Origin of the sequence: Dolichospermum planctonicum (assembly GCF_005402965.1) — a bacterium.
Classification (GTDB): Bacteria; Cyanobacteriota; Cyanobacteriia; order Cyanobacteriales; family Nostocaceae; genus Dolichospermum; species Dolichospermum planctonicum.
Window position 1 is genome coordinate 1 of record NZ_BJCF01000023.1, and the last position, 57,671, is coordinate 57,671.

The following is a 57,671-nucleotide window of genomic DNA, read 5'->3' on the forward strand; positions in this document are numbered from 1 at the left end:
GTGGCGCTGGTAATGACTCCTATTATGTGGACAATACAGCAGATATCATCACAGAATTAGTAAGTCAAGGAACTGATATTGTTTTCACAACTGTAACCTATACCCTAACCCCCAATACCGAAAACCTGACTTTACAGGGAACAACCGCTATTAATGGTACAGGTAATAACCTGAATAATATCATTACAGGTAACGCAGCCGATAACGTTCTCACTGGTGGTACGGGTGCTGATACCCTCATTGGTGGCGCTGGTAATGACTCCTATTATGTGGACAATACAGCAGATAGGATTACAGAAAACCTGAATGAAGGAACTGATATTGTTTTCAGCACCGCAGCAACTTACACCCTAAGAACCAATGTAGAAAACTTAACGTTAGAGGGAACAACCGCTATTAACGGTACAGGTAATGAACTAAATAATATCATTACAGGTAATACAGCCGATAACGTTCTCACCGGTGGTTTAGGTGCTGATACCCTCATTGGTGGCGCTGGTAATGACTCCTATTATGTGGAAAATACAGCAGATAGCATTACAGAAAATGCTAATGAAGGAACTGATATTGTTTTCACAACTGTAACCTATACCCTAACCCCCAATACCGAAAACCTAACGTTACAGGGAACAACCGCTATTAACGGTACAGGTAATGAACTGAATAATATCATTACAGGTAACACATCCGCTAACGTTCTCACCGGTGGTTTAGGTGCTGATACCCTCATTGGTGGCGCTGGTAATGACTCCTATTATGTGGACAATACAGCAGATATCATCACAGAATTAGTAAGTCAAGGAACTGATATTGTTTTCACAACTGTAACCTATACCCTAACCCCCAATACCGAAAACCTAACGTTACAGGGAACAACCGCTATTAACGGTACAGGTAATGACCTGAATAATATCATTACAGGTAACGCAGCCGATAACGTTCTCACTGGTGGTACGGGTGCTGATACCCTCATTGGTGGTGCGGGTAATGACTCCTATTATGTGGACAATACAGCAGATAGGATTACAGAAAACCTGAATGAAGGAACTGATATTGTTTTCAGCACTGTAACCTATACCCTAACCCCCAATACCGAAAACCTAACGTTACAGGGAACAATCGCTATTAACGGTACAGGTAATGAACTGAATAATATCATTACAGGTAATACAGCCGATAACGTTCTCACCGGTGGTTTAGGAAATGATACCCTCATTGGTGGTGCGGGTAATGACTCCTATTATGTGGACAATACAGCAGATAGCATTACAGAAAATGCTAATGAAGGAACTGATATTATTTTCAGCACTGTAACCTATACCTTAACCACCAATACCGAAAACCTAACTTTACAGGGAACAACCGCTATTGATGGTACAGGTAATGACCTGAATAATATCATTGCAGGTAACGCAGCAGCTAACGTTCTCACCGGTGGTTTAGGTGCTGATACCCTCATTGGTGGCGCTGGTAATGACTCCTATTATGTGGATAATACAGCAGATATTATCATAGAATTAGTAAGTCAAGGAACTGATATTGTTCTCAGCACTGTAACCTATACCCTAAACCCTAACATCGAAAACCTAACGTTACAGGGAACAACCGCTATTAACGGTACAGGTAATAACCTGAATAATAATATTACAGGTAACGCAGCAGCTAACATTCTCACAGGTGGTTTAGGAAATGATACCCTCACAGGTAATGCAGGTTCAGATACTTTAATTGGTGGCTTCGGTAACGATACCCTGTATTTAGGTTTAAACGATAATGCTGTAGATAACGTTAATTACGCTCTTGGTGATGGTATAGATATAGTTTACCAATTTGTGAGCGGTGTCGGTGGCGATCAACTGAATTTCTCAGGTATTGCCAATTTTGATGTCATTACATCAGGTACTTCTACATTAGTGCGAGTTGGGGATGGTATTGGTGGTAATGCTGGTTTTGGTAATGGTCAATTATTAGTTACCTTATCCGGTACATCTGGATTTAATAGCACCAATTTTGGGGATAACCTATTTGGTGGTACTTTCCTGTTTAGTTAATTGCTAGTAGGTTGGGTTATGGACTACGGTCTTAACCCACCATAAATTTAGCGGATAATAGTGGGTTATGCTGCATCAAGATTCAGTATTTGAGTAAAGTAGAGATAGGCGGGCAGGATGCCCACCCCACAAGAGTTTTATTAATAGGGGTAAGAGTTTGTAAAGATGGTATTTTCGGTGATTTTATGGCGAGATAGTTCTTCCTTATCAGGATCTACTATAGCAAATTCCCAGCCGCAAGTCAATACCCTTAACTCATAAAATGCAAAAAAAATTGAAAATTATTTTTTGTCTTGTGGAATTTGGTTGCCTATTACCTAGTAGGATGATAGGAAAGTTCTGTACTATCTGTGCGGTACTGTTGAATTCCCACATAGGAAAATAAAATAAAGTGTCAATTCAAGAACATAAAATTACAGTAGATTCTTTAGAATGGTTTTATCGGGAAGCTGAACCGATGGGTAGAACGGACTTAATTCCCGTGTTATTGTTACATGGGTTAGTTTCTCAAAGTTATAGTTGGAGGAATATTATTCCCAGTTTAGCAGCACAAGGAACTAGAGCGATCGCTCCTGACTGGATTGGTTGCGGATTTTCAGGTAAACCAGAGAAGGAAGATTTTGCTTATACTCCAGATGAATTTATCAAAGCACTAGCAGGATTTGTTGAAGCTTTAAAATTAGAAAGATTTTCCTTAGTTGTCCAAGGATTTTTAGGTTCAGTTGGGTTACAATACGCCTTACGTCATGCTGAGAAAATTGCTAATATAGTCATTTTAAATACACCGATTTCTACGTCCGTGAAAATCCCTTGGAAAATCAAACAAATGGGTTTACCTCTAGCTGGGGATATAATCACCCAAGACCCCTTATTAGTGGATAGAACCTTAGAAAGTGGTAGTTGTTACCGCATTGAAGATCAAGATTTAGATGTTTATAGAAAACCATTTTTGAAAAGTTCTGCGTCTGGGAGAAGTCTCCTAGCGACAATTCGCAATTTACAATTAGAAAAAGCGATGATAGAAATAGAAGATGGGTTGAAAGGATGGCAAAAACCGATTTTAGTACAATGGGGAATGATAGATCCTTGGTTATCTGTAGATATAGCGGAAAACTTGGTTAAATCTGTAGCAAATGGTGAAATTATCAAACTTAATAATGTGGGACATTACCCCCAAGAACATTATCATGAGGTGATTTTACAGGATTTATTGCCATTTGTCCGGTGTGGGGCGGGGAATTAGAGACTGTTTAAAAAGTCACCCATGATTTATAAATATTCTCTATTTCCCGTGGAGACTAAAGAATTTCTCAAAACTAGCGGAAAGTCTGCCATCATAGCAGTAAAAGTTGGTCATGGGTGTTACCTTAATGTTAGAGTTGCAAAGAGATTAATTGGCAACTTTTGGAGACACTAGGCAAACAGCGAGTATCAATGTTAAAGAAACTACAAAAAAGACAAATTTATCTGCTTGCTGGTGCTGGACTATGTGCCTTTTTAGCTGGGGCAATGGTGTCAGCCCCCCAAGCTGGCAAAACCCTAAGTCAATGGTTGAACTTGAGTCAGAGTAAGCCAGAAGGGTTATCTGAGGCTAATAAAGTCAAGTCGGTTGTATTTTCTCTGTTGTCTGAATCTGTACCAGAGAGATTAACAAAACTCCAGGAAATTGCTGAAACAGGTAGTTCACCAGATCGGGAACGGGCCCGTTATCTATTGGCCTGTGATTACGTGGAAACCTCCCAAGGAAAAAAAGCCCTGAGTTTATTGGCAGGATTGGAAAAAGACTATCCTGTTTTAGCTCCTTATATTTTACTTAAACAAGCCCAAGCTCATGATATTTTAGGTGAAGATAGGAAAGCCTCAGATTTGCGCCAAAAGGTAGTAAAGGAATATAGCAAGGAAGCGGCCGTAGTCAAAGCCATATATGCGATCGCCCAACCAAAATTATATAATCAAGCGATCGCACAATTTCCCTCCCATCCTCTCACCTGGGAAATTATCCGCAAAAGCTTAAAAGATAACTCAAATCAGCCGAACTTACAATTAATCCTAGCTAAATACGCCGCTGACGAGCCGGGAATTGTGGGTGTATTAGATCAATTAGTCAAACAAACCCAACTCAAATCCACAGACTGGGAACTAATTGGTTCAGTTTACTGGGATAATAATCAATTCACGAAAGCTAAAGATGCTTATATTCAAGCACCGAAAACAGCCACCAGCCTCTACCGCATCGCTAGGGGATTACAATTAAATAAACAGCAAGATCAAGCCATTACGGTTTATAAACAACTGCTGCAAAAATTCCCCACCGCGACAGAAACAGGTATAGCTCTATTAAGATTATCAGACATTGCCAAAGGTAAAGCATCTATTACCTATCTTGACGAAATTATTACTAAATTTCCCGAAATAGCACCGCAGGCATTAGTCAAAAAAGCCACATTATTGACAACCCTAAAAAATAATCAATCGGCTGATGGCATATATAAATTATTAATAGGTAAATATAGTACCAGTGATGAAGCAGCAGAATTTCGGTGGAAAACAGCCCAAACCAAGGCAAAAAACAATGACTATTTAGGGGCATGGGAATGGGCGCAACCAATTACCATTAATAACAAGAGTAGTATTTTAGCACCCAGAGCCGGATTTTGGGTAGGTAAATGGGCAACGATATTAGGTAAGCAAGAGGAAGCTGTCACAGCTTATAAGTCTGTGATTAGTGAATTTCCTTACTCTTATTATGCCTGGCGTTCGGCGAGTATTTTGGGTTTAAATGTGGGTAATTTTGACAGCCTGCGCTTGATGAACCCGACAATTATACCATTTCAACGTCCTGTGCCACCAGCGGGTTCTGAAACCTTTAAGGAATTGTATTTATTAGGACAAGACCGTGATGCTTGGTTGCAATGGGAAACGGAATTTCAGAGTAAAAATCAGCCTAGTGTCGCTGAAGAATTTACAGAAGGGTTGATGAAATTAACAAAGGGTGAGTACCTGATTGGGATTGAGAAAATTGCCAAATTAGAAGATCGGGAAAAACCCGCCGAAAAAGCCGAATATCAAGCTTTAAGTCAAAAAAGCATCTACTGGCAAGCCCGTTATCCCTTTCCCTATTTTCAGGAAATTGAAAAATGGTCAATTTCCCGTCAACTTAATCCACTGTTAGTAACAGCTTTGATGCGCCAAGAGTCTCGGTTTCAGGCAAAAATTAAATCTCCCGTGGGTGCAACAGGTTTAATGCAAGTTATGCCCAGTACAGCAGCGTGGATAGCCCCACAAATGAATGCAGATATCAAAAAAATCAATTTGGAAAATGCCAATGATAATATTATGTTGGGGACTTGGTACTTAGATTATACTCATCGACAGTATAGCAATAATTCCATGTTAGCGATCGCTAGTTATAATGCAGGTCCGGGTAATGTAGCTAAATGGTTGCAAACCATACCCAAAAAAGATCCTGATGAATTTGTAGAAGAAATTCCCTTTGATGAAACCAAAAATTATGTCCGTCAAGTATTCGGTAATTACTGGAATTACCTGCGACTGTATAACCCGGAAGTATCCAACCTAGTCAGTAAATACTCCCAAGAACATCCAAAATTACCCACGAAATAAATTATGTAATTTGGGTGGAGGAACAAAATCCAATATCTTAGGGAGTAGGTGAAATTGCAATTAGGTGACAGAGAACAGGTGACAGGGAACAGGTGACAGGTTACAGTTTAATAATGTTTCGATCCCTAATAGGGATTAAGTTAAATTGCAATCATTGGATAGACTTTCCAGTAATATTTCCAATGTTTCGATCCCTAATAAGGAGTAAGTTAAATTGCAACATTGAATGATTTTTTGGCGTTGCAATAGTTCCAATGTTTCAATCCCTAATAAGGATTAAGTTAAATTGCAATCTTACGATTATAGATTCACTATATCACAAGTGAAATTGCAATTGTGTAGGGGTTAACGGCCGTTAACCCCTACGTTCGTTGTTTCAATCCCTAATAAGGATTAAGTTAAATTGCAATGTTTGTATAAGCAAGTCTTATACCCCAAATGTTGTTTCAATCCCTAATAGGGATTAAGTTAAATTGCAATTAATGCAGACATGATTAAAAACAAAATAAAAGATTGATAGTTTCAATCCCTAATAGGGATTAAGTTAAATTGCAATAATATCTATGGTCCTCCTGTTTTCAAAGACAAGCTAGATGGGTTTCAATCCCTAATAGGGATTAAGTTAAATTGCAATGTTGCATAATTCCAAATCTTATCAATCCTGGAATAAGTTTCAATCCCTAATAGGGATTAAGTTAAATTGCAATGCTGGGATTACTCAGCAGTCCATCCTCCTCAGTGTTTCAATCCCTAATAGGGATTAAGTTAAATTGCAATTTCTACTGTGGTACAACCAGCGCCCAGACAGTGGGTTTCAATCCCTAATAGGGATTAAGTTAAATTGCAATTCTCACGGTTGACATAAGCTAAAGTTTTATCAGTTTGTTTCAATCCCTAATAGGGATTAAGTTAAATTGCAATCACTATAGAATATTAGGAGTGCGATCGCCCAAGGGGTTTCAATCCCTAATAGGGATTAAGTTAAATTGCAATTTTGATAAGAAGCAAAAAGCTGTCATATCGCAAATATGGTTTCAATCCCTAATAGGGATTAAGTTAAATTGCAATGTGCCGGCGGATACCTTTATAACGGCTTTTAACAGTTTCAATCCCTAATAGGGATTAAGTTAAATTGCAATGCAGCCATTGCGGAAAAATCAATCTTTGGAAGCAGGACTGTTTCAATCCCTAATAGGGATTAAGTTAAATTGCAATTTGACCACCTGCCATAAGTCACAACTTGTCACTAATTCTGTTTCAATCCCTAATAGGGATTAAGTTAAATTGCAATAACAGCACTTTCAGCGATTTATACACTGATTATGCGCTGTTTCAATCCCTAATAGGGATTAAGTTAAATTGCAATACTTTACAAATTGGTCGTTAACACCTTGTATGGTGTTTCAATCCCTAATAGGGATTAAGTTAAATTGCAATTATATAGCGGAAAATAAAGATGTTGAAAATGAAAAGTTTCAATCCCTAATAGGGATTAAGTTAAATTGCAATGTCAAGGTTAGTGTGTGTTTTTTAAGCGCTAGTTGTTTCAATCCCTAATAGGGATTAAGTTAAATTGCAATTTATAGTGTCCGAAAACATCGGCACGGCGCTAATAAAGCGTTTCAATCCCTAATAGGGATTAAGTTAAATTGCAATTTATTTTTGGAATAAATATCTTATTATGTAAAGTTTCAATCCCTAATAGGGATTAAGTTAAATTGCAATTGAACTCGCGGCTGATCCGGCTTGAAGCATCCCCACGTTTCAATCCCTAATAGGGATTAAGTTAAATTGCAATTACTTTATTCTTAGTTGTGCGCCTATTCTTGTACCCTGTTTCAATCCCTAATAGGGATTAAGTTAAATTGCAATATCAAGGTGAAGCTATTGCTAATAGCCAGAATGGTTTCAATCCCTAATAGGGATTAAGTTAAATTGCAATATTATAAAATGGCATTTATTATAATGATGTAAAGTTTCAATCCCTAATAGGGATTAAGTTAAATTGCAATCACCCGTCACTTTCCTTATCCAGTAAGTATCCTGTTTCAATCCCTAATAGGGATTAAGTTAAATTGCAATTTTTACCGCTTAAAATGATGCAAGAAAATCGAGGTTTCAATCCCTAATAGGGATTAAGTTAAATTGCAATTCCCCGGCGAGTAGGGTATCGCTTACCCATTCGCTTGTTTCAATCCCTAATAGGGATTAAGTTAAATTGCAATAAATTGGCTTGCTGCTAAAGGATGGATAATTGAGTTTCAATCCCTAATAGGGATTAAGTTAAATTGCAATAAGTCGTTATTATCCTTTATCCACAAGTTAGGCTTGTTTCAATCCCTAATAGGGATTAAGTTAAATTGCAATTCGCTACCCTAATTCCACAATTACCGCAGTAGGCGGTTTCAATCCCTAATAGGGATTAAGTTAAATTGCAATGTGTATAGTGATGTGTGTTTTTGATGTTGAATGGGTTTCAATCCCTAATAGGGATTAAGTTAAATTGCAATTCGCGCTAGGAAGGAATATAATATTCCCGCAAAGTTTCAATCCCTAATAGGGATTAAGTTAAATTGCAATCAAATAATAGAAGGTACAACTACCTATAATTTAGGTTTCAATCCCTAATAGGGATTAAGTTAAATTGCAATCCCTTGACTTTGGACCAATGAGAGTCACTGCATCGGGTTTCAATCCCTAATAGGGATTAAGTTAAATTGCAATGTCCTCAAGGGTATATTTGGTAGGTAATCATGGAGTTTCAATCCCTAATAGGGATTAAGTTAAATTGCAATTGTAGTAAGTTGTCTGATTCCATCGCAAACTCCCCGTTTCAATCCCTAATAGGGATTAAGTTAAATTGCAATCCTAAGAAAGCTTTGTCTTTCCGTGCAAGTAGATAGTTTCAATCCCTAATAGGGATTAAGTTAAATTGCAATAAACCGCTGAAGATGTTTTAGGCATGGCATTGGGTTTCAATCCCTAATAGGGATTAAGTTAAATTGCAATAAGCAGATAAAAAAGGGTAGTCAGCACACAAAAATGTTTCAATCCCTAATAGGGATTAAGTTAAATTGCAATAAAATCGAACCAACTTGATAGATAATCCTGTGGAGTTTCAATCCCTAATAGGGATTAAGTTAAATTGCAATATTCAAATGGTAGCGTCAATCGCTTCTGGATTGGTGTTTCAATCCCTAATAGGGATTAAGTTAAATTGCAATTCGGTAAGCTCCATCTCTCATAGCTTCTAAGCTTGTTTCAATCCCTAATAGGGATTAAGTTAAATTGCAATTTTTATCTTTTTTCATTATTTTAATTCCTTATGTGGAGTTTCAATCCCTAATAGGGATTAAGTTAAATTGCAATTTACTACACTTAATTACAGATACTACTACGTAAATGAGTTTCAATCCCTAATAGGGATTAAGTTAAATTGCAATCGTGGTAGTTTGACCGATTGCTATCAAATTCTCGATGTTTCAATCCCTAATAGGGATTAAGTTAAATTGCAATATTATGTGAATTTATTGATTTATCAATAAGATTGTTTCAATCCCTAATAGGGATTAAGTTAAATTGCAATATAATTTTTAGAAGATTAAAGCTGAATCAAAGTGTTTCAATCCCTAATAGGGATTAAGTTAAATTGCAATTCGCGTCTTTGATCACCGGCTTCATAATCGCTTAAGTAGTTTCAATCCCTAATAGGGATTAAGTTAAATTGCAATGAGAAGATTAAGAATCAATATGCTCTCATGAGTATGTCACGTTTCAATCCCTAATAGGGATTAAGTTAAATTGCAATCTTCTTTTTGATTCATGCTCATTGATTAAATCGAGTAGAAGTTTCAATCCCTAATAGGGATTAAGTTAAATTGCAATTTGAATCAAGTGATTGCGTCGATAATGGGTCACAATGATGTTTCAATCCCTAATAGGGATTAAGTTAAATTGCAATCTTTATTTGTTGCCCGGAAAAATCAAATATAAAAGTTTCAATCCCTAATAGGGATTAAGTTAAATTGCAATAATTTGCGATATGATAGCTTTTTGTTTCTTGTCGAAGTTTCAATCCCTAATAGGGATTAAGTTAAATTGCAATGCGAAATTTTCAAAAGATACTTTGCTTCTAGAACTGTTTCAATCCCTAATAGGGATTAAGTTAAATTGCAATAGCGGAATGCTGAAAGCCTATATATATGTAGTTTTCAAGGTTCAGTTGCGCGGATGTTCTTATGATAATCTATTTCAAAAAAAGTGTCAAGGGGTAAAATAGCTGAAACTCTTGCTGTGCAAGGTGCGCGGATGGGTGAACTCCATGAACTCGATGAAAAGCTTGTGTAGAAATGATTGCAGGCATTTTTTTCTGATCTGAATTTTTTACACCCACCCATCCGCGCATTATTAAGCAAAGAAAATTGTCTGATCACGGGGTTCTTCACCACCAATTCTCTCTATTTTACCAAAACAGCAAGCACAAAGGAAGTAAAAGCGAATGCTGTCGGTTTCAGGTTTAATGAGTTTATTAAGACGCGATCGCAATTTAGCATATTGAGTATCAGTTAACTCACATTCAAAAATACTATACTGCACCCATTGTCCATAGGACTTGAGAATACTATGGATTTTAGTACGTCGTTTATCCTCAGAAATATCGTAAGAAATAACAACATTCATAAATTCTGTGTTAAGTTATACCTTGTTGATGTAGAGAAGTTTCATTTGAGTACCAAAGGGGTATATTTATCAGTTGTGTCCATTAAATACTTAGCCAGTAATCTTGCTTGCAATTCAAAAGCTTCTCGATAAGTACATTTACGTCCCATTACCGGGTGTTTAAACTCTGATATTTTTTTCTTTTCGTACAAAGTCAAAAAAGTTTTGCGTCCTTCTGGAGTGAGAGAAACAGCGCCACTTAATGGTTCAGTTACAAAATCTGCTGGGGTTAATAATTGCTTATTCAAAACAGATAAAACCACCGCATCTACCACCAAAGGACGAAATTCTTCCATTAAATCTAAAGCTAAAGAAGGGCGATTATAGCGATCAAAATGTAGGTATCCTAAATATGGATCAAAACCGACAATATTCACAGCACTTTGCACATCATGACGCAATAAAGAATAACCAAAACTTAACAATGAATTTACTGGATCTGTAGGTGGACGACGGACACGCTTAGTAAAAGAAAATTGAGAATTACGAATCAGACGATCAAAACAACCAAAATAAGCAGCACTACCAGAACCTTCTAAACCACGCAAAGAACTGATATTTTCAGTTGAACTAATTGCAGTAATGACCTGTTCAATGCGAGGAATACTTTTAGATAGATCAATATCACTAAATTCACGCTGATACCGCATTAAAGTTTGGCGATAATTTTTTAATTTCCCCCTCACAAAACCTTGAACAGCATGAATAGATTTAGGTGTTTTTCCTGCTGCTTGCCATTGTGCTTGGCGAATGAAAATATTGCCAGTCATTTCTGGCTGTAACCGTCCCAAATAATGACCAATATTACTGATAAAAGATAGAGGAATATGGCGTTCCATTAACTCAAAAATAACCGCTGGTGAAATAGTTGCTCGTCCTAAAATAACTACACCTTCCAGATGAATAAAAGGAATATCTTGAAGAATTTTCTTTTCAAATTTCACATGAATCCGTTCATCAACCTTACCAATAAAAGCATCATCTTGTGTGATGTAAAGAGTACCCATGATTAAATCCTCAAAATAGGTGACAGTTGACAGTTGACAGTTGACAGTAAAAGGAGTTTTAGAAAGGTTTTTGCATCAAGTATAAATTTCTCAATCTGCTTCTTGATAACGCCCCACTTTATCAGCAACTTGTGGCAAACATCGAGAATAAAGACTACAAGCATCACAGCGTTTTGTTTTGACAGCTTTTGGCATAGCACCTGTAAACAGTAAGGTTTGGATAGCTTCAATAGTCGCAATAGTAATACTTCGTAATTCTGGGGTAATTTCTACTAATTTGCGTTGATGAGTTTGAGCATAATAGATATAGCCAGTATTGATATTTTTGCCTGTCATTTCCTCCAAACACAAAGCCTGAGCGCAAACTTGCAATTCATCATTATCCCATTCTCCTTTACGTCCGCGTTTATATTCAATAGGGTAAAATTCGCCATTTTCAAATTCAATTAAATCAGATTTACCGATAAGTTGATATTGCTCTGATTTCAGATAAATAGCGCGTATCTGCCAAGTTTCCTCACGATTTTGTCCTCCAACTGTGTGAACTCGTTCATGTAAACTTGTACCTTCAATGGTATATTGATTATCAACAAATTCACCAGCACAATGAATCAACCAGCAACGGTGAGGACAATAGGAATATTGATTTAAAGAGGCAATATTAACGTAATCCTCATCAGAGGTGACAGGTGACTGGTAATAGGTGACAGGTGACAGGTTACAGGTTACAGTAGGAAGAGAGTTAGTTTGATTTTGTTTAGTCATAGTTAATTAAAAGTGGTAAAAGTTGATAGTGGGAAGAAAGTTAGTTATGGTGTATTTAAGATTTTCAAACGAAGAGAAGTGAGCATTTTACTAATTTCTATAATCAGGGATAATGTAGGATTTGCCTGTTCTGAAGTTAGATAAGTTAACCTAACTGCAAGCATTAAAAAAGTTTCTGTTTCCATTAATGAACCCTTAGCTATAGATAAAAAATGTCCAAAATCGTTTTTAGTTATTCCTCGTCCATGACCTTCGGCAATATTGGCTGGAACAGATGCAGCCGCACGGGTAATTTGTGAAGTAAGACGATAAATTTCTGTATTTGGAAATCCAGCAGCTAATTGATAGATATTCACTACCATATCCATTGATTTTTGCCACACAATTAAATCTCGATGTGATTCAATCTTCATAAATAACTCGTCTTATCTTTTGACTTTTGACTTTTTACTTCTTAACTGTCACCTGTCACCTCTCCCCGTGGCGTAGCACCTGTCACCTGTCACCTGTCACCTGTTACCTGTCACCTGTCACCTCTCCCCTGTCACCTCTCACCTTCTCCTCACCATGCCCATACCCATAGTTGTTTTTCTGCCAACACCTGCATATAAAGCAAAATCAGCTAAGGCGTTAATTTGTTTAATTGCTGTTGTTTCTACATTGCCAAGAATGCGATAACTAATTTCACCCAAACAACCAATAAATTTGTTGTCATAGTTGCTAATAACCTGAGTATTGATATTAAAAGCACTAGCATAAATTGATTCAAAAGAAATATTGGTTAATTCAATACCGCTATATTTATGCCACCGATTTAGTAGACTATTGAATACAGATTCCCGTGTTGGTAAAACATTATCAAATTCACCTTGACGAAAAGCTACAGGTGTAGAAAAGATGAAATTAAGATTGCGTTCTATTTCACTTGCTTGTTGATATAAATGGTAATAAGTACAAGCATTAGCCCAAGGTTGATTAGATTGGGGTGTACCCTGAATGCTAGTAATATATAGGTTGGCTGAACCTAAGTGCCAAGGTTTTTCCGGGTTGATATTTAACCATAAAGGGGTGAGTTGACTAAATAAATTGTCATTTAATAAAGAAATACGCCACCAACAAGAACTACCAGCAGGAATAGGGTTTTGATGGGCATATTGCAAAGTATAAGATTGGATTTTATGTTTGTTTTGTACCTGCAATGGTGAGAGAGTGAAGGCTTTATCGGCGTTGGATTCGTGTAAGTAGTCTCCTAATTTTCTATCAACAGAACTGACTAGGTTAAGAAATAAGGCGTGGTAATGTCTCCCGGTGAGGAAATTGGGGTAAATTGGAGATTGGGGGATGATGTTGAGGATGAGACTATGGGGCATATTATTGATGGTTGAAAATTCTAAGTTAAGGGCGGGCAAGATGCCCACCCCACAGGATTTGTAAGTGTGAAAATGATGAGAATTTAAGCCTTAAATCTATATTGCATTTGTTTGGGAATTTTTACATTTTTGACATCATCAAAATCGTAATATTCTCCTTGCATTTGCACATTTTGAATCAGACTTACTGGCGGCATATTTACCACATCATAGCTAATTACTCGATTAGTAAACATGACATCTAAAGGATTTAAAGGATGAGTACAAGTAAATAAATCAGTTTTAGTTTTTGGTGGTGGTAATTTCTCAACGGTAATTTCTGCTTTACTCATCCATTTACCTAAACGAATCCATTTAGGTAATTTGATGTCTTTTTGAGCAATTAGAAAGAACTCAAATTGACTTTCTGGGGCAATTTCCTTTGCTCTACCAAAACTGGGAATATTCTTTTGGGTTTTTTCCATTTCTACATGGTAGTTATTATTTGCATATTTCCATGTATTTAGAACAGATGAATGATGCAAAGAACGAGCCGGAGTTATATAAATTCCTTGCTCATTTAAAGGAGTTAAATGTGCTTCATATTTTGGCACTTGTTCGGGACAAAAATAGCGATAAGAATCTTCTTCTGCAACGGTTGTTGAGTAGATTTGACTATCAACTAAACCGAGTGCATAACAGAGAGCATAATTATGAATTATTGCTTCTGTTTCATAAAGTCTGCCAATTTCACGAGTGGCAAAATAAAGGCTGTCATGTAGTTCTAATTTGCAGCGATAGATAATGGTCATAGTGGTGATGATGGGGTATAGATTCCCGACTTCTTTGAGAAGTCGAGAATCTGAATATTCAACTACTTAGTTTTAGCGGCTGTTTTCTTTTTGCTAATATGTTTGCTGGCATATTCTTTAGCTTCAGTATCAGCTTTTTGCAAAATTGATTTAATTCCTGCTTCGTTATTTGTGAGAGATTTAACTTCATTAATTAGCGGAATAAAAGCATCACCAATAAAGTCTGTATGCACAATAAATTCATCATTCATTAAACTCTCAATTGCACTTTTAGCAGATGTAATTACATCATCTTCATCTAAAGGATCTGGAGATTTGAGAGTATTATTTGCTTTCATTTGGTCATATATGGCTTGAGTCCAACGCAGGTTACTGGTAATTTCTCCATCAGCAAAAATCACACCGACTAATTCATTTCTAACACGACCTGTACGGGTTGTTTGTGCGCCATAGTGACGAGTTCGGAGGATGTTATTAAAAACATACAGGAAACTAGCTTCTGTGGGGTCTTTTAATGTGACAATGCTGGGGAAAAATACCTGTGGTCTAATGTGGTCTTGTTGATTAATTCTGCTAGTAACTTCACCAGCTTTAGAACCACTTTCTCCTTTAGAAGCCATTGTCCCATTTTCAAAAGGAGCATTGAGAGTAAAGGTTTCATGAGATTCATCAAAAGCAGTAATTGAAAATGCGGTATCTACCACAACTTTGGATTTTTCTGAACCAGAATCACCAATAGCAAAACCGTAAATTATACAATCAGGGTTATCCATTGCAAAAGATACGTTATATTCACATTCTTCTGCTGTCATAAATTTGTATTTCCGCAATAATTCCCGACCTACTAATCTTTCTGGTGTAGACTGTTTACGTTTGAACATGGAAAGACGGCTAATGGTGTTTTTGTCTTTAACTCCTGCTCTTACTCGTGCTTTATTTAGTTCGCTATCTGTTTGGAATAAAGGGTAAGATTCAGTAACACGAATAGTTAAAAAGTGGACATATTTTCCCATTGGTTTGTAGGGAATTTCTGTTTGAAATAATTTAGCGTCAACGGTTTTTAAGAGTGACATAATTTTCTCCTGGAAATAAATGTTTAATGGCGATGAGAGTCAATTAAATGTTAAATGAGAGCTTGAACGAGAATCCGCATTAAGGGGTCTACGTCATCAGGAACACGATAACTATCAAGTCCTTGAGTAAGATGTTTATTAATGCGATCTAGTTGTGCAAATTCCCATATTTTGCCAGTGGTAACTGAACCAATAAGGTGAGTTTGTTGTTGATTTTCTTGCCATTTATCTAGGGCAATTAATTCTGCAAAAAGCTGTGTCATACCATAATCTAAATCCTCTTTTTTAGCTTCGATTACTAAGAGGTTATTGCGATTTTTAATCAGATAATCAAAGTAACCTTGTAGTTGTTCGCTGACTTTAATTTGATATTCAATTCTCACCTGTGATTTAGTATAGTGAACTAAGTCTAAAATTATTGGAGAAATTAATACTTCTCTGCGACTTGTCTCATTGGCTAAATCAAAGTATGGAAGAATTTCATCAAGTCTTTCTTGCAATTCTTGTAATCGGTCTAGATTTTCTTGATATTGGGGTAAATTCAAACGTTTTCGAGTAAATGTATAGCCAAATTCTTGAGCAAAATCTTGAGGTGAAATGTGCATCTCAAAATATTTGCTAAAAGTATAAGACTGAGTAGAATCCAGAATAGTCATTATCTAATTTTCCTCAGTTTCAATCTCAGTAATTTCATCAGGTTCATTTTGGGGACGTGCCTTATATTCTTTATCATCTGCTAAACGATAAAGAAATTCACAGGTATCTCGAATGAGGTTTAATTGACGACCTGCTAACCGGGCGCGATCGCTCTTAAAAGACCCCTCAAAAACATCCTCTACAAAATACTTAGCAAACTCTAAAACAGCTTGTCTTTCTTCCTCCCGTTTACTCATTATCCAACGTCCTTCCGCTGTGGAAGAATGTACTCGATCCATTAATTTAACAATCTCTGCTGCTACTGCTAAAGTTAAAGTTTCCCCATCAAACACACTAGAATCTGCTTTAAGAATAGTATCCGCAGCGATATCAATGGGTTTTAAAACAGCATTAGCTTTAGCATTAAACCTTTTATTGGCTCGATAAAAACGGCGATAAAGTTCCGTTAAATTTTGAGGATGATTCAAAGTTGATCTTGCTTCCACAATTAATTTCTCCTGAGTAGAATTAAATTTTGCATAAGGGTCAAAACAAGGGTAAAAATGATAGGTGTAAAGTTTGATTTTATCAATTCTTGCTGTCTCAAGTTTTTGATTACGCACCCATTTATTAAGATAAGCAAAGACATGAAGCGGACTGGTTTCAAAATCCTTTGCTAATTCCGTAAATTTCCCCCAATTAGCATCATAGCCAGTTTTACCTTGCTTTGCATTGACATCTAAATGAATGGCATAAGCAGCAGTTAAAACATTTAAGGGTGCCGGATATTGAATACCGTACTCTTCCCAACCTTCTAAAATGTAATCAAGGCGAAATCTATCTCTTTTTACTAAAGTACGGAAAGCATGAGGCGCACTATCAAGAAAAACGGTTTCTTCAAATTCTGCACCATCATTAAATGGGGGAATAGGAGACTCAGAAACCACAGTTTTCACATCTAAAATCATGGGAAAAGCGAAGGCTAACCAACTCGGCATTACCCAAGATTCTGTATCAGTGCTGTCTCTTCCTGGTGGTAAGGCCATGAAGTAAAATGTTAAAGGTTGATCTTCAGGATAGGAAAGTTTAAATGTGCGGTCTTTTTCACTATCTAAATTTTCATCAATTAAGAAACTATCCACACTTTGATAATTTTCTTTACCCAAATCAACCTGTAGATCTTTACTGATGAAATGATTACGGATGCTAGTATCAAAGCGAGTTTGAGCAATATTCATGTAAGCTTTTTGTAAAAACTTATTAGTTTCTGGGGTAAAGTAATAAGTTGGATAAAAATAGAGATAGCGATATTTACCATCTTCAAATCTTTTACCCACAGCTTGAGTTTGATTCATTAATATTTGTCTGAGCATCATTTCCACACCGGCAATACTAGAAATATTGCGTTTAGCGTTAGAACCTCCTAACATTTGTTTATTTGTATAGACTTGAGGTGTAAATAAAACTGCTGATTCCATCTGTTCAGTGACAGTATAAGCTGAATGAGAAATTGAGCAAATTAATTGTTTACCCCTGCCTGGTTTTTTGGCAGCATTATAATTACTCAGTTCGTTGATAAAATTATCAATTTCAGTGGTGACAGATGTGGATTGATTAGTATTAGGTAACATGATCACTCTTGATACCCACAACCTTAAATCATCCCAACCGTCAGGTAATTGATATTGTGCCAGAATTGGGTAAATTAAATCTGTCAAGTAATAAATTACCTGTTGACAATTTTCGCGGACATCTTCAATACCTGGATGTTTTTCCAGATATTTAGCCGCTAGATAATACCATTCATAAGGTACACCTCCTGTATTACCTTTTAATTTTTGTTCTTTCAAACTTTCATTGATACGTTGAATTTCTCGAACTTGCGGTAAATATTCTGTTAAATTCCAAAGTTCAGCAACTTTATGAGTTAAATCAAAATCTGGAACTTCTGGTAATTTCTTATCTTTTTTTCTCGCAGTTTCGATTTTTTCAACGGTTTCTTGCCAAATTTTACGAGTAATTAGATCTCCAAATTCGGCAATTTGATCAATGCGAATATCATCATCAAAATTAAAATCATAATCAATGGATAAAACATTTTGTTTTTGAAACTTAACTAAATTTTCACTGCGACTTTTACCAACAGATGTTTTACCAGTATTTAAAATGCGTAAACTAGCATCTAACGCAACTTGCATTAAACCGGGAGAATCAAAAAATAGATTGTAATATTCAGCATATTTCATTCCTTTTCCATCTCTACCAAATCCCGTTTGTCTAAGTTTTAGTTGACCTGCACAAAGGGATTTAATCTTATTAACTACCAGATTTGGTAAAGTTTCTGGAGAGATAGGAGGAGCATCACGCAACCCTAGATAAATTACCCCGGTTGGTAGATACAACAAAGGTTCATAATATCTATTTTCTGCGGTATTTAAGTTAGTATGAGCTTCAATTACAGCATTATTAACAACGTTGGTTAAAACACCTCTATTTTCGGCAATGTGATGATATGTAAATTTTAATTTACCATCACTAAGACTGTGAATAATTTCATTTAATGCCGTATTTTCTGCATCTTGAGGATGTTTGATAATTGAAGAAAGTAAATCAGCTAAACGAGTTAAATTACATAAAGCGCGAATAGTGCGATCTTTAAGAACAGGATTTAACCCAAATTCTGAAAAATTCCAGTTGGTATCCCAACGACTTTGGGCATTATAGGCCATGCACAATAAATCATCAATATATTCTTGATACTCTTGAGAATTATCTGGATTGATAAATTTATCAATTCCTAATTGTTTAACTTTCTCATCAATAATTTTTCTATGTTCATCTAAAGGTAATTTGCGACATTCTTCTGGTGCATCTGGGAATTTTTCAAAGTCATGTAAAATGAAACCAGCAATTACTAAACGTCGTTCTTTATCTTTAACTACTCGTTTAATTGTGGTATCCAGTTTTTCTAACCTTTGTTCAATTAAATTAGCTGGAAATAAACCATTAAGCAAGTGGGTATTTAAAGATTGATCAGCCGCGTTATCTCGTCTAACTTTTGTTTTACCTTCTGCTGCTCGTTTTTCGTCAATTTCATCAAAGAATTTACCACCTTTGGCAGTGACACCAATAGTGATTTTGAGCAGATTGGGTAATACATATTCGGCAAAATCTGTCATTACTTGATCATTAAAATTTTGCGATTGTATGGCTTCTTTTAATAGTTTAAGTGTGAGTAATTGTCCTTTGGTTTCAATTGTTCTATCTCCATCACCATCAAAACCAAAATCACCTGATAACCAATTATCGTCTGAGGTTTCAGAATTAGCGTTATCTACTATTTCTAACAGTGATAATTGTTTAAATTCGTCTGTCTTTTTACTTTTTTTAGCCATTGTTTTTTGCCAATCAAATTAAATAAGAGTTGATTTTTATGATGTGTTTTATGCAAATCCTTCTAGTAGTTTAGCAACTTGTTCAGGATCAGGAAGTTGATTTTTTAGTTCTTGTGGTAATTGAGAAACTATTTGATAAGTGGCTACACCAATTGGTTTATTAGAATCTTTAAGTGCGTATTCTACAATAGTTCTTTGTTTAGATTTACAAAGAATAATTCCAATAGAAGGATTTTCATCTGGAAGTTTCACCTTATCATCTAAAACCGATAGATAAAATTGCATTTTACCAACATATTCAGGTAAAAATTTTCCAATTTTTAATTCTATTGCTACTAAACACTTTAAACGGCGATGATATAATAGAATATCTATAAAATATTCCTCATCATCAACTTCTAAGCGATATTGACTATCAACAAAAGTAAATATACCGCCCATTTCCTGTAAAAATGGTTTAACTTTTGCTAAAATTGCTTGTTCTAATTGTCGTTCGCTATGTTCATCAGCTAATTCTAAAAAATCAAATGTATATTCATCTTTAACCGCTAGTTTTAATTGATTACGTATTTCTGATGAAATATTTTGATCAAAATTAGTTTGATTCAGGAGAGTTTTTTCATAAGTTTGGTTTTCAATTTGGTGAATTAAAACATTTTTTGTCCAGCCAAATTTACGAGTCATTTTCATATAAAATTCTCGATCTAAATCATCTTTACACTTTTCTAAAATGACTATATTGTGAGTCCATCCAATTTCTGCCACCAATGGTGTCAGTTTTTCTTTAGAGTGGTAAGCTAGATAAAAATCTCGCATTCTCCAAATATTTCGCGCTGAAAAACCACTAATACCAGGAAATTCTGTTTGTAAGTCTTTTGATAACTGTTCAACTACAGATTTACCCCAGTTACAATTTTGTTGTTTGATAAAAATCATCTGACCAATATCCCAATATAAGTTAATCATTTCTCGATTAACTGCCTTGAGTGCTTCATATTGGGCGGAACGAATTCGTTGTTTTACTTCCATAAGTAGATGTATGTAATTATCAGAAATTGGGTTATTCATAACTACAATGTTTTAATTAGCTGGGTAGACTAAACAGGCTTGTATATCTTCCCTTTCTAACCAGGGATATGCTTCTAATACGGTTTCGGTAGTATCTCCTGCGGCTAACATTCCTAAAATGTGTTCTACAGCTAGACGACGACCACGAATTATTGGTTTACCGCCAAAAATTTGGGGGTTAAATGTGATTCTTTCTAGTAATGTTTGTTCTTTCATAATTTAGGTATGTCGAAACCTTAAACAACCCATATCTCATCTCCTTTGCTTTTAAATGTATAAGCAAGCGTATCTAATAGCAGTGCCGATTGACCAAAAGCTATAGCATAAGGACTACTAGCATCATTAATACTGCATTGGTCACTGATGGGATAAATTTGAAAGTGCATAGGCAATCTTAACCGCATTCGCACTTCAGCAACTGGACGACGAATAACATAACAAACTAAACCCTCTTTTTTCAGTTTTTTATTAATTTGGCCTATCCAAGTGTTATCCGGTTGCCATACTCCCACCTCCGTTAAAACCTGTACTTTCCAAGCGTCTGCTATGGGTTGCAAGTCTCCAGAGTAGGTAAATTTCCAGTTTAACCGCTCTTCACGGTAAGCTTTCAACTTGATAAATGCTAGACAATGGGCAAATCTACCTTTTGCTATGGGTTGTCCGGTACTTTGCGCGGTTTCTTTTAATGTCCGCATGAATCCCGCTTCTGTCCAAATTTCAATGTCTAAGTTGCTTAAAATTCCTGGTAAATCATAGGTTTTAAATCTCTCACTTTCATTAGTTTCTGTTAAATCATATAACCCACATTGCAAAGGACTAGAACCACGAAAACTTGCTGCATCTTCTGCAATGGTATTTCCTGATTTACCTGATTTTTCTCGCCATTCTTTAGCCCATTTTTGAATATGTCCTGCTTGAAATTTTAAACTGGTATTAAATACTTTTTCACAAACTGTTTGAAACTTTTCTCGACTTTGGGTATATTGTTGTTTAATAGTGCGATCGCTTAACTTCACACACAACCAAAAAGACTGTACAGCGCCCCATTGGCGATAATATCCATGAAAATCATTAATTTTTCGATATTGTTCTTTGATTGTTTGTTGTAAAAATGGGCGATCATAAATATGATCCGCTTGTAATGGTGGTGAATCTGTTTCAAATAAACGCTCAACTAAAAAGTTAGGAATTAAAGCATAAGCTGTATAATTCTCAAATTTAATCTCTTGACCATTTCTTTCATATCCATCATGTCTTCCTAATCTTCCCAAACGTTGAATAAAATTACCAGAATCAGAGGATTCAAAAATTAAAAAATTAATCTTAAAATCAACTCCTACATCAATTGTACTTGTACTTAAAACTAAATCAGCCGCTAAACTTAATTCTTTTTCCCCTTTACTTGATAAACCTGTATTTTCTCCCACTGTCAAATTATAAGGTTGTAAAATTTCCTGAAAAAATGGCGTTAGTCGTTTCACTGACGCAATGGAATTAAGAATAATTGCCCCTTTACTTCCTGGATGTTCTTGAAATTGAGAGATAATGACATTACTATTTGCTTTTAACCAAGTTTCCGCAGCTTTAAAACTTGGTTCTAAAGGCATAAAATTGAGTGTAATTCCTTGTGTTACTTGTCGCCAATTTTGGTTTTGAAGTTGTACTTCTTGTTTTGGATGAGCAGGAAATTGATATTTATTTTCTGCTAGAGGATTTATCTCTTTACACCGAAATCCGGCTATTTCTAATTTGCTAATTAAATCTTGATCTGGTGTAGCTGAAAGAAAGAGAAACTTTTTGCGGCGGTTTGTACAATGAATTAATAGCATTGTATTAATTACGCTGGCAATTTGCGGGGCTGCAAAAACATGAAATTCATCAAAAATAAATACATCAAAGTCTTTATCAATTTTATTCCATAATTTATCAGGACTATCACCAGTAATTAAATAATTACTGCGATGTAAATAATGGAAAATATCAGGATTAGTTAATAATACTTCTCTTTGACTAGAAAGTGTTAAAATTGCTGCCCCTTTTTTTAATGCTTCATTTTCTGCATAAATTTCTAAATCTGCACCGCTTAATTTAACTATGCGTGGTTGATTCTCTGGTTGAAATATATCAATATATCCTTTGATTTGGGTTTCTTGATCTCTTGCTAATTCATTGGTTGGGTAAAGTCCAATGGCACAAAATTCACCTTGGAGAACTTGTAAATAAGCAGCTAAACTTTTACCATCTCCTGTCATTGCAGTGTTAAAAACTACGTCAATATTGGGATCTCTTAATGCTTTTAATGTTTCTAACTGATGCCAAGATAAAGACCAACTATCTGGTAATTTTACTCCATCTGGTGTGGGGACAGTTTGCGAATAAACAGGTTTGAGTTGAATACTGTAATTTTCTAACATACCTTAATTAATAACTCTTGTGAATTGATGGTTGCTTGATATTCTGTAATCGTCAGAGTATTTTTTTGCATTTGATTTGAGTTCACATATTGGATCAATCGAAATTCGAGATAGTAAATTATTGGTACTCATTTCTGCTATTTCCTATTTAGTCCTTTTTACTATTTTATTTTTGGTAATTCATTGAGACAATTAAAAACTGTCCGTAACTTATTGCTAAAATCTAGCATAACAGCCACAATAAAAATTGACAAGCGAAAACAAGTATAAAGTATACGGACACTTTCCATGAGTCGAAAAGGTCAATCTATTACCCTGTCAGTATCAGAGCGTGATAAAGCGCAACTAGAAGTGATCGCTCTCCAATTTGGGATGAAGTGGGGAGATGATCCCAATATCTCCAAACTGATCAAGGCCATAGCCCAACATGAATTAATAGTTAGTAAAAATAATGACTGGCAAGATTCACGTATCCGTGCCTTACATCGTTGTATAACTGCATTAACCGACATCGGACAAAATGAACAAGCGGAAATTATCGCTAATTTGCTACTAGCACGCAGTGAATTATCCGTACCTTTACGTAAAGAAATAGAAGGTTTTTTAAATAACTCCCGTCCATCTTGGCGGTTACAAATAGATCACTATATCTTACGTCAACAACCCTTTCAACTTGCTTATCAAGATGCGGCAGAAAGAGTAGTTAATTTTACTGTACGTTATGCCAAAATCACACCCTATGAAAAACGCCAATACCTTGACTGTTGGTGTGAAGAAACAGAAGGAAACTCTGACATACCAGAACTACAACATAATTGGTGTTTCCGTTTGGATAGAATTAACGAAGCAGCAGTTACGGAAATTACTGGACAATGGCATTCTAACCTAGATCAAATAGATGTAGAAATGCACATATTAAATAAGTTAGCGTTTGCCTATCAACCTAAACCAGAGGATAAAATAGTGGAGTGGATACCAGATCAACCACAGGTAAAAAAAGTAATTAGAAGAATATCAAATACATTCTGGTTTATTCGGGAAATTATGCAATATTCCTCTGAATGTATTGTAGTTTCACCAGAGGATGTGCGATCGCGTATTAAAGGAAATCTCATCAAGCTATGTCAAAATTATGATCTAACTGCATCACTCACCAGTTAATATCATTATAAGTAATAGCCCAGGATTTACAAATAGCTTGCACTACAGAGAAAACTCATGTTAAATTAGCACATTAAGTAAGATTGTTCGACCGCCAATGTTTTGATTACTATTTAATCTAAAATAGTAGATTCCGGCAAGTTTGTCTACATCTGGGTATAATTTAAGTTACAGTTTGAAACCCCGAAAAAATTTATTTTTTGGTATTGACAAAGAAATTTGAATATGTTATGTTTCTTTTGATAAGGAAGAACTATTCTACTGTTGTTCAATTAATAAAACACAGAGTCCCCGACTTGTTCAAAAAATCGGGGATATTTGTATTGAGAGTTAGACTTTTAAGAGGTTGTCAGTTGATCCGTCCTTCTTCAAAGCTAACCGGGCTAATCCATAACAAAGTAGGGCATTGACAAGAAGGAAGATTCGTGATAGATGAATATTTGCTAAACCCCAAACAGTAGGACTATAAATAGCGGTAACTGTTAAACAAGCTGCTATACCCAAAGTTGAACCAATAGCAAACCATTTCCCAGTAGGATGTCCTAAAAATAAGGCTATCAACACAAAGGGAATTAAGACACTGGCAAAAAGAGGATTTAATGAGTCCGTTCCCTGTAAAGTGTTTCCTAGTTCGGGAATGGAACTACCTAAAAGCCGGAAAGGCCATTGGGGAAGATCAAAGATATAAATTCCTTTGAGGAAAAATAAGCCAGAACTACCAAAAATCAAACCACTGGATAAAGACCAACTCCAAGCGAAGGGAAAATAAACCCGTAAAAACCAAGCCAGGAGATAAGAACCTATCACCATGAGTATTTTAGGCAATAAAGCGATCGCACCGCCATCTATCCAAAAACCAGGATTTAGATAGCCGTTTTCTCGCAACCACCGGAAAAAGTCAGGAACGCTAATTATACCATCACTAGCTAATTTAACCGCTGCTTCGGCGTTAAGTTGTCCAGCCCCATAATAGTTTAAACCATCATCTTGAATAACTCTCGCTGACTGCTGGAGAACCTGTAAAATTTCATTGGGTTCTTTAATTCCCAAAGCTTTAATTAATGCAGCTACACCCGCAACGTGGGGAGAAGCCATACTTGTTCCTTGCAGTCCGAGAAATAGACCCTCACCCTCTTCGTTAATAGTTTCTTGGAGAATTGTCCCAGTTTCACTACCACCAGGGGCGGAAATGTCCACACCTGCACCATAATTAGAATAAGATGCTCTTTCACCGTCAGGACCAAAAGCCGCAACACCGATAACATGAGGATAACGGGCAGGATAACTAACGCCATTAGTGTTTTCATTCCCAGCGGCGGCTATAATAGTTACACCTTTATTATGAGCGTAATTAATCGCCTCCGCCATAAGTTGGCTTTCTCCACCACCACCTAAGCTCATATTAATTACATCTGCACCATTATCAGCGGCAAATTTGATAGCTTCAGCAATATCGGCTACTGTTCCTGCACCGTCAGCATTTAATACTTTTAGGGGCATAAGATTGGCTTCGTAGGCTACTCCCGCTACACCATAACTGTTATTAGTAGACTGGGCAACTGTACCAGCGACATGAGTTCCATGTCCATTGTCGTCTTGGGCTTGTTCTGTATCATTGACAAAATCATAGCCTTTGACAAATTTGGTTTCATGTAAATCACGGACTTTAGTAATACCAGTATCAATGACAGCAACAGTGATACCACTACCTTTACTGCGTGTCCAAGCAGATTCTATACCGATTTTGTGTAAATTCCACTGTTTGCTATAATATTGATCATTGGGACCAATTAAAGAGGAATTTGGTTCTTTGTCGTTTTCTGGTGGTAGAATTTCCCCTAAGCGGGTGGTTTTATCTGTAGGTACAGTTTTGTAAATGTAATTGGGTTCGATAAATTCCGTAACTTTGACCAATGGGGATTTTTTTAAATCTGTGATTCTTTGGCGATCGCCTTTGATAATATATACATGATCTGCTGCTGAATATTTATTATCCAATTGGGGTGTAACATGATATTGTTGAGCGATCGCTTGTAAATCCTTTTGAATGAGATTTTCTGCTATATCTTCCCGAAAATCCAGTAAAATTGTCTCAAATTCGCCTTTAACTGCGAGTCCCTGAAAATGTAGAAATCCAAACACCGCAGTAGTCAGTCCCACAAAGAACAAGCAGAATAATATAAGTTTTTTCATATCCGCTGATCACCGCTTCTTGTCAGTTTGTTCACTACGATAACTCATATTATGGTATTTTTGGGAAAATTTAGGCTATAGTTGCTGACAGGTAACGGGGTGAAATGTTTCTGGTTTTGGTGCATAGGGTGGTGAAAATTAATCGTTTGACATCAATTCCATGAATAATAGTCTAGACTAAATAATAAGAAAAATCACACAAATCACAGAAATCAAAGTATGGAACGTGGTCTTTTATGGTTGCCTTTGTTAGTAGCATTTTTCTGGTTAGCGTGGCAAGGTTCACAGGAATATCAGAAACTTGAAGCTTATCGGATTTGGGCTGAAGAATTTGAACGAGCTAAATATGATATTTATGCTGTATTAGCTCAAAAAGGTAATGATATTACTTGGGGAAAACCAACAACTAAAGGACCAATTGCATTAGAAACTTTTTCTTTATTAGATGTTAAGGAAATTCGCTTTTTAGTGAATGGTAATGTGGTAGATATGGAAAATCCTCCGCAAAAAGGTAGAAAAATTGAATTGCAGTTTTTATTAACTAGTGATAAATCAATTTGTGTTCCTTTTACAGAAGTTCCCCTGGCCGCAAAATGGGGTAAATTTTTGCAAAGAACATTAGATACAGCAAGTTTAGCTTGAGTGAGGTAAACTTTATGCGGGCAAGATGCCCGCACCACAAGAGTTTTATTATTAATATTTGTACTTCATAATACCAGGAACTGCTTATGCGGGCAAGATGCCCGCACCACAAGAGTTTTATCATTAATATCTGTACTTCATAATACTGGGAACTGCTGTATCTGTTGAAAATTAAATGTGGGTGTTTTGAAACCCACGCAGGTGGGTTTTGCCTGTGTAGACGCGATTTCTAATCGCTCGAATGATGAACTTTAATAAATAACTGTTCCTAAACAATCTTTGATAAAATCAATAATGATCTTAAAATCAACAAAATCATCAGCCTGTTTTCTTTGTTCACATATCCATGTACAAAATTTCTTTTTTTGAAATTCTTGAAATTTTTCCCCATAACTTCTAGATTTGGTTTTCCATGAATAAAATTCTTCTGTAAATAAATGATCAGGAAATAGGTTTTCTATACCTTTTTTCACGTTTCGATTCTTTTGTTCAGGTATTGTCCTAATTTTCAATTTATCATGGTCTTCATTAGGTTTATGAGTATCACAATCATATAATAGTAATACTTTTCTAGTTAAGAATTTAGGGTTAGAAAGTAAAACATCTCTGGTATTTTTCAAACCACCATCACCAGTATTGATACTTTCACCTTTACCTATAGAAGCACCTACCCATTCAATATCAACTTGTGCTAAAATTTCCTTTTCTCCTAGTAATTCTAAGGCAGTTTTAATATAAATTGGGTCAGTTTCTCCCTCTGTTAAAACTAGAGGTTTAGTACCTTTTTCTACAGTAGCTTGGACTTCATCTTTAACAGAATTTATTTTTTTACAATAGTCATAAAACATTCTTTGACCATGAACAGACATTAGATAACTACAGTAGTCTTCCCAAACTTGAACAGACCAATGATCTAGTGTTTCTCGAAGGTATTTATAAGTAGGATTTTCTGAGCCATAACGATATTTTAAAAACTCATCAGGATAACTAACTTCTGTATGAGCCGGTATATTATGACGTGCCATTATTTCTAATAAATAAATTCCCTCTCCTTCCGACATTCTCAGGTGTTGAATGTCATAAGATAAATGAGCAGGATTAGAAGAATCTGCAACAACAATAATACAAAATCCTAAATATAAAGGATTAGGATTATTATATTCTCCTTTAAAATACCCTTTTTCAAACCCATCAATAATACTTTGTGCTTGATTGTCTTCTCTAAGATTATCAGTCCACCAATCAGGAATTTTTTGTGTATCATTAAATCCACGACCACACATGACCCAAAAACTACCTACAATATTTTTGGGATATTCTTCAAGTAATGATATTGCTCTTATCCAATTAGCCATACCAATTTCAGGTAAATGCACTGTCATTTTTAAATGTCCTGGTAAAAATAAAAATGTGATTTTATTCTATTAAACAACAAAATCAAACAAATAATGCGCCATTTCTAATTTAGAACAAGTGGGAATTTCCACCTCTCTCCCTTCTTTATCTAAAAACACCGCTTGATTATGATCACTCCCAAAACCACTATCAACTTGATCAATAGGATTTGCGACAATTGCATCTAATTTCTTTTTTTGCAATTTTTCCCGCGCTGGCTTGACAATATCCCCGGTTTGTGCTGCAAAACCAATTAAGTATTGATGGGGTTGTTTACGGTTGCCGATTTCCGCGACAATATCCGGTACTGGTATCAATGGTAAATTTTCGGGGAGCGATCGCTTGGGCAATTTTTCGGTACTATAATCTCTAGGTTTGACATCTGCAACGGCCGCTGACATAATAATTATATCTGCGTTGAGTAACTGATTTAACATGACTTGCTGCATCTCTTCTGAGGTAATTACGGGAATTGCTTCTACTCCTAAAGGTACTTCCCAACTTGCTGGACAATGTACCAATATTACTTTTGCACCTCGGTGTAGTGCAGCCTGTGCCAATGCTAAACCCATTTTACCAGTTGAGGGATTGCCAATAAATCGCACCGGATCTAAATATTCTCGCGTTCCCCCAGCACTGATTAAAACCTCTTTCCCCACTAAATCTCTTTTTCCTTGGGTGTATAATAAGGATTGAATATAAATAAATATTTCTGCGGCTTCTGCCATTCTACCAGCACCAATGCGATCGCAAGCCAACAACCCAGAACCAGTTTCCATACCATAAAATCTGCTATCTGTCAATAGCTGCCGCCAATTTCTTTGTACTGCTACCTGTTCCCACATATCTGTATTCATTGCTGGTGCTAACAATACGGGACAAGTAGAAGCGAGAACAGTATTTGTTAATAAATTATCCGCCATTCCATAAGCTAACTTAGCCAAAGTATTAGCAGTTAAAGGCGCGATAACAATTAAATCAGCCCATTCCCCCAACTCGATATGTAAAGGACGAGTATAAATTGGTTGCCAAAAATCATCATCTGTATAAGCTTGATGGCGCGATAAAGTTGCTAAAGTTAAAGGAGTGATAAATTCTTGGGCAGATTTAGTGAGAATAATTCGCAATTCCACCCCAGACTTAAACAGTGTAGAAACCAACTCACAAACCTTATAGGCGGCGATACCACCGCCTACAGCAATGAGGACTCGTTTGGATTTAAAATTAGGAGATGATGGCATTTTCGGATAATATCTCAATTACTTGAGATTTTAAAACGTTCTACCAATCTAAAATCCAAAATCTAAAATCTAAAATTTTTAGCCTTCGTCGTAGGGTTCTAAATCTAAGAGGTGAATATAGGCTTCAACTAACTCTGGACGCTGGAAAGCAATTGCCCGCAGTAGATGCCAATCATTTAAACCCTCAAAAGCATGACTATAGTTATCTAATTCCAGACGTGTAGCCAAATCTTGTACCTCTGTCGCTGTCATAGCAGAAATTTCTGTTTTGGAAATGCTTAGAGTTTTCATAATGCTTGCCCCTCCCTTTTGCAGCACTTACATTCAGCTTAGGGTGGAGTTGCTTCCACCTGATCTATCTTACTCATTAACGAGCATTAAATTTGTAAAAATTTTTCTGATTTTTCCAGAATTTGCAAAATTTTTGTAACTAGAGTTAACCAATTGTCTTGACAACAAAGGTTCTTAGTGCTTCTAACATTGGTAAATTAATTTCATGTCCCATTTCAAATTCATGGTACTCCACTGCTACCCCTAGAGATTTTGCCATGTCTCTGGACTTAATGGCCGCTTGTAGGGGAACTACTTCATCCTTTGTTCCGTGCATAATTAGCGTAGGTGGAAAATTGCCTGGATTAAGCGTTGCTACGCTAGGATGTGGATATCCACTCATCACAACTAAACCAGCCAATGGTAAGCTTAATCCTACATCTAAAGTCATTGCCCCACCTTGAGAAAATCCACTCAAAATTGTGCGTGATAAAGGTATGCCTGTATTAGTTTCTAAAGATTGCAACCAATCTATGAGTAGTTGTTTGCTTTCTACTAATCCAGCATACATATTTTCTGTCCGCAAGTCATACCATGCCCTACCTGTGTCAGCATGAGGATAGGGATAGGGAGCATTTGGTAGTAAAAATTCGTAATCTGGTAAATTGATATAAGGAATCAAAGATGCCACATCTTGAGCATTTGCGCCCCAACCATGTAAAGTAACGATTAAGGCTTTTGGTGTTTGTTTCGCTGGTGGAGAAACCCTAATAAAATCTAATACTGGAGTCATGGATAATTGAGTCAAGAATCAACTTCTATCCAGTATACCGCTGATCTAGGCCGCATTTCTGACCACTCTTTAGGTAAAATACTCTTCTGTTTGTAATTTAGTCCAAAGGAATCTGGGGAATTATGGCGCGTTTAGCCCTGCTGAGTGTATCTAATAAAACTGGTATTGGGGATTTAGCCCGGAGTTTGGTTGAAGAATTTGGCTTTGATATCATCAGTAGTGGAGGAACAGCCAAAACCCTCAAAGATGCAGGAATACCAGTTACTAAGGTTTCTGATTATACAGGTTCGCCAGAAATTTTAGGCGGTCGAGTCAAAACTCTTCATCCTCGCATTCATGGCGGTATTTTAGCACGGCGGGATATGGAAGAGGATATCATAGACCTGGAAAATAACCAAATTCGACCCATTGATTTGGTGGTGGTTAATCTTTATCCGTTTACGGAAACCATTGCTAAACCGGGTGTTACCTTAGCTGACGCTGTGGAACAAATTGATATTGGGGGTCCGGCAATGTTAAGGGCTGCTGCTAAAAATTACGCCCATTTAACGGTATTATGCGATCCTGCTCAATATGGGGAGTATTTACAAGAATTACGCCAAAATGAAGTAGTTTCTTTAGAGTTTCGCCAAAAATGCGCTTTAAAGGGCTTTTCCCACACTGCTAGTTATGATCATGCCATAGCATCTTATTTAGCTGGTACGCAAACACAAGAATTTACTCTTGCTGGGACACAAATTCAATCTTTACGCTATGGGGAAAATCCCCACCAACCGGCAGCCTGGTATCAAACTGGCAGTGAAACTACTGGTTGGGCAGCGGCCACTAAACTGCAAGGGAAGGAACTCAGCTATAATAATTTGGTAGATTTGGAAGCCGCACGGCGGATAATTGCTGAGTTTACCGATAGTCCGGCAGCGACAATTATTAAACACACTAACCCCTGTGGAACTGCGGAAGCAACCAACATTTTCGATGCTTATCAAAAGGCTTTTAATGCCGATTCTACTTCGGCTTTTGGGGGAATTGTGGCTTTAAATCGTCCTCTTGATGCGGCAACGGCAACGGAGTTAACAAAGACATTCTTAGAATGCGTAGTTGTTCCCGGTTGTGACGCAGCAGCCCAAGAGATATTAACTAAAAAGGGCAATGTCCGCCTTTTGATTTTACCAGACTTGTTGACTGGACCGAAAGAAACTGTAAAAGCGATCGCTGGTGGGTTTTTAGTCCAATCTGCTGATGATATCATTGCTGATCCTACTCAATGGCAAGTTGTCACCGAACGTCAACCTACTCCCCAGGAGTTAGGGGAATTATTATTTGCTTGGAAGGTGTGTAAGCACGTCAAGTCAAATGCTATTGTAATTACAAGCGATCGCACTACATTAGGTATTGGTGCTGGACAAATGAACCGCGTCGGTTCAACAAAAATCGCTATTGCCCAAGCCGGAGAAAAAGCCCAAGGTGCATTTTTAGCCAGTGACGGTTTCTTCCCCTTCGATGATACCATTCGCGCTGCCGCTGCTGCTGGCATTACTGCCATTGTCCAGCCGGGGGGAAGTCTTCGAGATAAAGATTCTATCAAGGCCGCTAATGAACTAGGCTTACTCATGGTTATAACTGGTGTCCGGCACTTTTTACATTAGTTTTACCTTGGAAAAACAATTTCCAAAATTGTTGTCTAAGGTACTTGCCATTTAATTGAAATAGTGATAAGTTATATTTGTGTGTGAGGAGAAAACTCAAAAAGCGTCTGGGGTGGAAACACGGCAACACTCCCGGACGCTTTTTGATTTCAATTTTATTTCATTTCCAAAATTTTCTTTAGGCATGAGTCATGAATTACCCCTAATTTCCCTATTTTCTGCCTAAGTCCTAAGTTCGCGCTTTTGCGATTTTATGCTAAATATAATTCATACCGCCATTATCCAAGACCTAAAAAACTCAGAAAATATAGAAAAAATATATTTCCCCGTTAACAAAATGCTCGCTTCATCTGCAAAACCTATATTTCCAGAAATGTTGCATTCATGATCTAACGTTTTGGCAATTTGGCAGACAATAATTTTAGTTTCAGGTTTTAATGGAATATCAACAGGGTGAGTGGGAAAGTTGAGCAGTTTTGATGTAGGGATTTATCCCAGCACTGAAGAACTCTAAACTCAATCACAATTGATAGATAAGCTGCTGTCAAACACTCTATAAACATTGCTAGATTAAAATCATAGCCATGATTCATGTCTTAACAGCAACTAACCAAGAATTGCACAGAGAAGACAGAGAATATATAGTATTTCACCGATTGCTTAGTAAACAAACGGAATTGTTCAGTCCGAAATTGAACTGTATGAGTACAAAATAACTTAAAAATGGTTGGATTGTGAAAAAAGTAACAAAAGTTAATAATTTAGTTCTTAATCACGAAGCATTTGGGAAATAATTGCATCTGCCTGTAATCTTTTGTAAGTCAAGTGAACTAAATTAGCTTCATCTAATTGCCCACAAAGGTAGCAAGCTAAACTAAGAGCATCTAATAGCATCAAAGTGGTAATGCCTTCTGCTGCTAAAGATGATATATATTCGGAAACGCCTTTAGCACAAGTTGTTGCTGGCATTAGCACTAGTAGCAAACGTAAACAGTCTGTTGATGCCATCATGCCATCTAATTCATGTGTTTGAGTGGCTAACTGAACAATACCAAGAACGATTTGATTCGGGGAAATACCTTCTTTCATGAGTAAAGCAAAGAAGGAAGTTAAATGACATGGGGTGCTGTGATCAAGCTTGATATTCATAGTGCTTATTAAAATCAGTGTAACAATAATCAGAGATTTTTTGACTAATCCGGAAAAATCTCTCAAAAGTTTTTGGTTTTTTTTCCGTGAGATTCCAGAATCTTTTAACAGATGTCACCCCAACTTGTCAATTTGAGTTTTTAGAGAACTCCACACAACAGTGCAGAATTTAACTCATATTTCCGTATCCCCTGATACTGTAAATCAACTTACTCCTTTACTGTTCGTCTTGCATCTTGTAACACCAAGTAAGTCAGGTGATTTTTGGGCTGTACCAAATAAACTATTTTTGATGAATTTGATTAAATTTATCAACCAAATTAGTAGTTTATGTAACCGACAAAAGGCGTTTGCTGCAAGTAAAGTAAGATAGACGGTTTTGTGTTTAGTTGATCAGACGCAGTAAACAATAAATTGGAGAATCTTTACCTAATGTTGATACCCAACGGTGGTAAAGACAAATTACATCTAATATTTCTGGATGTAAACGTCTGAAACCGGGAAAAAATAATTGTCAGATTGGCTGGATTTTACATAAGCTATTATATAGTTATACTTTTATTTATACTTCTCAATAAAGATTAAAGCAAATTCGATATATATCAACGGTTTTTTATGTACGCTGATGCTAGAGCTAGATTAACAAGCAAAGTAGATACTGGCATTTTTGGTAGCATAATAGTAGATTACACTAGGAACTATATTTTTGGAAAAAAATCTGTATGGCAAGCTACCTAGAAACCCAATCTCCAGAAGAGTTGCTTGATGAAGTTATGCAAGAAACCACACCGCTAAATCATGTAGAAGTCATTGAAAATGTGATTAATACTCTAGCGGAAGATCAAAGTGCAATGGTGAGCCATTCGTCCGAGGGTGGGTATTTGTGGAAATTCCAGTATGGCAGTGTAGAAGTATTTGTACAGTTGACGGGAACTACTGATGAAGATACAATTACGGTTTGGTCTGCCGTACTGACGCTACCAGTTCAAGATGAGGCCAGATTAACACGATATTTATTAGAATTGAACTGTGTTAGTACCTTTGAATCCCGTTTTGGGATTATTGACAATCAAGTGGTGGTGATTTCTACACGCACTTTAGCAGAGTTGTCTCCGGGGGAAGTTTCCCGGATCATTACTATCGTTGCAACTATCGCTGATGATAATGATGAATATCTGCAATCTGAGTTTTGTGCAGTTTAAGTATTGCACTATTGCGGTATAAATTATGTTTCTTATGTTTCTGGTATTTCGCGCCAAGACGCAAAGGAGCAAAGCCGTAAAGAAATACGTTGATTTTGTGGTTTAAATACATGAAAACTGCTGTAACTATTGCTGTCACTAATTTAGTATTTTAGCCTGGGGGTTGACTTTTAATGCCTGAGCAGTGGCGACTTATTCCGATTTTAGCAGCTTCTGGTTCTGTCCAGATGGCTATAGACCGTTGGTTATTAGTACAGCATGAGTCGGGAAAATGTCCACCGATTCTGCGCTTTTATACCTGGTCTCCCCCGGCAATTTCTCTGGGTTATCATCAACGTCAATATCCTGAATTTTGGCAAAATTTAATCTGGAAAGGCGAAAAATTGGATTTGGTACGTCGTCCTACTGGTGGAAGAGCGGTTTTACACCAAGGTGATTTAACTTACTCAGTTGTTACTTCTGGAGTCAGGGGCAATACTCTAGAAATATATGCAAAGATTTGTGAATTTTTAATCCAAGGATGGCGATCGCTTGGCATAGAGTTGTACTATGGTCAGGCTGGACGCGGTTATATTCATAATCCTAATTGTTTTGGAACGGCCACTGGTGCAGATTTGGTTTTAGCAGATGGTTCTAAACTCATTGGTAGCGCCCAATTACGCAGAGGTGACGCGGTTCTTCAACATGGTTCTATACGATTAAACCCGGCTGTGGATTTGTTTATAAAAGTATTTAATCAGGAGTTTTTTCATCCTCTTCAATTTCCTGAAAGTATTAATCAAGAAACAATTATTAAGGCTTTAATAGCCGCAGCTTGTGATTGTTTCGCTATGGAAATAGAGGTGATACCTTTGTCTGAAGATGAGTGGAATTTGATTTTAGCAGATTGTTGATTAGGGGCAGTTTTTGGACTACCCTAAGTTTTTTTCCTCTCCCACAGACGCAGGAACGCAAAGAGAAGTCAGGTCTATTTTAGTTTTTATCTTTGGTATGATGTCTACTTTTTAGATGGTCATGTTTTATTTGTATTTCATACCATTCGTTTAAACAGTATTCTGACCAACAAAAACAATATTCATTCCAACAAAAATCACATAATTCTTTTTGTTTGATTTGATCTTTATTTACTGGTTTTTGCAGCAGATAAGTGCGCGGACAATGGCTGTAATTATTCATGATTTTACCTGGTATTTAGGCTAATATTTCTGGATGATCTAGTTATCTAAAAGATGATACATATAAATCTCGCTTTTTGGTGGAAATTATTTACTATATGTATAAAATATTTTCAGAAAGATATACTTTTTAATACTCAGACCTACGTATAAATAAGATCGGAACTAAGGACTTGAGGATACAGAGGAATGGAGAAAATAGGAGTTTGGGAAATTTTTTTTGTGTAAGTCTTAATTGTGCGTTAGTTGCGAAGGTAGACTTCTCTTCAGGAAGTAATAAAAATTTGCAACATATAACCTATGAAAATCATACACATTGAGTTACTATGGGAGAGGTGTCAAATACAGCAAGATTACCCGCATGGATACAAATCAGTTAAAGTTTCTATTAATGCTGTTAGGATGTGCTAATTATCGTACTGGCTTGAGTTCTAACATTTTTAAGCGTTTTAAAAGTGAAAAAAACAAAATTTGTCGAGATTTGGGAGAATTGGAATATGTGGACTATTCCCGTGAAGTTGCTACGGTCAAAATTTTACCTGCTGGTCAAGCACTATTGAAACTCGACTTAGCACAGTTACCTATTGATGATCAAGAACTCAAGGTACTGGAGAAGATAAGTAAAAGTTCTGGAAAAATAGCCCCCAGTGAAATCAAAGTTTCAGGACTAAAATCTGATGAAAGAGATGTAATCTTAAAAACCTTGAGTGAACGGGGTTTGATTGCTGCTGAAATTAAGATGAAAATGCGTAACGCTGATGTTTGGTTAACACAAAGAGGTATTGAGGTTTTGCGGGATGAATATATTCCCGAAGGAAAAGCAAATATAGACTTTAATTTGCTAGGTAATTATGTGCAGTTTTTACGGAAGAATTTGCGGGTTAAGTCAGAACAAGTTTCTACTTTAGTTTCTGATAATATAGAATCACATTCTGATATTACTAGCAATATCAGTGATCAAGAAATTTTAGAGACTATCAAGAAATTAGATCGGGAATTGGGGACAGAGAATTATTTACCAATTTTCCATTTACGGCAAAAATTACAACCGCCTTTATTACGAGACGATTTAGATCAGGCGTTGTATAGATTACAAAAAAGTGACAAAATTGATTTTAGTACCTTACAAGAAGTCAGTGCTTATACACCAGAACAAATTGACGCGGGAATTCCTCAAAATATTGGCGGACAACTGTTCTTTCTCATAGTTAATTAACAGTTTTTCCAATATTTTTCATTTTTTCATTACTTTTTCCTCTCACTCACCTATATCTATGACAGACATTAACGACATTATTAAACGCGAGGTCAACCCTTTTGACGTGATCAATTTAAAGCCTACTAATTTTTGGGCTGAAGAACAAGATTCAAAACTCATGGTTGAGTCAATTCATAAAAACGCAATCATAGAAATTGAAGGTTTACTTGATTTAGTAGGTCAAGATCATCGTAGCCGCACAGTTTTATTAGCTGGTGAGTCTGGTTCTGGCAAAAGTTATGTATTAGGTCGGCTGAAACGTACTCTTAACCCGAAAGCCTTTTTTGCTTATATTCTCTGCAACTGGGCTGATAGTAGTAATATTTGGCGGCATATTTTACGTCACACTGTTGATAGTTTGATTCAAGTTCCCGAAGGGGAAAAAGAATCACAGTTAATATTGTGGCTAAAAAGTTTAACGGCGTTTACAAAACGCGATATAAAACAACGAATATTTAATGATAATTTTTGGGAAGCATTACAAAGTAATCGGCAAAAATTTATCAAACACCTCAAGGATAATTATAAAAAAGCAGGTATTTATAATCCTGATATGTTTTTTGGAGTGCTGCATGATCTGACAAATCCAGAATTATATGATTTAGCTTGTGAGTGGCTGCGTGGTGATGACTTAAATGAAGATTCCATGAAAGAAATCAAGGTCAAAACTTGCATTGATACAGAAGATGCTGCAAAAAATATCTTAGCCAACTTTGGCAGAATTTCTACACAAACCCAACCGATTGTTTTATGTTTTGACAATTTAGATACTATGCCCCAGTTACCAGAAGGTTTTCTGGACATACAACCTTTTTTCAATGTCAATACCACAATTCATGGGGATAATTTAAAAAATTTCTTGGTGATAATTAGCGTTATTACAAACACATTAAAACGGCATTTTGATCGAATTCTCCCAGCCGATAAAGCCGGAATACATAAAACAATTCAGTTAAAACCTATTACTATAGAACAGGCAGAAGCACTTTGGGCCTATCAACTTCAGCCATTACACCAACTAGCAAACCCCAGACCTGAATCTCCTACTTTTCCCCTAAATCGGGAAATTTTAGAGAAAACCTATCCTGGTGGTAAAACTATGCCTAGAAATGCACTAACTCTAGGTCGTGAAGAATATCAAAAATATAAACTTTCATTAGAAGTTATCATTCCTCCACCTCCACCTCCACCACCACCACCACTATTTGAATTATTATGGCAGCACGAATATACAAAAAGTCAGGGGAAAATTACCAAGATTTCTCTGTTATCATCACCTGATTTAATTCAGATGTTGCAGCAGTCTATATCTAGTTTAAAAATGCAGGGAGTTAAGACTAAACTCTTAAGCGGAAAGTATGCTAGTTATTCCTTGAGTTATCAACATCCTACCAAGCGGGAAAAATTGGGTATAGTTTGGACAGAAGACTCAAATATGAATAGCTTTTATCATATAATGAATGCTTGTCAAACAGTCCTTCAAAAAAATCTCTGTCAAACTATGTACTTAATTCGTGGTGGGGATTTAGGAAAACCAAACATGGCTGGAAATCAACTCTATAGACAGATTTTCACTGATACTAATCATGTTCATATCAAACCAAGTTTACAGTCTATTCACTATTTGGCAACATATCAAAGTTTGGTAAATTCTGCCAAATCTCAAGAATTGGTAATTGGTGGGAAAACGATTAATTTACAAGAACTAGAAACTTTAATTAATAAATCTGAGATTTTGCATAAATGTACTTTATTACAAGATTTGGGAATTGTTTCTAAACCAAAGCCAGAACCAGAAACAAATGGTAAGGAAGGAGAAGATTTAAGACCTGTTAAGGATTTCTTATTAAATCTAGTTAAAACTCAACATCTTTTAGGAAAACCAACTTTAATTGACAATGCTATTAGCAACTTTCCCACAGTTAACGAAGCTCAAATTAATGTATTGATTCAACAACTATGTGAGGAAAATAAAATTCAAATTCTTGACCCCAAAGCCAAGCCAGAAGCTCAATTAATTTGCTTAGTTCCTCACAAGTAATCTATCCAGCACATTTTTTATATCAGCCAATGCACTACCTGACAGAAGCTTCTGAAATTTACAATCAAATTTCCCAACTGTCCCTATCTAAAACCCTATGGATAGATACAGAAATTGCTGATTGTTATACCGATAAACCAAAATTAGCACTAATTCAGGTATTGGCTGATTATACAGATTTAACTGGTGAATCTGCTTACATTTTTGATGTTTTGGGTAAACCTGATTTGGCTGTATATTTCATTAACCAAATCATGGTTAATCCGCAAATTGAGAAAGTTTTTCATAATGCTGGTTTTGATTTAAAATATTTAGGCAAGGAACTAGCTCAAAATGTCACTTGTACTTTAAAAATAGCGAGAAAAATCACTAAAGAAGTTTTACAAACTACCAACTTAAAACTAAAAACTCTAGCTGCTGAACTCTGTCAATTTTCTCATGTAGACGCAGAAGAAGGAGGCAGTGATTGGGGAAAACGTCCCCTGACTCAAAAACAGTTAAACTATGCAGCTATGGATACTGTTTATCTCGCTGCTGTTCATTATCGCTTGCTTGAAATATCCAATCCTGATGTTATCAGTCGTGTATTTAATATGGTAGATCACAAATCTGAAAATTCCTCTTTAACTCCGACGAAAGTTAGATTAGCTTTTGAATGTCCCCGACTATTTTATCTAAATCACCATTTTAATTGTAAAGCAATATTCTCTCCTAAAGATACTGTTGGGGGTGTTGGTAATGTTTTTCATAAGTTAGCAGATGATTTTATTAATTTACTGCTGATTGAACCCAGATTTAAAAGTTTATTTAATCCATCTGCAACACAATTAAAGGTAGATGTAATTACATCGGAAATTCAACAATTATTCTATCAAATTAAGTTCTTCCCCTATTTACAAGATGTAATTGCAAAAGACGCGAGTCAAGCCTCTCTACTGCTACAGGTTTGGCAAGGTTTACAAGGATTAATTAAAAAGTTTACTGAATTGTTGATCATCAATCGTCGTTATTGCAGTGCGGAAACAGTTATTCAGAATACTTTTATTTCTGGAGAACACAATTTAGAATATTACTTTGATTTACCTAATGGCACAAAGCAATTAATTAGAGGTGAGTTTGATTGTCTGGTTTTTAATTTTGAACTTAAACGCCTTTATATGGTAGAATTTAAAACCTATCAACCTGTAGATTCAGCAGCACAATTAGCGCAAGTCTCTCTCTATAGTTATATGTTATCGAAGCAGAAAAAAACACCTGTTGATTCTGCTGTTTATTGTGTTTTACCAGAATTTAAAGAGTACAAATATTCTTGGGAACAGTTAGAAAATACGGTTCATCAATTAATTCCCTATAAACTATTACAAATGCAAAACTGGTTAAGTTGGGAATCTCCCAATCCTAACCCACCACCGGCGACAACTCAACCTCATTTATGTGAAATTTGTCCCCAACAACAAAAATGTCAAACTTTTTTTGATGTTGAATCTAATCATGATCAAAATTCAGATACAGAACCTCCTATAAAAAAGCCAGAGCCATCTATTAATGCTGATAAGATAGGCGAAGATTTAGTTAATACTTTGCAATCTTTTGGTATTGGTGTTGAGTATCATGGTGCTGCGGTAAGTCCAGCATTTATCAGAGTCAAACTTAAACCAAATTCGGGTGTAAAAGTAAATTCAATTCTCAAATTATCCGCTGATTTACAAGTACAATTGGGGTTAGAATATCCGCCTTTAATTGCACCTCAAGCTGGTTATGTAAGTATTGATTTACCGCGTCAAGATAGACAAATTGCTAAATTTGAAGATTTTATTCAAAAGCAATTTTTACCCCCAACAGCACCTGTAAAAATTGCCATTGGGGTGAGTATTGATGGTAAATTGTTAGAGGCTGATTTATCAGATCCAAATACCTGTCATTTTTTGGTGGGAGGAACAACAGGAAGCGGAAAAAGTGAATTTTTGCGATCGCTTCTTCTCAGTTTAATCTATCGTCATTCTCCCCAACATTTAAAAATTGCTTTAGTTGATCCTAAGCGGGTAACATTTCCCGAATTTGAACAAATGTCATGGTTATATGCACCAGTTGTCAAAGATAGCGATCGCGCTGTAGAATTAATGCAAGAACTAGTTGCAGAAATGGAATCTCGTTATCAAAAATTTGAAAAAGCTAAATGTGCAGATTTAACAGTTTATAATCAACGTTCCTCCCCAATGTTACCGCGCATTGTTTGTATTTTTGATGAATATGCTGATTTTATGGCAGAAAAAGAGGTTCGCACCATATTAGAACAAAGTATCAAACGTTTAGGCGCAATGGCAAGAGCCGCAGGTATTCATCTAATTATTTCTACGCAACGTCCAGAAGCGAGTATTGTCACCCCAATTATCCGTTCTAACCTACCTGGAAGGGTTGCACTCAGCACCAAAAGTGAAGCTGATTCAAAAATCATTTTAGGTGGAACATCAACCGTAGCAGCTTATCTGATAGGCAAAGGTGATTTAGTTTACCAAGTTGGTTCGCACTTGCAACGTCTTCAGAGTTTATTAGCACAAAGTATTAAACTATCCTAACAATATCCCCGATTTCTTGGAGAAGTCTGGGGTCTGACATCACCAAAGTTAAAATCTATTAGATAATATGAACGCTATCTAAATGGGAAAGCGTCAGTAGAGGAACTAAAATGGGACATATAATCGCAACAGCAAATATGAAAGGTGGAGTCGGTAAAACCACCATTACCGTGAATATGGCCACTTGTTTAGCCAAAAATCACGGAAAAAAGGTCTTGGTTTTAGATTTAGATAGTCAAATTAGTGCCACACTGAGTTTAATGTCACCAGTAGAGTTTGCCAAACGTCGTAAACAAAGAAAGACACTGAGATATTTGCTAGATCAAATTATCAACCCCGAACCAGAGGCAAAATTTACCATTCATGACATTATTCAACCTCAAGTTTGTAATCTTCCTGGATTAAATTTATTACCGGGAGATATAGATTTATATGATGAATTTGTGGTTTCCGAAATGCTGCATAATCAATCAGTAGCATTGGGTGAACAGGACTTTGAAACTATCTGGAATCGCTTTGAAAGAGTCTTAATTAGAGATATCTTAAAACCTGTGCGTGATGAATATGATTTTATTCTTTTAGATTGCGCTCCCGGTTATAATCTCATGACTCGTAGTGCTTTAGCTAGTAGTGATTTCTACATTCTCCCAGCTAGGCCAGAACCCTTATCTGTAGTAGGAATTCAACTTTTAGAAAGACGGATTTCCCAATTAAAAGATAGCCACAAACAGGAAGCCAAAATAGATATTAAAATCTTGGGAATAGTCTTTAGTATGTCCAGCGCAAATATCCTGAATAGTAAATATTATAAACAGGTAATGCACCGAGTCATCGAAGATTTTGGAGTAGATAAAATCTGTAAAGCGCAAATACCAGTTGATGTGAATGTTGCCAAAGCCGTTGATAGTTTTATGCCAGTTTCTTTACTAAGTCCCAATACAGCCGGTTCTAAAGCATTTATGCAATTAACTCAGGAATTATTGCAGAAGTTATAAGTTATAAATTAAAGTTAGTAGTTGTACTTCACAAAAAATTGCAACTACTAACTCACGTTCTTAGTTACAACGTTACAGCTGTCATCAATCGTACCACCGATGATTTTTGTGAAGTATCTGGAGCAAAAATAAGGTTAATAGCTTGATATTAAGTTTAGTGCTGAGGTTATCACTGATATGGTGCAAATACTGTATTATTTTATATTTAAATTATCTATATATACGCGTCTATTAACTATTCTATGAGATTAAGAATAAATACCTGCTAGAGGAAAGGCACATTTATTACTCGACAGTATCTAAAACTATTAATACTAATAATTATAATATATATCAGTGTTTATTCGTTGATTATGCAGATAATGAATCAAGTAATTAGCGAAGTATGAAAAGTATTGATTTTGTGTTTATTCCTTGTATAGATTGTGTTTGCGGAAATTACATTTGAGATTGATGAAACTATTTACCAGTACAATTACACTTAAACATAAACTAGCTTGATGTGTTTTAAATACTAAAAAAAAATAAGTACGGAGAATGAAAGATAAGGAATATAAAATAGTAACCGTTGGACAGAAGTATTAGTCAATATTAAATTTATTTGCTGAAAATATATAAATCTTCGAAAAACGTTACATAGCTAAAATCCTGAATTGAAGACAGTTTGACAGCCTAAATCTGAGTTTAAATTTTGCCAGTCTGTTGAGATTTACGCTAAAACCCTGATCCCCAAGCTTGAAAATTCATGCTAGTCTATTGCAGTTACAAAATGCAAAGTGGAAGCGGAACAGGTTCGAGTTTGCAGGTACTGTCACCATCACAAGTGAAAAACCCAACTAAAAAAAACTTAAGTTCTCAAGTCGCTTTAAAAATCGGACGCATGAATCAAAGACATTTGTGGAATACTGTCGTAGCCCAAACAATATTGACCCTAACCGTTTTGGGTCTCCCCTCAGTCGCTCGGAGTCAAGCCAGTGAGGGAAGTTCTCCAACTCTTGCCAAATCATCTGCCAGTGATGCGGTTAAAGTTGGAGAATACCAATTACCGACAGAACAACCCATTTCCGAGCCTGTGATTGCCAGAATTCAGCCTCACAGTATTCGGGGTTTACAAGCAGCAACTCTTTATGTTCGGGATACTCCCGTTCTCACCTTTCTGGGTTCTGCCCGAGTTACTAACAAGAAAATCAAAATTGGAGTCATTGGCAACAATCAGAGTTTCAATTCTGATTCTGGAGTTGCTACTGAGCCAGGTAAATTTGCCAGTTTTAGCAATACTGACAATACAATCAATATCAACAAACAAGTTGGCTCCATTGACAATGACCCGGTTCAGAAAGCTAGTGTCATAGCAGCTAGAATTAATGAACTAGTTGAAAACAATGTAGACGCAAGCAAGATTACCGTCAGTTGGAAAATAGCGGATGCCCCCGCAACTAATAATAAAGCTTACAAGAATGGCCTTTCCGTTCGCAGACCGTCTGGGGATTCCTATGGATCGCTCCGTGATCGCTACACCATCACAATTGACGGTCAAGAACTGGTAGAAGTCAATAAAACCACGCGACTATCAGCCAATATTAATGGCAACAGAAAAACCCCAGCCACTAATCTGGCTCAAGATGCTTTAGAGGCAACTAATAGACTGCGGAGGCTGATGGGCAACGCAAATCCCATCAAGGAAATCGCCAATTTACCCGCTGGTAAATCACTCTCCACACCAAAGTTATCACAAAAAATTGCTTTTGGCAGGGTCAATATTAATTTTCGCGGCATAGCTTCTTGGTATGGTTATGACGGCTCTGGCAATAGAACAGCCAGTGGGGAAAGATATAATCCCGAAGGGTTAACTGCTGCTCATCGGAGTTTACCTATGGGGACAAAAATCCGCGTTACTAATACCAGAAATGGGCGTTCTGTCGTCGTGCGCATCAATGACAGAGGTCCATACATCCGTGGTCGAATTATCGATCTTTCTGCGGGTGCTGCCCGTTTATTAGGGATGATCGGCAGTGGTCTTGCTCCAGTCAGTCTGGAAGTTTTAGGAAGATAACCCCCTTTCTCGTTCCTTATTTCTTTTCGCTCTTCACTATTAAATTCCCCTGGTTCATCTATCTTATCCCCCAATTATCGATTGTGCCACGCCGCGCTATCAGATATACACTAACGGGGGAAAGGATCGAAAGGAACTGGGGGTTTTTTGTGCAGGTGCTGACAACAGTTACGGCTTTACGCTTTTATTTGAATGGCCGTCGGAGGTATTGCCATTTCGGGACGACCGAGGATGGGGCAGTTGATGATCAAGCTGTTTGGTATCCCACTGCGGTGGGTTTAGTGCCAACTATGGGTAGTTTACATCAAGGGCATCTTAGTTTGATTCACCGAGCTAGAAAGGAAAATTTCACGGTAATTGTCAGTATTTTTGTTAATCCGCTGCAATTTGGACCAAATGAGGACTATCAACGCTATCCCCGGACTCTAGCACAGGACAGGGAATTTTGTCAACAAGCGGGTGTAGATGCGATTTTTGCCCCAACTCCCCAAGAAATTGGTCTGCCTCTACAGAATATTGCAGAAACTCAAATGACACAAGTTATCCCTCCATCTGCTATGATGTCTGGTTTGTGTGGTAATTTTCGGCCGGGTCATTTTGCGGGGGTAGCCACGATTGTGACTAAACTCTTCAACTTGGTACAACCTGACCGAGCTTACTTTGGACAAAAGGATGGTCAACAACTGGCAATTATTAAGCGGTTAGTAACTGATTTGAATTTGCCCGTTGAGATTGTGACTTGTCCCACGGTGCGGGAATTGTCTGGCTTGGCTTTAAGTTCTCGGAATCAATATTTGACTACCACGGAAAAAGAGCAAGCAACGGTGTTATTTAAAGCTTTAGAACAAGCTGAAGCGGCGTTTCAAGCTGGCGTTCGTCACAGTAGTGAGCTAATAGCATTGGTAAGGCAAGAAATCGCAAAAGTTAGGGCTATCAGCTTGGAATATATTGAATTAGTTGAACCAAATACGTTGATGTTTTTAGAAAAAGTTGAGAATGAAGGAATGTTGGCGATCGCGGCTCGTCTTGGTTCTACCAGGTTAATTGACAACACGATTCTACGGGATGTCAAGGATCAAATCCGTCAACCGATTATCGCTATTGACGGTCCTGCGGGCGCTGGTAAATCTACAGTCGCTCGTCAAGTGGCACAGGAATTAGGTTTAGTATATCTAGATACAGGAGCTATGTACCGAGCCATCACTTGGCTAGTGCTGGAACAGGGTATTGATATTAATGATGATTGTGCCGTAGCTGAATTGGCGACGCGGTGTAAAATTGAACTTACTCCTGGTGAAAGTCTGCAATCTCCCGTAAAAGTCCAGATTAATGATATAGATGTCACTGAAAAAATTCGCACAGTTGAGGTAACATCTCTAGTATCAGCGATCGCCGCCCAAAGTGCAGTCCGACAAGCATTGGTTAGACAACAGCAAAGTTGGGGACAACGGGGGGGTTTAGTAGCGGAAGGTAGAGACATTGGGACTCATGTTTTCCCCGATGCGGAAGTTAAAATCTTTTTAACTGCTTCTGTGGGTGAACGGGCCCGTCGTCGTCAGCAAGACTTTGAAAAACAAAATCAACCCCAAGTTAGTTTAGAACAGCTAGAACGGGACATTGCTGAAAGAGACTTGAAAGACAGCACTCGCAAGATTTCCCCTTTACAAAAAGCGGCTGATGCTATTGAGGTCGAAACTGATGGTTTAACGGCTTCTGAAGTGGCTGCACAAATTATTAGCCATTATCAGCGGCTCTCTGATTAATTACAATCATGGTGGGTAACTTACTCACCATTGCAAATTTAATGAAACATTGGGACAGTAAGTGTAATACAAATTCTATAAATATGGTAGCAATTACAGAAAATTCTCATCATCAAGATTTAATTGGTTTTATTTGGGCTATTGCTGATAAACTCCGTGGACCCTACCGCCCGCCCCAATATGGTCGGGTGATGTTGCCCTTGATTGTGTTGCGGCGTTTATATTCTGTTTTATAACCTACTAAACTAGCTGTGATAGAAGCTAAAGCCAAATATGAAGCAATGGGGTTAAACGGTGAGGCTTTTAAAAAAGCGATCGCTAAAGTAGGCATTGGGGTAGAGCGTCAACAGCCCTTGCATAATCTTAGTGGCTTTACATCCCACATTCCGCACCCCAACTGTCACACATCAACAAAAATCTGATTGAACGGGTTAGGATTCGTATCGAAACCTTTATATATGTTTCCCAAATATTTTCAAACAATAGCCTGTGAACATCTAATAGGAGCAGGAATTAAACCAGAATATCTTAACGACGATAAACTGGGAAGGGTTTAGATTTAAGCGGTTAAGAGTCCGTGACAAGCTTAATACACTTACCTCTATTCCTTTACTCTCTTTGATTATTTCCTGAATTTCTCACCAGTCTATATCACTTTTCTCTGTGACTATTTTCTTGAACAATTCTTGATTTTCACCTGGAATTTTCGAGCGCCTATCTCCTCCTTGAGGCTTGGCAGTTATTTCCGATGTCTCTCGATATCGACGCAAAAAGTCACGGATGAAGGATAAACTAACTTTGAATCGTTCCGCCAATTCTCTTTGTGTACCTTCTTTATTTTCCCAGGCACTTAATATCTTTTGTCGTAGGTCTATCGAATATGGGGCTATTTCTCAATAATCTTCTTTTTTACATCTTTATAATTTTACCATTCTTGTGGCGGGTTTGATCTCAAATTGCTGTAAAACTGTTCCCTGTTAAGAGTTCCCTGCCCTCACAGACAACTTATTCAGCAAGCCCTAAGTAACCTGGCTACAGCTATACATAGCAAAAAGCCCACCTACACATTAAAGTATTTAGCGGGCTTAAGAGTTATTGAAAATGGAGCTTATGGGAGTCGAACCCATGTCCAAATTGGGTATTAACCCTCCACTCGTTCACAGGTTTAGCCTTTCTGACCCTCAAGGCGGGAATCGTTCATTATCCCGAACGTAGGATGCTCTGATTTAATCTTAGCCACCAAACCAACCAGAGAACGTTTGTTGGAGCATCCGTTGGGGGTTAGGTCTTTAATCCTTAACGGAGTCAAATTAAAGACGCTCGAACCTGTAAGAGGTGTTTTAGGCAGCTACTAGAGCTTCCCGACGAGCAAATTTTACGATATTGTTCGCATTTACTTTTTTTTCGAGTCTTTGATTTCCGAGAGATGACTCGCTCTCGACCTGAATCACAGAGTAGCTTTCGCCAACCTGTCGAAACCGTTAAAGCCCCATACACTTCACATTTCTATTATAGTACGGAATTTTGTCAGTTGGCAAATAAAAATTATAAAATTATCTCTATTTAATTTTCTATTTAATTTTTCTAATTTTTTGGCATAATTGGCATCAATTAAATTAAAACTTAGGTAATGGTAACGGTACGCCTAGTAAACTTAAGTTGAGAACATGACCACCCGCCACTAAGTAAACAGGTTCACAAATATTACCTAATTTCCGTACTAAAATACCGAGGCGATCGCGGAATTTGCGCCCCTGATGATAAGCTGGAACTACACCCCAACCTGTTTCTTCCGCCACAAATATGATATCAGCTGCAACTAAGGGCAAGGTTTCTAGCAACTCCTTTACAGTATTTTCCCAGATTACATCTTCTATTTCTAGAAAATTAGCTACCCAAGTTCCCAAAGAATCAACTAACAAGCAAGTATCGGTCTGGGATTGAGCTAAAGTAGTCGTAAGTTCCACTGGTACACACAGAGTCAGCCAATCTTGAGGTCGTCGTTGTTGGTGTTTTTCAATGCGTTGTTGCCACTCTTGATCATCTGGATTTTGTGTAGCTGTGGCGACATATACAACTGTTTTTCCTGAATTTTCTGCCAAATTTTCCGCCCATTCGCTTTTACCTGACCGGGCTGCACCCGTCACCAAAATCAATTTATTCATGACTGATTTCATTGTATAATACTTGCAGGGAAAGAATCCACGAGGGAAATTAAGTGTCCCTAGAGGAAAGCCGACTAAATTTACCAATCTGAGCAGAAATTCATTGTCCATCCTCAATTCTTTTTTGATCAAGACCATAAATTTTAGGATATTTTTATGAAACCAGGGTTAAAACGCATCGAGGCAACGCTACATGACTTAAAAACTCGCCATGATGATGTTACTACAGAAACGGGTGATCAAACAAAACGATCTTTCTCCTTTCGGATTAGCATCGGACACCCCGAATATACGGACAATTTTGCCGCTACAGGAGCAGCCCAGAATACAAACTTAAATACAGACCTTAATCATGGAAGTTCAGAGGATGTATTTCCTCATCATGATTCTGTACCAGTTTTTCCAGCCCGAGAGACTGGAGAAAAAACACCAACTCTCCCTAAATTTAAAACCCCGTCTTTTAGTAGTCATCGTCACGGAGCTAACCCAGCGCTGGCCATGAATATGCTCCAAGCAATTGAAGAAAAAGTTGCTAGTTGGCAAATAGAACTGCAAACTATTGTACAACAAATTCAGGATATTTATTTAGAAGGTGCAATTATTAATGGTTGGTTAGAATCTCATCCCCAACAACCGGAAACAGGTGTAACAGCTACGTTGCGTCATGCCGAAGTAGATCGACTCATGGACTATGTAGAGGAAATTTGCGCTAATGGTGACAAAAAATCTTATAAATCAGTGCATACTGACTATCGCCTCTGTGGAGTAGATGCAGCGGGTCAGGTTTGGTCACGCCCCTGTCCAGTAGAACAAGTGCCTAGTGTTAGTATAGCGATCGCTCGTCATAAAAGATTACGGCAACTATTAGGACGTAAACAAGATTTAGAAAATCGCTTGAGTCAATTAGCGGAGACTTTAGTAATGTTACATAGTCATATTCAACAAAGTTAAAAAAATTACAGCATACAGCATAATTCAGGAGTAAAACTGTCTTGGTATTCGTCCTTGAGGGGTGTGTTAGCTGTATTCGTACGCACCCCACGTATGTTTTTAAGAATCAAGCCGGATTCCTATATGATATGATATATTTTAAATTCAAACCCTTATGCAAACGGAAACTATGACTAACGAAGAAGAAATCTTTTTTGAGGAAGAGGAAGATCAAGAAATTGAGCCTGAACCGCTGAGTGGGTTAATTCCTGAATTAAAGCAAATTCGAGAAATTGTTGTTTCTGGTAGTGACTGGACAACAGAGACAATCTTTAATCAACTTGATCGGGGTAATATAGAGTTAAATCCAAGATTTCAAAGACGAGACGCTTGGGATATCACTCGTAAAAGTAGGTTTATCGAATCACTTATACTTGGGTTTCCAGTACCACAAATAGTATTAGCTGTTAATCGTCAGGAAAAAGGTAAATTTATTGTTCTTGATGGGAAACAACGATTGTTAACTATTCTGCAATTTTATGGTGGAAGTGATGAAAGAATATCGAATAATAACAATGCCTTTGCTTTAAAAAATCTAGAATTTAGACGTGATTTAATTGGCAAAAAATATGAAGATTTTAAAAATGATGTCTTTTTGAGTTCTGTACGTAATGATCTTGATAACCAAACTATTCGTACAGTATTAATTAGGAGTTGGACCCAGGAAAACTTACTATATAAAATTTTTCTGCGGCTGAATATAGGGGGTACTCCATTATCCCCTCAAGAGCTAAGACAAGCATTACATCCAGGTACTTTTACCAATTGGTTAGATGATCAATCAGTTGAAAGTAAGGCTCTGAGAAAGATATTTAAATCATCAAATCCTGATTATCGGATGCGTGATGTTGAATTACTATTACGTTATATAGGATTTCATTATTTTTTATCTGATTATAGGGGAAATCTCAAGGAATTTCTTGACATGACTTGTGAAAGGCTTAATAATCAGAGATATCATGATATTACAAATATAGTCAATCAATTTGAAGAAGCAGTACAAACAACTATTAATATATTTGAAGAAAAAAACTTCTCTCGTTTATGGTCGAGCAGAAATAATAAATATCAAAGCCAATTCAATCGAGCAATTTTAGATGTGATGGTTTTTTATTTTGCAGATGAAATAATCAGGAAATCTGCTGAAGATCATCAAGAAAAAGTTAAAGTTGCTTTTCAGGAATTATGTTCATCAAACAGTGATTTTAGAGAAGCTGTTGAACGCAGAACGCAGAATATTCCTGAGATTTATAATCGTCTCAGGTTGTGGGGTGAAAGTCTCCGAAAAGTTTTAGAAATAAACTTTAATGTACCTGAACTAGATGGGAATCGGATTATTTTCAATGGTTTGAGGTAGGTTCTTAATAAGATATGCCAGAATCTGATAAATTTATTACTTTAAGAACCCAGCTAAACAGGTTAAAAGACGAATTTCTTCCTGAAATTAGCCCGACAAGTTCATATTCCGAGAGTCAGTTATCTAGAACTGCTGCATACAGAGTTCTTGCTCATGCTGAAATTGAGTCTTATCTTGAAGAAAGAGCTTGGGAAGTTGTTCAAAATGCCAAAACTCTGTGGGATACAAGCGGTAAAACAACTCGTACTTTAATATGTCTGCTTGGTTTCTCTGATTTAACTATGGATAAACCACCAGATACACTTAGAAAACCCAACAATGTAAGTCAAGATAATCACTATAAGCGATTGCAAATAACTGAAAAAATAAATTCAGCTATCAATAGCTTTAAGAAGGTTATTGATAATAATCATGGATTAAAAGAAAAAAATATTTTAGCATTACTATTACCCATAGGAATAAATAGTAATGACTTAGATCCTAATAATACTTGGCTTGCTAATATGAATACATTTGGACAAAAACGAGGTCTTGTAGCCCATAAATCAGCTACATCATACATGACTATTCAAACTCCAGATCCGGCAAATGAATTAAATACTGTAACCCAAATTACTGATGAACTTTTAAGAATAGATGAATTAATCAATAATTTGATAGAATAAAATGTAAAATATTCTTACTTTGAAAAAATCAAACAACATGAACTTAAAAGATATCAAACAAAAACTATTCCCCATTATCAAAATCATCTCCACCGCACTCATCACCGGCGCAATGGGGTTAGAATTATGGAATATGCAAACATCCATAACCAATAATCAACTACCAAGTATCTTAACCCCAGCTTTAATCATTGCCCATATTGCCCTATCTGCTCATTTTATGGAAGCATTAATTGCCGCTTATTATGCCCCAACACGCAATCAGACAGCAATCAAATATGCAATTTATACATTTTTTGTCGGTACAGTTGGTTTGTTAGAATTGTGGGAAAATCAGGATACCTAAAATATTCTCCCCAGTTTCTCCACCATCTTCACCCGTTTGAATTATCCTTATACTTGACACCAAAATCTAAAATCTACAATGCTAAGAGCCGGAATTGTCGGACTTCCCAACGTCGGAAAATCAACCTTATTTAACGCTGTAGTCGCTAACGCTAAAGCTGAAGCCGCTAATTTCCCATTTTGCACCATTGAACCCAATGTTGGCATGGTCTCAGTCCCCGATGACCGGTTAAACGTTTTAGCAAAAATTGCTACCTCAGTACAAATTGTCCCCGCCCGTGTGGAATTTGTGGACATTGCTGGCTTGGTCAAAGGTGCGAGTCAAGGAGAAGGACTAGGTAATCAATTTTTATCCCACATTCGAGAAGTTGATGCCATAGTTCATGTTGTCCGTTGTTTTGAAAATGATGATATCATTCACGTAGCCGGTTCTGTTGACCCAGCGCGAGATATTGAAATCATTAATTTAGAACTTGGTTTATCAGATTTATCCCAAATTGAAAAACGCATTGAGAGAACTCGCAAAGCCGCACGCACTAGTAAAGATGCACAATTTGAAGTGACAATTTTAGAAAAATTAGCCGCTGCTTTAAATGAAGGTAAATCTGTCCGTCAAGTCAGTTTGACTACAGAAGAATCTGAAATTATTAAAGGATTAGGATTACTTACCAATAAACCAATTATTTATGCTGCTAATGTGTCTGAAGAAGACTTAGCAACGGGTAATGATTTTGTGGAAAAAGTTCGAGAAGTCGCTGCGATCGAAAATGCCCAAGTTGTGATAGTATCCGCACAAGTAGAAGCGGAATTAGTCGAATTACCAGAAGCCGATAAAGCTGACTTTCTGGAATCTTTAGGTGTGAAAGAAGGTGGTTTAAAATCCTTAATTCGTGCAACTTACACCCTTTTAGGTTTGCGGACTTATTTCACCTGTGGACCAAAAGAAACCCGCGCTTGGACAATAAATGCCGGAATGTCAGCACCCCAAGCGGCAGGAGTCATTCACTCTGATTTTGAACGGGGATTTATTCGCGCTGAAACTGTCGCTTATAATGATTTAGTAAATTATGGTTCCATGAATGCAGCCAAAGAAAAAGGATTAGTGAGAAGTGAAGGAAAAGAGTATATTGTCCAAGAAGGTGATGTGATGTTATTCCGATTTAATGTGTAGCAATTAGCTAACGCCACGCTACGCTATCGGCGATTAGAAATCGCTAACGAAGTCCACCTACGTGGACTAACTAAAAATTAAGGGTTTGAAACATAAAAGATGGGTTTTGTCTGTGTGCAAGATGAACTGCCACTTCCATTCACCAAGGCAAGTAATAAATTAGACTGTATTTTAATTCTTGTGGGGTGGGCATCCCTGACGGACTTCATGTATAAATTAAATGTATTTTAACAGCAATTTAAGATCAAACCCGCCACAAGAACGGTAAAATTATTATGACACAACATTATGGTAGAGGTGAAGGTGGAATCAGAGTTGATGATGACCGCCCTGGAAATAAAGGACAAAATATCACTCAACTGGTTTAATCATTGTGGCTTATTTTTTGAGCCTATTTAGATAGCTCTTTTTGTGGCGGGTTTGATCGCAAACTGCTGTAACATCTAAAAGAGATACTAGTATTCACCGGTCAGCAGTCAGTGGGTTCTTGAAAAGGGAACTAAATCCAAAATTAGCGCTGATAGCTGAACATTCGCTTGTTAAAAGTGAGATTAAATTAATCACCAGTATTTAACTCTGGCTTTGAAAACTCGAAATAAAAATTTTCACCAGCCGACTACTTTAAACCACATTTATGAAGATAAAATAAATTTTTTGCCCTGATTTTATATCAAAATATATTGTATTAAAATTTTTATCTATATAAAAAACTTATCATTAAGCCAATTAATTTGACAATGCTAGACATTTTATGATATGTAGTTTTGTTTGGGAGGGTTAACCAAAAACCCCACATCAATGGTTCACTGTTTGGATTTACCCCCCCAAAATGCTGGTAAAATCACTCTCCTCAGTACACTAACTCCAAAGAAAGAATTAATAGCTACTCATTAACCCATCAACCTGTGTCATGGTAATTGGATATCTAATATTGTTGATATAGATATCCAAAATTTTAGCCTGTGCTAAAATCAGCATACCGGCACGACGCAGGTGATGGGAAAAATGCCATGTTTGAACGCTTCACAGAAAAAGCCATTAAGGTAATCATGCTGGCCCAAGAAGAGGCCCGCCGTTTAGGTCACAACTTTGTCGGAACTGAGCAGATCCTCTTGGGTCTGATTGGCGAAGGTACAGGGGTGGCCGCGAAGGTGCTGAAATCAATGGGAGTTAATCTCAAAGATGCTCGCATTGAAGTTGAAAAAATCATAGGACGGGGTTCAGGCTTTGTCGCCGTAGAAATTCCGTTTACGCCACGGGCAAAACGGGTTTTAGAACTATCCTTGGAAGAAGCACGCCAATTGGGGCATAACTACATTGGTACCGAGCATCTGCTGTTGGGACTGATCCGCGAAGGTGAAGGTGTGGCAGCTAGGGTGCTAGAAAACCTGGGTGTAGATTTGACCAAGGTGAGAACCCAAGTGATTCGGATGTTGGGAGAAACGGCGGAAGTTACGCCGGGTGGCCCCTCTGGTCGCACGAAAACCCCAACTCTCGATGAGTTTGGTTCGAACCTGACCCAAATGGCCATAGATAACAAGCTCGATCCTGTGGTGGGACGCGCCAAGGAAATTGAGCGGGTAATCCAAATTTTGGGTCGCCGGACGAAAAATAATCCCGTGTTGATAGGAGAACCAGGTGTTGGTAAAACCGCCATCGCCGAAGGTTTAGCTTCACGTATCGCCAGCAAGGATATCCCCGATATCCTGGAAGATAAGCGTGTAGTCACTCTTGATATTGGTCTGCTGGTAGCAGGAACTAAATATCGTGGTGAATTTGAAGAACGTCTGAAAAAAATTATGGATGAAATCCGCTCGGCGGGTAATGTCATCCTAGTTATTGACGAAGTTCACACCCTCATCGGTGCGGGCGCGGCGGAAGGGGCTATTGATGCAGCGAATATCCTCAAGCCAGCTTTGGCCCGGGGTGAATTACAATGTATCGGCGCGACTACTTTGGATGAGTACCGCAAGCACATTGAACGGGATGCAGCGTTGGAAAGACGCTTCCAGCCTGTGATGGTGGGTGAGCCAAGCGTTGATGAGACAATAGAAATTTTATATGGTTTGCGCGATCGCTATGAAGCACACCACAAGCTGAAAATATCCGATGAAGCATTGGTGGCGGCGGCTAAGTTGTCTGATCGTTACATTAGCGATCGCTATTTGCCAGATAAAGCCATTGATTTGGTGGATGAAGCCGGCTCACGGGTGCGCTTAATTAACTCCCAACTGCCCCCAGCAGCTAAGGAATTAGACAAAGAACTACGGCAAATCTTAAAAGAAAAAGATGATGCAGTCCGTTCTCAGGACTTTGATCGGGCGGGGGAATTGCGCGATCGGGAAATGGAAATCAAGGCGGAAATCCGCACTATTGCCCAAACTAAGAGTAACGGCTCTAGTGGTGACGGTATTGAACCCGTAGTTACAGAAGAAGACATTGCTCACATTGTCGCTTCCTGGACTGGTGTACCAGTTAACAAACTCACTGAATCTGAGTCCGAGAAGTTGCTGCACATGGAAGATACCTTACATCAGCGCCTCATCGGTCAAGATGACGCTGTGAAGGCTGTTTCCCGCGCTATTCGTCGCGCTCGTGTCGGTTTAAAAAATCCTAATCGGCCGATCGCTAGTTTTGTCTTCTCCGGTCCAACTGGGGTGGGTAAAACTGAATTGGCAAAATCCTTAGCCTCTTATTTCTTCGGTTCAGAAGAAGCGATGATTCGCTTAGATATGTCCGAATACATGGAGCGTCACACCGTCAGTAAGTTGATCGGTTCACCTCCTGGTTATGTCGGTTACAACGAAGGTGGTCAGCTAACAGAAGCTGTCCGTCGTCGTCCTTACACTGTGGTGTTATTCGATGAAATCGAAAAAGCCCACCCGGATGTCTTCAATATGCTCTTACAAATTTTGGAAGATGGGCGTTTAACTGACGCGAAAGGTCGCACGGTGGACTTTAAGAACACTTTGCTGATTTTAACTTCCAATATTGGTTCTAAGGTAATTGAAAAAGGCGGTAGCGGTATTGGTTTCGATTTTGCTGAAGATGCTAACGAATCTCAATATAATCGCATTCGTTCTTTAGTGAATGAGGAACTGAAGAATTACTTCCGTCCTGAGTTCTTGAACCGGTTAGATGAAATTATCGTCTTCCGTCAGTTGAATAAGGCTGAAGTCACGGAAATCGCCGATATCATGCTCAAGGAAGTGTTTGGTCGCTTGACGGAAAAGGGCATTGTCTTAGAAGTTACAGACCGCTTCAAGGATCGCTTGATCACTGAGGGTTACAGTCCTAGCTACGGTGCAAGGCCATTACGTCGGGCAATTATGCGCTTGTTAGAAGATAGTTTGGCGGAAGAAATTCTGTCTGGACGTATCAAAGACGGCGATACTGCTCTTGTTGACGTTGATGAAAATGGCATTGTGCAAGTTAGTTCTCAGCAAACACGGGAGTTATTACCCCAAGGTGTTGAGTCTTAGTTAGGTTTTTTAATTGTTAATTGCACGGTGGAGGATTTCGGTTCTCTACCGTTTTTTTGTTTCGCGCAAAGACGCTAAGGAGCAAATAGGAGAAGGAGATTTTTGTAGCGGACTTAGATGATTGCAACGAACAGTTCGTTGAGAAACTTCCAGGCGCGGAGAGGGGAAGGAGGTTTTTGTAGGGGACTAGTCATCTTCAACTAACCTCGGATCAGGTACTCCGTAAAGTCGTTCGGCTAGATCTATATCACGTTCATAATTTGGTTCATACCCGTAATACTCAAGCTTTGTTAGTGGTCTTTCACTAGAATCATAACTGTAATCATAATTACCGTCTTCAATGTCAAGGCTAAAATCACTTTCAGGCTTAATACGGTCTAATAATTTGTCATTGAGTTCAGGAAATTCTAGAGCAAATTTTTCGATAGACGGAATCCAAGACATACCTGAAAAAACGAAATGAGAGCATCTTACATAAGGAGTACCTTTCTCCAAAAGGTCTGAAATTAATTCCTGTAATTTTTCATCTTCTGTTAGGAAAACAAATTCTTTATTTTCGTGTTTACGGAGAAAATTGAGGTAGTCTAAAAAATACAGTCCTCTTTTGTATAAAATTTCATTTGCTCTAGAGTAGAGATTTTCAGACACCAGAGCATATTTAATACGCCGTCTGCTATTGGGACGATTCAGTTTGATTAAAACTGTTTCATTTTCTTTGACATCAATTTTGTAAACTTTGTACATGGTTATCTCAACTAATCATATATGTACGACTTTCTTAGCATAACATCATGTTTACACTGATTACCAAGAATCAATAAAAAAAAATGGTAACAATAAAAGCATAAAAGGTGCTTATATATTAACTTATAAAAGCTAATAATCACTTTCATTTTTATCTCTCCTGCTGTGTGGGAGATTTTTTTTACAGATGAAGATGCAGCATACAAAATACTTTTTAGCAAGTAGTAATATCACGACCTTTGAGGACGGTATTCTCCCATATACACCATTTTCGGTTAGATATAGA

General features: G+C 37.2%; 43 protein-coding genes, 1 other RNA gene, 1 pseudogene and 1 CRISPR repeat array. Of the genes and pseudogenes, 23 read left to right on the forward strand and 22 right to left on the reverse strand.

Features of this window, described 5'->3' with window-relative positions:
* From FFO06_RS11440 to FFO06_RS11450, 3 genes are all read left to right on the forward strand, one after another.
* Window positions 1–2,051 (forward strand): beta strand repeat-containing protein (locus FFO06_RS11440; RefSeq protein WP_137908158.1); only part of this gene is annotated, 2,051 nt, incomplete at its 5' end.
* Between the two features lie 391 nt (window positions 2,052–2,442).
* Entirely contained in the window at window positions 2,443–3,294 is an 852-nt protein-coding gene (locus FFO06_RS11445) for an alpha/beta fold hydrolase (protein WP_137908159.1), read from the forward strand.
* Window positions 3,295–3,485: 191 nt separating this feature from the next.
* Window positions 3,486–5,675, forward strand: coding sequence for a transglycosylase SLT domain-containing protein (locus FFO06_RS11450; RefSeq protein ID WP_137908160.1), 2,190 nt, complete (start codon window positions 3,486–3,488; stop codon window positions 5,673–5,675).
* A 115-nt stretch (window positions 5,676–5,790) separates the two neighbouring features.
* A CRISPR array of direct repeats spans window positions 5,791–9,852; the repeat unit is 37 nt; unit sequence GTTTCAATCCCTAATAGGGATTAAGTTAAATTGCAAT.
* 230 nt (window positions 9,853–10,082) lie between these two features.
* Here FFO06_RS11450 and cas2 read toward each other — a convergent pair.
* The 12 genes from cas2 to cas3 form a co-directional block, all read right to left on the reverse strand.
* Entirely contained in the window at window positions 10,083–10,355 is a 273-nt protein-coding gene (gene cas2 / locus FFO06_RS11455; RefSeq protein WP_137908161.1) for a CRISPR-associated endonuclease Cas2, read from the reverse strand.
* A gap of 41 nt (window positions 10,356–10,396) precedes the next feature.
* On the reverse strand, window positions 10,397–11,401 hold the full coding sequence (gene cas1d / locus FFO06_RS11460) for a type I-D CRISPR-associated endonuclease Cas1d (RefSeq protein ID WP_137908162.1): 1,005 nt from the start codon (window positions 11,399–11,401) through the stop codon (window positions 10,397–10,399).
* 90 nt (window positions 11,402–11,491) lie between these two features.
* On the reverse strand, window positions 11,492–12,166 hold the full coding sequence (gene cas4 / locus FFO06_RS11465; RefSeq protein WP_137908163.1) for a CRISPR-associated protein Cas4: 675 nt from the start codon (window positions 12,164–12,166) through the stop codon (window positions 11,492–11,494).
* Between the two features lie 44 nt (window positions 12,167–12,210).
* The gene (locus FFO06_RS11470) at window positions 12,211–12,579 is read right to left on the reverse strand and encodes a four helix bundle protein (protein ID WP_137908164.1); all 369 of its coding nucleotides are present in this window, start codon (window positions 12,577–12,579) and stop codon (window positions 12,211–12,213) included.
* Window positions 12,580–12,717: 138 nt separating this feature from the next.
* On the reverse strand, window positions 12,718–13,536 hold the full coding sequence (gene cas6, locus FFO06_RS11475) for a CRISPR-associated endoribonuclease Cas6 (protein WP_137908165.1): 819 nt from the start codon (window positions 13,534–13,536) through the stop codon (window positions 12,718–12,720).
* A gap of 83 nt (window positions 13,537–13,619) precedes the next feature.
* The gene (cas5d, locus tag FFO06_RS11480; RefSeq protein ID WP_137908166.1) at window positions 13,620–14,327 is read right to left on the reverse strand and encodes a type I-D CRISPR-associated protein Cas5/Csc1; all 708 of its coding nucleotides are present in this window, start codon (window positions 14,325–14,327) and stop codon (window positions 13,620–13,622) included.
* A 62-nt stretch (window positions 14,328–14,389) separates the two neighbouring features.
* Complete coding sequence (gene cas7d, locus FFO06_RS11485) at window positions 14,390–15,400, reverse strand: type I-D CRISPR-associated protein Cas7/Csc2 (RefSeq protein WP_137908167.1); 1,011 nt, start codon at window positions 15,398–15,400, stop codon at window positions 14,390–14,392.
* A gap of 50 nt (window positions 15,401–15,450) precedes the next feature.
* Complete coding sequence (locus tag FFO06_RS11490) at window positions 15,451–16,056, reverse strand: type I restriction enzyme HsdR N-terminal domain-containing protein (protein WP_137908168.1); 606 nt, start codon at window positions 16,054–16,056, stop codon at window positions 15,451–15,453.
* A 3-nt stretch (window positions 16,057–16,059) separates the two neighbouring features.
* Window positions 16,060–19,431 carry a type I-D CRISPR-associated protein Cas10d/Csc3 gene (gene cas10d / locus FFO06_RS11495; RefSeq protein WP_137908169.1) on the reverse strand — a complete coding sequence of 1,124 codons (3,372 nt, stop codon included), beginning with the start codon at window positions 19,429–19,431 and terminating at the stop codon, window positions 16,060–16,062.
* Window positions 19,432–19,479: 48 nt separating this feature from the next.
* Window positions 19,480–20,499, reverse strand: a complete 1,020-nt coding sequence (locus tag FFO06_RS11500) for a PDDEXK nuclease domain-containing protein (RefSeq protein ID WP_137908170.1) — start codon at window positions 20,497–20,499, stop codon at window positions 19,480–19,482.
* 12 nt (window positions 20,500–20,511) lie between these two features.
* A complete protein-coding gene (locus tag FFO06_RS11505; RefSeq protein ID WP_137908171.1) occupies window positions 20,512–20,715 on the reverse strand; it encodes a DUF433 domain-containing protein in 204 nt (67 codons plus the stop codon).
* Between the two features lie 20 nt (window positions 20,716–20,735).
* Entirely contained in the window at window positions 20,736–22,913 is a 2,178-nt protein-coding gene (cas3, locus tag FFO06_RS11510) for a type I-D CRISPR-associated helicase Cas3' (RefSeq protein WP_137908172.1), read from the reverse strand.
* Between the two features lie 288 nt (window positions 22,914–23,201).
* Here cas3 and FFO06_RS11515 point away from each other — a divergent pair, with 288 nt between their 5' ends.
* Window positions 23,202–24,074, forward strand: a complete 873-nt coding sequence (locus tag FFO06_RS11515) for a WYL domain-containing protein (RefSeq protein ID WP_137908173.1) — start codon at window positions 23,202–23,204, stop codon at window positions 24,072–24,074.
* A gap of 330 nt (window positions 24,075–24,404) precedes the next feature.
* Here the strand turns inward: FFO06_RS11515 and FFO06_RS11520 are convergent, their stop codons facing one another.
* The gene (locus FFO06_RS11520; RefSeq protein WP_137908174.1) at window positions 24,405–26,267 is read right to left on the reverse strand and encodes a S8 family peptidase; all 1,863 of its coding nucleotides are present in this window, start codon (window positions 26,265–26,267) and stop codon (window positions 24,405–24,407) included.
* 219 nt (window positions 26,268–26,486) lie between these two features.
* On the opposite strand from FFO06_RS11520, the gene FFO06_RS11525 reads away from it, so the two are divergent.
* Window positions 26,487–26,909 (forward strand): hypothetical protein, encoded by a 423-nt coding sequence (locus tag FFO06_RS11525; protein ID WP_137908175.1) that lies wholly within the window; start codon window positions 26,487–26,489, stop codon window positions 26,907–26,909.
* Between the two features lie 251 nt (window positions 26,910–27,160).
* Here FFO06_RS11525 and FFO06_RS11530 read toward each other — a convergent pair whose 3' ends face one another.
* From FFO06_RS11530 to FFO06_RS11545, 4 genes are all read right to left on the reverse strand, one after another.
* Window positions 27,161–28,291 (reverse strand): hypothetical protein, encoded by a 1,131-nt coding sequence (locus FFO06_RS11530; protein WP_137908176.1) that lies wholly within the window; start codon window positions 28,289–28,291, stop codon window positions 27,161–27,163.
* Between the two features lie 42 nt (window positions 28,292–28,333).
* Window positions 28,334–29,545 (reverse strand): bifunctional phosphopantothenoylcysteine decarboxylase/phosphopantothenate--cysteine ligase CoaBC, encoded by a 1,212-nt coding sequence (coaBC, locus tag FFO06_RS11535; RefSeq protein WP_137908177.1) that lies wholly within the window; start codon window positions 29,543–29,545, stop codon window positions 28,334–28,336.
* Between the two features lie 78 nt (window positions 29,546–29,623).
* Entirely contained in the window at window positions 29,624–29,836 is a 213-nt protein-coding gene (gene isiD / locus FFO06_RS11540; protein ID WP_137908178.1) for a protein IsiD, read from the reverse strand.
* Between the two features lie 145 nt (window positions 29,837–29,981).
* Window positions 29,982–30,608: an alpha/beta hydrolase gene (locus FFO06_RS11545; RefSeq protein ID WP_137908179.1), complete on the reverse strand. Its 627-nt coding sequence runs from the start codon at window positions 30,606–30,608 to the stop codon at window positions 29,982–29,984.
* A gap of 122 nt (window positions 30,609–30,730) precedes the next feature.
* Between FFO06_RS11545 and purH the strand changes: the two genes are divergently transcribed.
* Window positions 30,731–32,254 (forward strand): bifunctional phosphoribosylaminoimidazolecarboxamide formyltransferase/IMP cyclohydrolase, encoded by a 1,524-nt coding sequence (gene purH, locus FFO06_RS11550; RefSeq protein ID WP_137908180.1) that lies wholly within the window; start codon window positions 30,731–30,733, stop codon window positions 32,252–32,254.
* Window positions 32,255–33,022: 768 nt separating this feature from the next.
* Here purH and FFO06_RS11555 read toward each other — a convergent pair.
* Window positions 33,023–33,403, reverse strand: a complete 381-nt coding sequence (locus tag FFO06_RS11555) for a hypothetical protein (protein ID WP_028084553.1) — start codon at window positions 33,401–33,403, stop codon at window positions 33,023–33,025.
* A 722-nt stretch (window positions 33,404–34,125) separates the two neighbouring features.
* Between FFO06_RS11555 and FFO06_RS11560 the strand changes: the two genes are divergently transcribed.
* From FFO06_RS11560 to FFO06_RS11605, 11 genes and pseudogenes are all read left to right on the forward strand, one after another.
* On the forward strand, window positions 34,126–34,605 hold the full coding sequence (locus FFO06_RS11560; protein ID WP_137908181.1) for a YbjN domain-containing protein: 480 nt from the start codon (window positions 34,126–34,128) through the stop codon (window positions 34,603–34,605).
* Window positions 34,606–34,778: 173 nt separating this feature from the next.
* On the forward strand, window positions 34,779–35,498 hold the full coding sequence (locus FFO06_RS11565) for a lipoate--protein ligase family protein (protein ID WP_137908182.1): 720 nt from the start codon (window positions 34,779–34,781) through the stop codon (window positions 35,496–35,498).
* Between the two features lie 643 nt (window positions 35,499–36,141).
* Window positions 36,142–36,996 carry a transcription factor RcaD gene (locus FFO06_RS11570; protein WP_137908183.1) on the forward strand — a complete coding sequence of 285 codons (855 nt, stop codon included), beginning with the start codon at window positions 36,142–36,144 and terminating at the stop codon, window positions 36,994–36,996.
* Window positions 36,997–37,054: 58 nt separating this feature from the next.
* Window positions 37,055–39,079, forward strand: a complete 2,025-nt coding sequence (locus FFO06_RS11575; RefSeq protein WP_137908184.1) for an ATP-binding protein — start codon at window positions 37,055–37,057, stop codon at window positions 39,077–39,079.
* A 29-nt stretch (window positions 39,080–39,108) separates the two neighbouring features.
* Window positions 39,109–41,655 (forward strand): DNA translocase FtsK, encoded by a 2,547-nt coding sequence (locus FFO06_RS11580; RefSeq protein WP_137908185.1) that lies wholly within the window; start codon window positions 39,109–39,111, stop codon window positions 41,653–41,655.
* A gap of 110 nt (window positions 41,656–41,765) precedes the next feature.
* Window positions 41,766–42,650 (forward strand): ParA family protein, encoded by an 885-nt coding sequence (locus FFO06_RS11585; RefSeq protein ID WP_137908186.1) that lies wholly within the window; start codon window positions 41,766–41,768, stop codon window positions 42,648–42,650.
* 880 nt (window positions 42,651–43,530) lie between these two features.
* Window positions 43,531–44,703: a septal ring lytic transglycosylase RlpA family protein gene (locus tag FFO06_RS11590; protein WP_137908203.1), complete on the forward strand. Its 1,173-nt coding sequence runs from the start codon at window positions 43,531–43,533 to the stop codon at window positions 44,701–44,703.
* A gap of 149 nt (window positions 44,704–44,852) precedes the next feature.
* Entirely contained in the window at window positions 44,853–46,466 is a 1,614-nt protein-coding gene (locus FFO06_RS11595) for a bifunctional pantoate--beta-alanine ligase/(d)CMP kinase (RefSeq protein WP_137908187.1), read from the forward strand.
* An 83-nt stretch (window positions 46,467–46,549) separates the two neighbouring features.
* Complete coding sequence (locus tag FFO06_RS21960) at window positions 46,550–46,702, forward strand: type I restriction-modification system subunit M N-terminal domain-containing protein (RefSeq protein WP_228036462.1); 153 nt, start codon at window positions 46,550–46,552, stop codon at window positions 46,700–46,702.
* Window positions 46,703–46,717: 15 nt separating this feature from the next.
* Window positions 46,718–46,888: a hypothetical protein gene (locus FFO06_RS21965; RefSeq protein ID WP_190371768.1), complete on the forward strand. Its 171-nt coding sequence runs from the start codon at window positions 46,718–46,720 to the stop codon at window positions 46,886–46,888.
* Window positions 46,889–47,020: pseudogene (locus tag FFO06_RS11605) on the forward strand (DUF4277 domain-containing protein); the annotation flags it as partial.
* Between the two features lie 84 nt (window positions 47,021–47,104).
* Here FFO06_RS11605 and FFO06_RS22705 read toward each other — a convergent pair.
* The 3 genes from FFO06_RS22705 to cobU form a co-directional block, all read right to left on the reverse strand.
* Window positions 47,105–47,281, reverse strand: coding sequence for a hypothetical protein (locus FFO06_RS22705; protein WP_236097132.1), 177 nt, complete (start codon window positions 47,279–47,281; stop codon window positions 47,105–47,107).
* A gap of 284 nt (window positions 47,282–47,565) precedes the next feature.
* Window positions 47,566–47,957, reverse strand: a transfer-messenger RNA (tmRNA) gene (ssrA, locus tag FFO06_RS11615).
* A gap of 125 nt (window positions 47,958–48,082) precedes the next feature.
* Complete coding sequence (cobU, locus tag FFO06_RS11620; RefSeq protein WP_137908188.1) at window positions 48,083–48,631, reverse strand: bifunctional adenosylcobinamide kinase/adenosylcobinamide-phosphate guanylyltransferase; 549 nt, start codon at window positions 48,629–48,631, stop codon at window positions 48,083–48,085.
* Window positions 48,632–48,787: 156 nt separating this feature from the next.
* Between cobU and FFO06_RS11625 the strand changes: the two genes are divergently transcribed.
* The 6 genes from FFO06_RS11625 (at window position 48,788) to FFO06_RS11650 (ending at window position 56,641) form a co-directional block, all read left to right on the forward strand.
* Window positions 48,788–49,582 carry a hypothetical protein gene (locus FFO06_RS11625; protein ID WP_137908189.1) on the forward strand — a complete coding sequence of 265 codons (795 nt, stop codon included), beginning with the start codon at window positions 48,788–48,790 and terminating at the stop codon, window positions 49,580–49,582.
* Between the two features lie 169 nt (window positions 49,583–49,751).
* Complete coding sequence (locus tag FFO06_RS11630; RefSeq protein ID WP_228036461.1) at window positions 49,752–50,978, forward strand: GmrSD restriction endonuclease domain-containing protein; 1,227 nt, start codon at window positions 49,752–49,754, stop codon at window positions 50,976–50,978.
* 14 nt (window positions 50,979–50,992) lie between these two features.
* Entirely contained in the window at window positions 50,993–51,643 is a 651-nt protein-coding gene (locus tag FFO06_RS11635) for a HEPN domain-containing protein (protein WP_028089266.1), read from the forward strand.
* Between the two features lie 37 nt (window positions 51,644–51,680).
* Window positions 51,681–51,989: a hypothetical protein gene (locus FFO06_RS11640; RefSeq protein WP_137908190.1), complete on the forward strand. Its 309-nt coding sequence runs from the start codon at window positions 51,681–51,683 to the stop codon at window positions 51,987–51,989.
* Window positions 51,990–52,067: 78 nt separating this feature from the next.
* The gene (gene ychF / locus FFO06_RS11645) at window positions 52,068–53,159 is read left to right on the forward strand and encodes a redox-regulated ATPase YchF (protein WP_137908191.1); all 1,092 of its coding nucleotides are present in this window, start codon (window positions 52,068–52,070) and stop codon (window positions 53,157–53,159) included.
* 1,010 nt (window positions 53,160–54,169) lie between these two features.
* Window positions 54,170–56,641, forward strand: coding sequence for an ATP-dependent Clp protease ATP-binding subunit (locus tag FFO06_RS11650; RefSeq protein WP_137908204.1), 2,472 nt, complete (start codon window positions 54,170–54,172; stop codon window positions 56,639–56,641).
* Window positions 56,642–56,827: 186 nt separating this feature from the next.
* On the opposite strand, the gene FFO06_RS11655 is transcribed toward FFO06_RS11650, so the two are convergent.
* Window positions 56,828–57,385 (reverse strand): hypothetical protein, encoded by a 558-nt coding sequence (locus FFO06_RS11655; RefSeq protein ID WP_137908192.1) that lies wholly within the window; start codon window positions 57,383–57,385, stop codon window positions 56,828–56,830.
* Between the last annotated feature and the right edge of the window lie 286 nt (window positions 57,386–57,671).

What these genes read in the sequence shown, in the direction of transcription:
- FFO06_RS11450 (WP_137908160.1), top strand. Translation starts at nt 3,486, where the DNA reads ATGTTAAAGAAACTACAAAAAAGACAAATTTATCTGCTTGCTGGTGCT.
- cas2 (WP_137908161.1), bottom strand. Translation starts at nt 10,355, where the DNA reads ATGAATGTTGTTATTTCTTACGATATTTCTGAGGATAAACGACGTACT.
- cas1d (WP_137908162.1), bottom strand. Translation starts at nt 11,401, where the DNA reads ATGGGTACTCTTTACATCACACAAGATGATGCTTTTATTGGTAAGGTT.
- cas4 (WP_137908163.1), bottom strand. Translation starts at nt 12,166, where the DNA reads ATGACTAAACAAAATCAAACTAACTCTCTTCCTACTGTAACCTGTAAC.
- FFO06_RS11470 (WP_137908164.1), bottom strand. Translation starts at nt 12,579, where the DNA reads ATGAAGATTGAATCACATCGAGATTTAATTGTGTGGCAAAAATCAATG.
- cas6 (WP_137908165.1), bottom strand. Translation starts at nt 13,536, where the DNA reads ATGCCCCATAGTCTCATCCTCAACATCATCCCCCAATCTCCAATTTAC.
- cas5d (WP_137908166.1), bottom strand. Translation starts at nt 14,327, where the DNA reads ATGACCATTATCTATCGCTGCAAATTAGAACTACATGACAGCCTTTAT.
- cas7d (WP_137908167.1), bottom strand. Translation starts at nt 15,400, where the DNA reads ATGTCACTCTTAAAAACCGTTGACGCTAAATTATTTCAAACAGAAATT.
- FFO06_RS11490 (WP_137908168.1), bottom strand. Translation starts at nt 16,056, where the DNA reads ATGACTATTCTGGATTCTACTCAGTCTTATACTTTTAGCAAATATTTT.
- cas10d (WP_137908169.1), bottom strand. Translation starts at nt 19,431, where the DNA reads ATGGCTAAAAAAAGTAAAAAGACAGACGAATTTAAACAATTATCACTG.
- FFO06_RS11500 (WP_137908170.1), bottom strand. Translation starts at nt 20,499, where the DNA reads ATGAATAACCCAATTTCTGATAATTACATACATCTACTTATGGAAGTA.
- FFO06_RS11505 (WP_137908171.1), bottom strand. Translation starts at nt 20,715, where the DNA reads ATGAAAGAACAAACATTACTAGAAAGAATCACATTTAACCCCCAAATT.
- cas3 (WP_137908172.1), bottom strand. Translation starts at nt 22,913, where the DNA reads ATGTTAGAAAATTACAGTATTCAACTCAAACCTGTTTATTCGCAAACT.
- FFO06_RS11515 (WP_137908173.1), top strand. Translation starts at nt 23,202, where the DNA reads ATGAGTCGAAAAGGTCAATCTATTACCCTGTCAGTATCAGAGCGTGAT.
- FFO06_RS11520 (WP_137908174.1), bottom strand. Translation starts at nt 26,267, where the DNA reads ATGAAAAAACTTATATTATTCTGCTTGTTCTTTGTGGGACTGACTACT.
- FFO06_RS11525 (WP_137908175.1), top strand. Translation starts at nt 26,487, where the DNA reads ATGGAACGTGGTCTTTTATGGTTGCCTTTGTTAGTAGCATTTTTCTGG.
- FFO06_RS11530 (WP_137908176.1), bottom strand. Translation starts at nt 28,291, where the DNA reads ATGACAGTGCATTTACCTGAAATTGGTATGGCTAATTGGATAAGAGCA.
- coaBC (WP_137908177.1), bottom strand. Translation starts at nt 29,545, where the DNA reads ATGCCATCATCTCCTAATTTTAAATCCAAACGAGTCCTCATTGCTGTA.
- isiD (WP_137908178.1), bottom strand. Translation starts at nt 29,836, where the DNA reads ATGAAAACTCTAAGCATTTCCAAAACAGAAATTTCTGCTATGACAGCG.
- FFO06_RS11545 (WP_137908179.1), bottom strand. Translation starts at nt 30,608, where the DNA reads ATGACTCCAGTATTAGATTTTATTAGGGTTTCTCCACCAGCGAAACAA.
- purH (WP_137908180.1), top strand. Translation starts at nt 30,731, where the DNA reads ATGGCGCGTTTAGCCCTGCTGAGTGTATCTAATAAAACTGGTATTGGG.
- FFO06_RS11555 (WP_028084553.1), bottom strand. Translation starts at nt 33,403, where the DNA reads ATGAATATCAAGCTTGATCACAGCACCCCATGTCATTTAACTTCCTTC.
- FFO06_RS11560 (WP_137908181.1), top strand. Translation starts at nt 34,126, where the DNA reads ATGGCAAGCTACCTAGAAACCCAATCTCCAGAAGAGTTGCTTGATGAA.
- FFO06_RS11565 (WP_137908182.1), top strand. Translation starts at nt 34,779, where the DNA reads ATGCCTGAGCAGTGGCGACTTATTCCGATTTTAGCAGCTTCTGGTTCT.
- FFO06_RS11570 (WP_137908183.1), top strand. Translation starts at nt 36,142, where the DNA reads ATGGATACAAATCAGTTAAAGTTTCTATTAATGCTGTTAGGATGTGCT.
- FFO06_RS11575 (WP_137908184.1), top strand. Translation starts at nt 37,055, where the DNA reads ATGACAGACATTAACGACATTATTAAACGCGAGGTCAACCCTTTTGAC.
- FFO06_RS11580 (WP_137908185.1), top strand. Translation starts at nt 39,109, where the DNA reads ATGCACTACCTGACAGAAGCTTCTGAAATTTACAATCAAATTTCCCAA.
- FFO06_RS11585 (WP_137908186.1), top strand. Translation starts at nt 41,766, where the DNA reads ATGGGACATATAATCGCAACAGCAAATATGAAAGGTGGAGTCGGTAAA.
- FFO06_RS11590 (WP_137908203.1), top strand. Translation starts at nt 43,531, where the DNA reads ATGAATCAAAGACATTTGTGGAATACTGTCGTAGCCCAAACAATATTG.
- FFO06_RS21960 (WP_228036462.1), top strand. Translation starts at nt 46,550, where the DNA reads ATGGTAGCAATTACAGAAAATTCTCATCATCAAGATTTAATTGGTTTT.
- cobU (WP_137908188.1), bottom strand. Translation starts at nt 48,631, where the DNA reads ATGAATAAATTGATTTTGGTGACGGGTGCAGCCCGGTCAGGTAAAAGC.
- FFO06_RS11625 (WP_137908189.1), top strand. Translation starts at nt 48,788, where the DNA reads ATGAAACCAGGGTTAAAACGCATCGAGGCAACGCTACATGACTTAAAA.
- FFO06_RS11630 (WP_228036461.1), top strand. Translation starts at nt 49,752, where the DNA reads ATGACTAACGAAGAAGAAATCTTTTTTGAGGAAGAGGAAGATCAAGAA.
- FFO06_RS11635 (WP_028089266.1), top strand. Translation starts at nt 50,993, where the DNA reads ATGCCAGAATCTGATAAATTTATTACTTTAAGAACCCAGCTAAACAGG.
- FFO06_RS11640 (WP_137908190.1), top strand. Translation starts at nt 51,681, where the DNA reads ATGAACTTAAAAGATATCAAACAAAAACTATTCCCCATTATCAAAATC.
- ychF (WP_137908191.1), top strand. Translation starts at nt 52,068, where the DNA reads ATGCTAAGAGCCGGAATTGTCGGACTTCCCAACGTCGGAAAATCAACC.
- FFO06_RS11650 (WP_137908204.1), top strand. Translation starts at nt 54,170, where the DNA reads ATGTTTGAACGCTTCACAGAAAAAGCCATTAAGGTAATCATGCTGGCC.
- FFO06_RS11655 (WP_137908192.1), bottom strand. Translation starts at nt 57,385, where the DNA reads ATGTACAAAGTTTACAAAATTGATGTCAAAGAAAATGAAACAGTTTTA.